The organism is Anaerolinea thermophila, from assembly GCF_020723905.1.
GTDB lineage: Bacteria > Chloroflexota > Anaerolineae > Anaerolineales > Anaerolineaceae > Anaerolinea > Anaerolinea thermophila_A.
The window spans coordinates 1-57,671 of record NZ_DYHZ01000005.1; the positions used below are offsets into that span (position 1 = coordinate 1).

The window sequence follows — 57,671 nt, forward strand, 5'->3', positions numbered from 1 at the left end:
GAATATTCGACCTTGCTCCTTTCTCTATTTCACCAACCATTCTTGGGACAAACACGGAGAGTCATGGGAATCGGCACTGGATATGGGACCGGCTGGTGCAGGACGCAGTTATCGGCAACTTTTGCGTGCCATGCTGGTCTATAGCGAGGAAGAAGCCACAGAAATCCTTGAACAGGACGTGCTGGCACGGGTAACCTCACAGGAAGTTCAGCAAATATTCAGTGCATGGGGTGCCCCCTCTATTCAATTTCGTCCACGGCGTGCTTCGGTGCGTGATTTAAGCACCCTGTTTGAGTGTTTGTACATCCGAAAGTGTATCAGCACAACCGCCAGTGAACAGATGCTGGAATGGCTATCAGAGGAAACTGCAGGCGATCAGGGCCGTTTGTGGTCCATCAAACCGTTCCTTTCTACGGGAAGCCGAATTTATAACAAACGCGGATCCATGACCATCCCGCTCACGGTAGGGGATTGCGGCATTATCGAAACCCCGGAGACTTCCCCTCTGCTGATTTGTATGATTGCACAATCGCAGGGTGAACCCAATTTTGACCAACTCCATTTGAAGACAGGTGAGTTTGTCCAGCAGGTCTGGGCTCTCTGGAAAGATTACCGGGAAATCAGGGACGAGTAATCCCCATAAATGGAGGCTTTGACAGTTTGCCCATCTTTTACCAGGGCTCCCTGATAAGGTTTTTCTCCAGCAATCGCACGCCAGCCAGAGAGGATGAAAGGCATGGGACCATCAGCAAGAATCCACTCGCCGTTGTACTTTCGCGCAATGTGAACATGGGTGCCAGTGGCTTGTCCGCCTTCGCAAGAGGGGTGTCCGATGCGGTCATCGGTATTCACCCAGGTGTTTGCGGGCACGCGCCCATCGGTGGCGATATGAAGGTACAGAACCGCCCAGCCGGTTTGTTCAAAACCGTCTCCATCCAGATCCACCACCACAACACCGTACTCTGAACGCACAACCAGTCCGCTGGATATGGCTGTGACCCAGTCGGAAGAGACGTAGCAATCTTTTTCGGTCGTGGAAGGGGCAAAGTCCAGCGCTGCCCGGGCGCCGTCGGGTCCCCAGGCGGAATGAGGTCCGCCTGTCAAACTCCATGGTTTTCCGGGACGGAAGGGCAGTTCCATGGGCGGTTGGGTCAGTGTGGCTGGGAAGAGAGGTTCTACGGATTGGGCTCGCAGCCACGGGTTGCCAAACATTTTCTCATACAGGGCTGGCATGCTGTCTGGCCCATATACTGCCGCTGCCCAGTGGGGCTGGTCGTAGAGTTGAGAAAACAGATATAAAATTGCCACGCTTCCTGCATTGAGGTCGGGTGCCAGCCGGATGGATGTGCCATCCTGAAAGGTCAGGGTGGTCAGGCGTCCTTCCCGCCATCCATAATATCCGATGTTTAACTGTTGTACTGCCCAGGATAATTGAGCGAACAACCCTTTTTTCTGATAATTCAAATATCCAATGGGGAAGTCTGTCTGTGCCAGGTTTGCGGGTTGACCGGTGACCCAGTGGCTCTGGTATTCGAGAATTGCCAGCAACAGGCGGGGGTTGATGGAATTATCAATCGCCACTTTATACACCGATGCCGCGCCGCTGTTCCAGCCGTTGGTGTGCCATTCCTGAATGGTGGTCAGGTAGCCGCCTGCATCCGTCACATATTGGTTAATATCAAAATCAAGCGCGGAGGGAGAGAAGACAATTTCGCTATCGGGCATCACCTTTTCAGAGGAGGTGGTTTCACCCAGCCGATGAGGAATAATGAGCAGAATTCCCGGGTCAAGTAAGCCAGTTTCTGGCAGGGTTTGTGTGGAAGTGATTTCTTCTTTGGACACATCAAAACGCGCTGCAAGCGCATTCAGTGTGTCGCCAGCCTGGGTGTAATACAGGATGGGGGGAGCGGGGGTGGGACTTTCTTTAGGGGTAGGGGTGATCTGTGGGAGTGACGTGCTGGTAGGCAGACCTGGATTTTGTTCTGCCACAGATGGTAGAGTTTCCACCAATCCAAACTGGCTCTTCTGCCCAAAACTGAAGGGAGATTGCCCGGCGCCATTCATTCCGCGCACGCACCCGCTCAGCAGGAACGTAATCAGAACTGTGGTCCAGATTCTGGTAAGATTACCGCCCAATCTGATTTTCATTCAGTCGTTTATCCCACGCAGTCACGATTTGCTCGCCTTTAATCAGGCGTCCTTCATAGGGTATACCATCCCCTGTGGAAATCCACCCGCTCAGGACAAAGGGAATGGCACCATCGGCAGAAATCCATTCCCCATTATACCGGCGAGCAATGTGCAGGTGTGTCCCATTGGAGACTCCGCCTTCACAGGATGGATGCCCGATATCATCGCCGGCTTTCAGATAGCGTCCTTCGGATACCCTGCCGCTTGAAGCAATGTGATAATACAGCACGGTCCAGCCAGTTTGCTCGAATCCATCTCCGTCCAGATCCTGTACCACAGCACCATCGCCGCTTCGCACAATGACTCCATCGGCAACTGCAGTGACCCAATCAGAACTGGTATAACAGCCATACGCATCGCCCGGGGGAGCAAAGTCCAGCGCTCCCCATGCTGATCCGGTTCCAAATGCAGGGTGTGGACCGCCGGTAAAGTACCAGATGGTGCCGGGAGCAAAGGGTAAAATCATCTCCGGTTGGGTGAGGTTTTCTGGAATGAGGGGCTCAAAAGCCAGTGCTTGAGGCGATCCAAAGAGGCGCGCGTAGGTTGCATACACCCCCTGAGGACCGACGGCTTTCATCCATTCCTCTTTGCCGTATATCAAACTGAACAGGTACTGCACCCCGGCGGTTCCGGCGTTGATGCTTTCAGGAACCAGCACATAGGTTTGGTCTGCCAGTACCCATCCTTTGACTCCCCCGGCTTTCCACAGGTAATATCCATAATTCAACATGTTTGCCGCCCACCCAATCTGGTGGTACAAGCCTGTGATTTGTTCATTTCCCCGATACCCTACCGGATACTTGCGAGTTTCGGCTGGCGGAGATGGCTTAGTCACCCAGCCGCTTTGATACTCCAGTATGGCAAGTAACAGACGCGGGTTTACGGAAAAATCTCTTGAAATTTTTTCTATCAACTCAGTCCCGGAAAAGGACTCCCCGTTGCGATCCTCATGATAGTCTTTAAGGACCCCCGGTTGATTCTCAACGAAAGTTCCCATCTTGAACGTAGTAGTAGAAGGACCAAAGACCAGTTCCGAATCAGGAATGATTATAAAATCCGGGCCTTGAGGGAAATCTTCTGCTACTGGAATGATCAGTTCCTGTCCAACGTCAATCCGGTCAGGATTGCTCAATTGATTTGCCGCAATTAACAACGCCAGGTCCACATTGAACTGGCGGGCGATATTCCCTAAAGTGTCTCCCGGTTGAACGGTGTAGGTTTTAGGGTTGGTTTGTTCTCCGGCTGGTAACTCATTTTCTATTTCTGGGGAGGGAGTCATGGAGACAGGTTCCTGCATGACTTCAGTGGAGGTTGTCGGAGACACAGGCTGTACCGGCACATACGGGGTTGGCTGCCTTTCGGGCGTCCGGGGTATATCAAAAATCGAAGTGCTTCCCCAGGGACGCACACAGCCCAACAGCAGTCCCGTGGCAATGACCAGGGGGATAACCCTTTTGAGGGTTCGTGAAACTTTACGGAATACGAATGTCACCCACATAAGGCTGGCACACGATTTGATAATATTCCAGTTCCCGTTCACGGTTTTGCAATGCATATGAGCGGGCTTCTTCACCAATTTGAATGACGGTATCCAGATACAGAATCGCATCTTTGTCCCAGTAACGGGGGAGCACCATCAATGGATCCTGCACGTAACCTTCCGGAATCAGGGCAGGACGTCTGGGATCAGGTTCATCTCCCAGCGGAATCCAGTTGTACATCAGGGGCCCGCGTGGATTGACGGTGAATCCCATCTGATATCCCACTTCGCGGGCGACCTGAACAGCACGGGCGCTGAAGTTACCGCCGGGCCAGATATAAGCAATGGGGGCTTTCCCAAATGTTTCCAGGATGGCTTCCCGGGATCCTTGCAGTTCCCGATAAATGAATGTTTCCACATCCACTTTTCCGTATAAAGGCGTATCAATCATTGTGCCTGTCTGAAATTCCACAATATTAATATTGTGCACCACACCATGCGCTTGATGATCCACCCATCCTTCCTGTTGAAGAAGGATATTCTCATCTCGCACCCGGCGACTGGCTTCTGGCTCACTGATCCACGCATTGGTAACGGTCCACCCGTGAGGCTGCAGGAACGGGTAGAAGTGGTCGCGGAAATAAGAGGCGGAGTGCAGATCATCCACAATTAACACCACCGAGCGAGGGGGAATATAATCGTTCTCTTGCAAGAATCTTGCCAGTTGTTCAATGGTGATGACTTCAAAGCCTTTTTGTTCTAAAGCCTGAAAAAGGTCTTTTACCTGAGTCACGCTTATCTGGTAGGGGTGATTAATTTCTCCATCGGTAATTGAATGAAACATAATAGGCATGACCACTGTTCCTGGCAATGATTTTCCCACCTCCCAGCGATTTTTCAAGTACTGACAGGTATCCTGAACATATGAGTGCGGAATGTCCTTCGGGTTTAGCCGAGCGCTCTGGAACATTTCCGGAAGTTCGGGGGGAACAGGGGTGTGAGTGGGAAAAGGCGTCAGAGAAGGGGTGGCTGTGAAAGTCGGTGTCGGTTCACGGATGGCATAGGTAGCAGTCAGAAGGGCATGGTCAAATGCGCTGGTTGCCTGCACATTGACCGTCACTGCCGGGGGCGACGACGATGGCGCAGAACAGGCTGCCATTCCGGCTGCCAGCACCCCCCCAAAAAACCACCATAGAAAACGCTTTACCCGTAACAACTTCATGATGGTACGTATTGTACCAGAGGAAGGCGCAGGGCTTTCCGGAAAGGAAAGCCCTGCAGGAAACTTACTAGGCGCTTTCGCCCCGGATGAAGGCTTCTGTCATCTCCCGGGCGATCTCATCCTTGAACTGTTTGGGAGGGGTCTTCATGAAATAAGAGGCTGGAGCATACAGTGGGCCGCCGATTCCGCGATCCAATGCCAGTTTGACACAGCGTACTGCGTCAATGACCACGCCAGCCGAGTTGGGTGAGTCCCAGACTTCCAGTTTGGCTTCCAGATTCAATGGCACGTCCCCGAAAGTCGTCCCTTCCATGCGAATGTAGCACCACTTGCGATCGGTCAGCCAGGGAATGTAATCACTGGGACCTACGTGGATGTTGCTTTCGCCAATGTCGTAGGGGAGCATACTGGTCACAGCGCCGGTTTTGGAGATCTTCTTGGACTCAAGGCGCTCCCGCTCAAGCATGTTCAGGAAATCGGTGTTCCCACCAAAGTTGATTTGATAGGTACGATCCAGGCGCACCCCGCGATCTACAAACAGGCTGGTGAGGACGCGGTGCAGAATCGTCGCGCCTACCTGAGACTTGATGTCGTCGCCGATGATGGGTAAGTTCTTCTGGCGGAAGCGTTCTGACCAGTACTCTGAACTGGCAATGAACACGGGAATGGCGTTGACAAAGCCGCAGCCTGCTTCCAGAATCTGTTCCACGTACCACTTGGTAGCCATTTCAGAGCCCACTGGCAGGTAATTAATCACCACATCGGTGCCGGTGTCTTTGAGAATTTTGATAATATCAGCAGTAGGCCCGGGTGCTTTTTTGACAATTTGCGAAAGGTATTTCCCTAAACCGTCATGGGTCATCCCGCGAACAACCGGGACATTGAGGTAGGGAACCTTGGTGAATTGGTAGGTGTTGTTTGGATGAGCAAAAATGGCTTCGGATAAATCTTTCCCGACTTTGGTATCAACCACATCAATGGCGGCAGAAAATTCAATATCGCTGATGTGATACCCTCCCAGATTGACATGCATCAATCCAGGAATGCGGTCGGTGTCGGCGGCGTTACGGTAGTAGTACACCCCCTGAACCAGTGACGAGGCGCAGTTTCCTACCCCAATGATTGCAACGCGAACTTTTTTGTTTCCCATAGACTTGATTACTCCTGAATGCTTGGGCTTGAAGATGAATTTTGGGTATTATACTCCCTGCTTCCTCTCAGGGAGAATGGGAAGCAGGGAGTTGTCCAATGCCTGGCAGGTTTAGAGCCAGTTTAAGAGGATGGTATTCAAAATACCCCCGTGATGGAAATAGGTCACTTCGTTCGGGGTGTCCAATCGCACTGTGACCTGAAATTCAAAGGCACTGCCGTCCTCGCGGGTTACTTCCACGGTCAGTTCCCCACCTGGAGACTGAATCTGATCCAGACCTTTCAGGGTGTAGGTTTCTCGACCGGTTAACCCCAGAGATTGGGCATTTTCTCCGGGTTTGAAAACCAGAGGAAGAACACCCATCCCTGCCAGATTAGAACGGTGAATGCGTTCGAACGACTCGGCAATAATGGCGCGCACGCCTAATTGTTGAACTCCTTTTGCCGCCCAGTCGCGGCTGGAGCCGGTACCATACTCTTTGCCGGCTATGACAATCAAAGGAACCCCTTCCTCTCGATATTTCATCGCCGCGTCATAAATGGGGAGTACTTCTCCATCCGGGAAATGAATGGTATATCCGCCTTCCTTGCCGCCCAGCAGTAGATTCTTCAGACGGATATTGGCAAAAGTGCCTCGAGTCATCACGCGATCATTTCCACGGCGAGAGCCATACGAGTTGAACTCACTCACCGGCACGCCGTGCTCCAGCAGGTACTTGCCTGCCGGGCTGGCAGGCGAGATGTTTCCTGCCGGAGAGATATGATCGGTGGTGATGGAGTCACCAAAGAGAGCCAGTACTCGCGCATTACGGATCTCCGCAATCGGTTGAGGCTCTTTGGATACATGTTTAAAGAACGGCGGTTCCTGTAAATAAGTGGAGGCAGGATTCCATTCGTACAGGATTGAGGCTGGACTTTGAATCTGTGACCACTGGGGATTGGCGGAATATAAATCGGCATATTCCCCGACAAACAATTCCGGCTGAACGAATTCTTCAATCAGTTGCTCAATTTCTCTGGAAGAGGGCCAGAGGTCTTTGAGATAGACCGGATTTCCCTGACGGTCAACGCCCAGAGGCTCTTGCGTGAGATCAATATCAACCGTACCGGCAAGGGCATAGGCTACCACCAGCGGCGGGGAAGCCAGGTAATTTGCCTGAACGTGCGGGTGGACGCGTCCTTCGAAATTGCGGTTTCCAGAAAGCACCGCTGCTGCTACCAGCCCTGCGCTTTCAATGGCTTCCACAACCGGTTGAGGCAGTGGTCCCGAATTGCCAATGCAGGTGGTACATCCATAGCCGACCACATCAAAGCCGAGCGCTGACAGGGCTTTATCCAGCCCGGATTTTTCCAGATAAGCCGTTACCACTTTCGACCCCGGCGCAAGGCTGGTTTTCACATACGGCTTTACCTGTAATCCCTTGAGGACGGCATTTCTTGCCAGCAATCCTGCCGCCAGCATGACATACGGATTGGAAGTGTTGGTGCAGGAAGTAATAGCCGCAATTACGACTGCACCATGCTCCAGCGTTTCTTTATAACCGTTAGAACGATATTCGGCTTTCTTTTCCAGATCCTGTTGCGAAAGTCCAAATCCTCGCTCTGTTTTGGGTTTGGACAGGGAGGTACGGAAGTTTTCTTTCACTTGTGGAAGTGGCACGCGATCCTGTGGGCGCTTGGGACCAGCCAGGCTCGGTTCAATGCTTTCCAGATCGAGGTTTAAGACAGCCGTGTATTCCGGTTCAGGGGTTTCGGCGGTCACAAAAAGTCCCTGTGCGCGGTAATATGCCTCGACCAGTTCTGTGGGTCGACCGGTCAACCGGAGGTAAGACAGCGTTTGCTGGTCCACCGGGAAGTACAGGACGGTTGCTCCACTTTCAGGCGCCATGTTGGAAATCATCGCGCGGTCGGCAAGGCTCAGGTTGGCAAGTCCGGGACCAAAAAATTCCACGAATTTGTCCACCACGCCATGTTTGCGTAACAGTTGAGTGATGGTCAGGGTTAAATCGGTGGGGGTGACGCCTTCCCGCAGTTTTCCGGTCAGCCGCACACCGATGACATCTGGAGTGACAAATTCCAGCGGCTCACCCAGCATGGCGGCAACGGCTTCAATGCCGCCCACTCCAAAGCCAATCACGCCCAATCCATTGATCATCGTGGTATGGGAATCCGTTCCCACCAGTGTTTCGGGAAAGACGACAGGGTTGCCGTTCTGTTCGGAAGTGAGGACACCCCGCGCCAGATATTCAAGGTTCACCTGATGAACGATTCCTGAGGAGGGGGGAACCACGCGGAAATTTTTAAAGGCTTTCTGCGCCCAGTGCAGAAATTCATAGCGTTCCCGGTTGCGTTCAAATTCCAGTTGAACATTCAGTTTCAGGGCATCTGGAACACCGAAATAGTCCACCTGCACAGAGTGATCAATGACCAGATCCACCGGTACGATGGGATTAATCTTTTCTGGATTCCCTCCCATGCGCACCAGTGCGGCGCGCATCGCGGCAAGGTCATTCATCACCGGAACACCGGTAAAATCCTGCAGCACCACCCGTCCGGGGAAGAACTGCAAGATGGGACGATGACTTCCTTGAGGAGTCCAGTTTGCCAGTGCTGATATGCTCTGGCGGCTGACGCGGGGATGATTGCTGTTGCGCAGGTAGCCTTCTAGCAAGATGCGGATGGAGAAAGGCAAACGTTGAAGCGTTTCCTGAGTAATGCCTTCCCACTGGTCGAGAGGATAATATGTGAAGACACCTTGAGAGGTTTTCAGGGTGGCTGATTGTGCCGGAAATTCAGACATGCCTCCCCTCCTTTGGGATTGATGGGATGCCTGTCATTATAATTCAGCCATTTTACCTGGGCTGGTAAATTTTTAACCCATTTGGGTGATTTTTTAGAGGATTTTTCCATTTTTCCTTGACACATCTTGTTTTCGCATTTATAAATGCGCCCAATATGATGAAATTATTGCTTGCTGATTTGATTTCCCCTAAGCGAATCCCGCGATCCCCCTCCTTCCGAGAAGGCGCGGGCTCTTCGTGTTTATAAAGAAGAGCAAGCACGAAAGAAAAGAAAAAGACCTTCCGGAAGGAAGGTCTTTTTTGATTATCAAAACACTTTTTGGAGGAATGAAATGAAACGCTTTTCTATCTGGATGTTCGTGGTCCTGGTCATGGGAATGATTCTTTCGGCTTGTGCTTCAGCCGGAGGAGCGGCTTCTGGAGCAACTCCAACAGCCGCACAGGGTTCTGTTCAAACGGGGTGCCTTGGCTCCGCCGAGACGGCTCTGGTTGATTTGCAGTGCCGAAAAATTACCGTTGCAGTGGAAAACGCCTATATGCCTTTCAACTACATCCTTGTTGCTACCGGTGAACCTGGAGGGTGGGACTACGACGCACTTCGGGAAATCTGTACCCGACTTCACTGCGAACCGGTCTTCGTTGAAGCCGCCTGGGATGGCATGATCCAGGCAGTTGCCGATAAACAGTACGATATGGCGGCAGATGGGATCACCATCACTGAGGATCGTAAACAAATTGTGGATTTCTCCGTTGGGTATATCAGCATTAACCAGCGTCTGCTGGTTCGGAAAGGGGAGAACCGGTTTACTTCCATCGAAGATTTTGCCCGCAACGAAGCGCTGGTACTGGGGACGCAGATCAATACCACCAATTATGAGACAGCCAAAAAATACCTGCCGGAGTCACGCATTAAGGGGTTTGAGCAGTTTGCCTTTGCGGTACAAGCCTTGATTTCTGGAGATGTGGATGCCGTCATCATTGATGAGACCGCCGGTCAGGGATATCGGGGTGAGAATGCCGAGAAACTTGAACTGATTGGTCCATCAATTTCCAGCGATGAGTTGGGATTTGTCTTCCCCAAAGGGAGTGATCTGGTGGAACCTTTCAACAAAGCCATTGAAGCCATGATAGCCGATGGCACTCTGGAACGGCTCAATCAAAAATATTTTGGTCCCGAGTTCAAACTAACCGAGTCGGATGTCAAATAGAGAATTTGTGGGAGGATGGAGCCCCCGTCCTCCCGTTTACCCGAATTCAGGAGGTAGAGATGGCTTCAGGAGAAACAAGTATCCCACGTACGCCTGCTTTAAGTATTCCCAGAGAAACCCTGCGGAGTAAATTAGAACGTTTTCCCTGGTGGTTTGTTGCCATGGTCAGCATGGCGCTTGCAACCATGGGGGTAATCTTTTCACAACCTTCGTACAATCAGGCGTTTGTTTTCATCCGGGCGGGCATCCATGTCACCATAACAACCACGCTGGCAGCGTTTGTGATCTCCCTGCTCATTGGTTTAATGGCGGGGCTGGGGCGAATTTCCCGTCACGTGTTTTTTAGCAATCTCAGCACGTTGTATGTGGAAATTGTGCGCGGCATTCCCATGCTGGTGTTGATTTTCTTTATTGCCTTTGTAGCCGTGCCTGCGGTTACATCCGCCTTAAATGCCCTTGGAAAAATGCTGGTGGATGCCGGCGTGACCTGGCTGGCGTGGCTCACCCGGATTGAGAATAATGGCGTGCCCATGCAGATGCGTGCCATCATTGCCCTTTCAGTTACCTATGGAGCCTTTTCGGCAGAAGTTTTCCGCGCGGGGATACAATCCATTCCCAAAGGGCAAATGGAAGCGGCGCGTTCTCAGGGAATGACCTACTGGCAAGCCATGCGATATGTGATTCTGCCGCAAGCCATCCGCAATGTCCTGCCGGCACTGGGTAATGATTTTGTTTCCATGCTCAAAGACTCTTCGCTGGTTTCGGTGCTGGCGGTTCGGGATATTACCCAGGTTGCGCGTTTGTATGCCGGACAAACCTTCCGTTACCCCGAAGCGTTTACCACTCTGGCAGTGCTGTATCTCATCATGACACTCATCCTGTCGCTGGGTGTCAAAGCCTTGGAGAGGGGCTTGAGTCATGGGCAACACCGATGACATCATTGTGGTTAAAAATGTATCGAAGTACTTTGGAAAAGTACAGGCGCTGCGCAATGTCAGTTTAACCGTAAAGCGCGGCAATGTGGTGGTGTTAATTGGTCCGAGTGGTTCGGGCAAATCCACTCTGTTGCGTTGTATGAATCACATGGAAATCGAAGATGAAGGGGAGATCTGGATTGATGGACAACGGTTGACCCGGGACGAAAAGAGCATCAATCAGGTGCGGGCGGATATCGGGATGGTGTTTCAGCATTTCAACCTCTATCCTCATCTCACCGTGTTGCAAAACATCACCCTGGCACAGCGTATTGTGCGCAAACGCTCGCAGGAAGAAGCCGAAGCCATTGCCATGGAGCAGTTGAAACGGGTGGGCATTGCCGAGAAAGCCGAAAGTTACCCGGCACAACTGTCAGGTGGACAGCAACAACGGGTTGCGATTGCCCGTGCTCTGGCAATGAAACCCAAAATTTTATTGTTTGATGAGCCAACCAGTGCCCTGGATCCGGAGATGATCAAAGAAGTGCTGGATGTCATGCTCGATTTAGCCAGGGCGGGGATTACGATGGTCGTGGCTACCCATGAGATGGGCTTTGCCCGCGCTGCTGCCAGTGAAGTGCACTTCATGGATGAGGGGAGCATCGTCGAATCCGGAACGCCGGAAATGATTTTTGACCATCCACGTTTAGAGCGCACACGGCAATTTCTTTCACAAATTTTGTTTCGGTGAACTCTCAGGGGGGAGTTACGGAAACCAGCCAAGGAGGAGTGCAGGACTATGAAGATGATCGATGCCATTGTAGAACAGATACCCGCCTGGCGGGAGCGGGTAAACCGTTTACGCACACAATTCGGCTCTTTAAAAGTGTGCGATGTTACGGTGGAGCAAATTTACGGCGGTATTCGTGGAGTGCAGATTCAGGTCAGTGATATTTCTTACGTTGACCCTTATGAGGGCATCCGTCTGCGTGGTTATACCATTCCTGAAGTGATTCAGCATTTACCCCGGAAGCCCGGCGCTGAATTTCCTTCGGTGGGGGGGCTGTATTACCTGCTGATGACGGATCGGTTGCCCAATGCAGAGGAAGCTGATGAAGTCGAACAGGAATGGGTGACACGCAGTCAAATCCCCGAGACGGTTTATCAGGTGATTCGCCAGTTCCCAAAACAAACCCATCCCATGACTCTGTTTTCAGCCGCAATCATGGCGCTTCAGCCTTCCTCGCTGTTTGCCAGCAAGTACGCTGAACAGATGTTTACCACAGAAGGTCTCCCCAAGGGAGATTACTGGAAGTACTATCTGGAAGACAGCATGAACCTGATTGCAAAATTGCCGGGCATTGCTTCGTTTATTTACAACTATAAGTACCGAAACGGAGAAGTCATCCCTTACAAGACTGAACTGGATTGGAGTGCCAACTTTGCCCACATGATTGGCAAAGGCGATGACCTCCGTTATCAGGATTTATGCCGTTTGTTTTTTGTCATTCATTCCGATCACGAAGGGGGCAATGTCAGCGCTCACACTGCTTACCTGGTGAGTTCTGCGCTTTCGGATGTGTATTTGTCCTGTGCCGCAGGAATGAATGGGCTGGCGGGTCCGCTTCATGGTCTGGCAAATCAGGAATGCATCCGTTGGGTTTTACAGGTGCAGGAGTCCTTTGGGGGACGCGTTCCGGAAAAAGAGGAACTGGCGACATACCTTCGACAACAATTACAGGCAGGAAAATTAATTCCAGGATATGGGCATGCTGTTTTGCGGACGACAGACCCGCGCTTCACAGTGCAATACGAGTTTGCCCGTAAGTATATTAGAAATGATCCCAACATTGAATTGATTGGGCGGGTTTTTGAAGTGCTTCCACCCATTCTGGCAGAAAACGGCAAAGTTAAAAACCCCTATCCGAATGTGGATGCCATTAATGGAGCATTGCAGTATCACTATGGGGTGAAAGAATTTGATTTCTATACCGTCCTTTTTGGAATGAGTCGAATCCTGGGGTTAACCGCCCATATTGTCTGGGGGCGGATTTTAGGTAAGCCCATTGAGCGTCCAAAGTCGTTGACCACTGCCATGCTGGAACAACTGGCAGAGAAATCCCTCCAGACGGTAGAAAAGGGGCTGTAAGACGATGCGGAAAGGTAAACGACTTGTGGTGAAGGTGGGGACCTCTACGCTTACAGACGGAGGAAAGCGTCTTTCTCCTCCCCGGATGGTGGACTTAGCCCGACAAATCGCCTCCGTGCGGTTGCAGGGGGTGGATGTCATTCTGGTTTCTTCAGGGGCAATTGCTGCCGGGCGGGAGGCTTTGAATTATCCTGAATTACCTCGTTATATTCCTAAAAAACAAATGCTTGCGGCAGTTGGACAACCCCGGCTGATGGCAATGTACACAGAGTATTTTGCCATTTACAATCAACGGGTAGCCCAGGTGCTCTTGACCCGCGCCGACTTGATGGATCGGCGGCGGTATTTGAACGCCAGAGATACTTTTGAGGCTTTACTTCTTCAGGGTATTCTTCCGATTGTCAACGAAAACGATACCGTTGCCACAGAAGAGATTCGCTTTGGCGATAACGATACCCTGTCGGCTCAGGTTGCTGCCCTGGTTGAAGCGGATGAGTTGATTCTGCTGACCGATCAGGAGGGATTGTTTAACGCTGATCCTCGTTTAGTCCCAAACGCACACCTGATTCAAGAAGTTCCTGCGGAAGAAATTCCTGAAACCTTATGGGAAGCGGCGGGAGGAAGTCGTAGCGGGTTAGGGACTGGCGGAATGGTGACAAAATTGCGCGCCGCCGATCTGGCAAGACGAAGCGGCACGACTGTATGGATTGCACAGGGGAAAGAAAAAGACATCGTTTTTCGTATAGTCAATGGAGAAAAAATTGGAACTCGCTTTGCCCCGATGATCAGCCATCTGGAAGGGCGTAAACGTTTTCTCCTTGCCGGACATCAGGTTCAGGCGGGGGTGTGGGTAGATCAAGGCGCAGCGCGTGCCCTTTCCAGAGGTGGAAGTCTGTTGCCTGTTGGCATCATGCGCGTAGAAGGGGACTTTGAACGCGGCGACACCATTCGGATCTTGAATGAGCAGGGCAAATTACTGGCTCTGGGGTTGACCTATTATTCCTCTGCCGAAGTTCAGCGCTTTGCCGGTAAGCACTCGGATCAGATTGAGTCCATTTTAGGCTACACCTTTGGAGAGGAAGTGGTTCATCACAATCACATGGTATTGATGAGGAATGGCGATGATGAATCTGCATGAGATGGGAAAACGGGCTCGATCGGCGAGCATAAAACTGGCTGGATCAACTTCTCAACAGAGAGCAGAAGTTCTGAATCGTCTGGCAGACCGTTTGCTTTCCAACACCGATGAAATTTTGAAGAGCAATGCCCGGGATTACCAGAATGCTCTGCGTGCTGGCTTGTCAGAGGCGATGCTGGATCGCCTTCTGCTCACTTCTTCCCGTTTACAAAGTATGAGTGAAGATTTAAAGCGGGTGGCAAATCTTCCCGACCCATTGGCAGAAATTTTCGAGGAACAGGTTTTGCCCAATGGCTTACGTCTGCATAAAAGGAGGGTGCCTCTGGGTGTTTTGGGGGTGATTTATGAATCCCGTCCAAATGTGACCGTGGATGTGGCGGGCCTTGCAATGAAGTCAGGGAATGCGGTGATTTTACGGGGCGGTTCCGAGACCGTTGAAACCAATCGTACTCTGGTTCATTGTATCCAGGAGGTGCTGGTGGAGACAGGTCTACCAGAGGCGTGCGTTCAATGGATTGAGGACACAGACCGCCGTTATGTTCTGGAACTTCTTCAGATGGATGAATTTGTGGACTTAATCATTCCGCGGGGTGGAGCATCCCTGCACGAATTTTGCCGGAAAAACAGCCGCATCCCGGTGATTACGGGCGGGATTGGGATTTGTCACCTCTTTGTGGAAGAAAGCGCAGATCTGGAAAAAGCCTTACCGGTGATTCTTAACGCTAAAGTTCAGCGTCCTACTGTATGCAATGCTCTGGATACCTTACTGGTGCAGCGCTCCATTGCATCTCAATTTCTTCCAGAGGTAGTCCGTGTTCTTGGAGAGGCTGGGGTCTCTTTTCGGGTGGATCAGGAGGCGTGGAATATTCTGCGAGACCATCCCACAGGGGATGTGGTGCTTGCTCAACCCGGCGATTTTGACACCGAGTGGTTGAGTCTGGTATTGGGCATTCGGGTGGTGGATAACTTCGAGGAAGCCATTCAGCATATTGAACAACACAGTACCGGACATTCGGATGGTATCCTGACCCAGAATACAGAACTGGCAGAAACCTTTATCCGGAGAGTGGATTCTGCGGCAGTATATGTGAATGCCAGCACACGCTTTACGGATGGAGGTCAGTTTGGCCTGGGAGCAGAGGTGGCTATATCCACCCAGCGTATTCACGCCCGGGGACCCATGGGATTAAAAGAGTTGACCACGTATAAATGGGTGGTTGAAGGGGCGTATCATGTGCGATAGACAGAATGGCTTCAGGTTTGCGAGAGAGTAAGACTGAGCTGTTTCCCGGTTTGTCCCACTGTTTGCTCTAATGTCTCGCGGAGATTGAGGTTAGGATTACGCATAAATGCCATCCAGATCTGATAGACTGCCATTTTGAGGCGGTCTTCCACGATTCCCCAGAGAGGGACATTCGGGAAGGAACGTCCTGCTTTAAGCGAGTCGATGGCGGTTTGTATGGCTGGGTCGGTTTGGAAATCTTCCAGTGCGAGGGTTTTGATGCGGGTTGGCAGCATTCCCACAGCGCGCCCATAGTAAATTTGTGACGACGGGCTCGTCAGGAATCGCACCAGTTCCAGCGCGGCTTGCTCCCGGCGGCTTTCTCGCCAGATTACCAGATTGGAGCCGCCGACGAAGGGGATGCCCGGGATGCGCGCCGTTGAGAGATGTTCGTAAATTTCAGGTCGGGTTGAGTCGGTGCGATTTCTCAGCCAGAGCGCGCCGAACCCAACCGCTGCGTACCCCTGATGGAGCACACCATACACATCCAGCGAATCGAGCATTTGTAATCCTTCAACGGAGGCAGTACGTAAAAGATTGAAGAAGGCTTCCATACCGTTATAGGCTTCTGGCGAGGTGAACAGCACTTTTTTTCCATCGGGGGATACAAAATCACCTCCAAAACGCCAGATCCACGACGCCATTGCCTGGAGCAGGACGGTGTTGCTGTTCTTGCCAGGCAATGCTACCGGAATGGGCACTCCGGTGGCTCTTAAGGCTTCAGCGGTTTTCTGGAATTGTGGGAGGGTGCTGAAAGCGCTGACGGGGTCCAACCCGGCTTTTTCCAGTAAATCTTTCCGGTAATGGACCAGAATACTCTCCGCCAGCCATGGAATGGACCATACAATTTCGGCTCTGCCAGCCAGATGGGTGCTTTCCCATGCGGCGGGAAGGAAGTCGCCTGTCTGTGTGAAGATTTCCACCTCACTGGGGGAAAAAGGTCGCAGAGCGTTCATGGCTATCAAATCGCTGGTCCAGGTTGTGCCCACTTCCGAGACATCCGGGGCAGTATGATAGATGGCATAGCGTACCAGTTCACTGCGCCCATTCTGCCAGCCAATAAGATGGACATTTACGCGAATGTTTTGTTGATGATAAAACTGGTCCAGCAGGGGTTTGAGATACTTCAGAGTATCTGGACCGCGATCCATGATGGAAAGGTTGAGTTCGGTCATTGTTAGCGCTCCCAACCGATTGTTGTATATATTCTATATCAGGATACCAGAAAATTAGCACAAAAAATGTTGGCTGAGTTTCCATGAAACCCTGTACAGATCCATACAGCCGACGGTACATGATCATCTTGCTGGCAGGTATCTTATCAGGACTTGTGATTACAGGATTTTCAGCACCTTTGCGCCACGGATTTTCCGTTGTTTGAGGGTTTTCAATGCCAGATTGGCTTCTTCCAGGGAGAAGACCTCCACTTCTGGAATGATTGGAATCTGTGAAGCGAGTTTGAGAAACTCACTCACGTCATTCCGGGTGACATTGGCAACGCTCTTGATCTCTTTTTCCATCCAGAGATCCCGTTCATATTCAAGAGACAGCCAGATGGAGAGGTCCGCATGTTCTTTGCGGATGGCATTAATGACCAGACGTCCCCCGGGAAGAAGATGCTTCAGGCTTTGCACAGGTGGTGTCCAGACAGGGGTAGTGTCAATGATCGCGTGCAGGTGTTCTGGTGGGGTTTCTTCAATTCCACCTGCCCATTGGGCTCCCAGTTCGCGGGCAAATTCCCGCTCTGCCGGGGTTCGGCTGAATACGAAAACCCGGCTATCGGGGTAGAGGAATCTTACCAGTTTCAGCACCAGGTGGGCAGAAGCGCCAAACCCCACTAACCCGAGGTTCTGTTGATTCTGGATCCCGGACAGCCATAAAGAACGATATCCAATTGCCCCTGCGCATAAAAGGGGCGCCGCGTATATATCTTCTACATTGTCCGGAATCGGATATACAAATGCCGCAGGAGCGGTCATGTATTCAGCATACCCACCGTGAGCATCTCTTCCTGTGGCACGAAACTGTGGACAGAGGTTCTCTCTCCCGGTCAGGCAGTACTCGCACGATCCACAGGACGAAAAAATCCACGCTACACCTACTCTTCTCCCAAGCAGAGGCTCATTTGCCGGTATGCCGACTTCAATCACTCTTCCCACGACCTGATGCCCGGGCGTCATGGGAAATTGTTTTGGTGGGGTTCTGCCTTCGATTTCGTCAATCTCCGTGTGGCAGACCCCACAGGCAGAAACCTGAATCAGCACCTCATCGTTCTGACATGGTGGAATGGGTACATCTGTTGCCAGGTGCAATGGCTCAGGATCATCCAGTACAGAAGTGATACGGGTAATCTGCATGGCACGCATAGGCACTCCTCAGGAGATTTGTTCAAACCGGGAAAATTTCACACACCTGTTAAGTTTGAGGAAAAAAACATCAGATACAGTTCCTGGATTCATTCTAGCATACTCATGGATTAAGGTTTACCGTGGCAGGAAGGATTTTTAGATTACAATACGAAGTGCAGGCGCTCTGCAGGATAACAATCAGGTAAGCGTTTTAGCGTTCTGGCGAAGGCTTTCATTCCGTTAACTCTAACCATCAGGATCATCGAATGACGTTACCCCCTGAAGATTGAACCGCGCAACACATTGAATTTCCATCTTTATAAGAGGTCTTTTTATGTCGAGAACACACACGTTCATCATCCTCATCCTGACGATTTTTGTGTTTTTCCTCTCGGCTTGCTCTGGAGGGGAAATTGCCGGGAAACCTACTCCCACGCCGGTTCCACAGGTTTCCAATTATGAACGCTCGATTTTCGTAGTCGAGCGGGGACCCATCGTGGAAGAAAGGACGTTAATAGGGGAAATCGTCCCATCCAGGCAGGAAGAGTTATTCTTTCGGGCTTCCGGTTATGTGAGCCGGGTGGTGTTTAAGCAGGGAGATACTGTCAAACAGGGCGATATTCTGGCGGAACTTCAGGTGGATGATTTGTTGAATCAACTGGAACAGGCGCGTATTGATCTGGAAGTGGCTCAGGCAAATTATGAAAAAGAAAAAGCCCAGTTTGCTTATGATCTGGAAAAAGCCAGGGTAGAAGTTTTTACTTTGCAGAAACAGGTGGAACTTGCGCAAATGGCTGTAAATCAGTCCTATGGATTGGAAAAACAGCGTGCTCAGGCTAATCTGGAAATTACCCAGCAAAATCTAAACCTTGCGGAAATGCGCTTGCAGATTCTGGAAAACCAATCCACTACTTATGCAGAGCAAGCCGTCAGGCGCAGTCAACTGGCGGTAGAACGACTGGAAAAATTACTGGCAGAACGGCAAATTGTTGCGCCATTTGACGGCATTATCCTGCGCAGTATTATTCGCCCCGGACAATCGGTAGATGCGTTTTTCACCTCGTTTATTGTGGGAGACCCTGCTGATCTGGTGGTCCGTGTTCAATATGATTCCGAACTGGTTACTCGATTAAATCAGGATACTGAGGTGAAATTATTCCTCAAAGAAAATGACACTGAAGGTTATCCTGCAGAGTACCTGCCTGGATTTCTGCCCATCAGCGCGAAAGTCGAAGGAGCATCTTCTGCGCGTTCATCGGGCGACTTTATGTATTTTACGGTCTCAAAGGATGTTCCCCGTGACCAGATTCGGGTGGGGCGGTCTGTAACCCTCAAGATCGTTTTAGGAAAGAAAGACGACGCCCTGCTGATTCCGCCTGCTGCTATTCGAGAATACAAAGGGTTGAAATTCGTCATTGTACAAGAGGGAGAAAAACGCCGACGGGTGGAAATTTCAAAGATTGGCTTAAAGTCTCTGGATCGAGTGGAAGTGTTTGCTGACCTTCAACCCGGCGATCAGGTTGTTGGACCGTAGGAAGGAGTCCCAGGACAATGCGCTCGAAACTCCACAGGCTCTTTATGCGAGTCCGTTCCAGTCGAGAGATTGGTGCAAAACAACTTCGTCAGGTAATTACCGGGCTTATCATGGCTCTGCCTGTTCTTCTGGCATCCTGGATTTCAACGGCAAAGGACCTTTTGCTGTCTTTCGCAGCAATGACGATTGTGGTAGTCAAACGATTACGCCACAATCTTGGATTGAGCATGAGTGCCCTGTTGGGAATCGTTGCGGTCCTTGCGATGGTGGTTTGCGTCCCCATCTTTTCTCATGGTGTGTCCAGTGAGGTTTTACAGGCGCAATTAATCGAGCAAGCCCTTACCACTCGACGAAGTTTGTTTAGTTTGCATATGTCTGCCATGGATAAACAGGGAACTGCGCCTTTGAATGTAGATAAGGTGCAGGAAACTACCCGGTTTATCCAGGACAATTCCATGCGATTGATAGGTATCCCTGCACGCACCATCATCATGCGGGTGCAATCTGCCACCATTGGATTAAAACCGCTTACCCCCCGTGGCTCGCTTCCATCGGATCAGCCGTGGATGGTCATGTCGTTTGTTGCTCAGGACAATGTCCCGTCTATGGGAAGGATTGTAGATGGGCGTTGGCCCTTACCTTGCAAAGAGAGTGGGGAACCCATTGAGGTAGCCGTATTGGAAAGCACGGCGGACGAAATGTTCCTCAACGTTGGAGACCGATTCCGGAATGGTCCCCTCGAAATTGTCATTACAGGGATCTGGACGCCGATCAACTCTCAGGACCCTCTCTGGTATGAATTGCCAAAAACGGCTTTTGCTACCGCTCTCTGGATTCCAGCCGAAACCTATCAGGCACGTATGGCGGAGTTCTTTGCCAGACCCGTATTTACTGCTTCGTGGTATGTGATTCTCGATGACCGACGCCTGAATTTTGCAAATGCACCGGAGTACGCCCGCGGGTTGGTACGTTTGGACTCGGAACTGCGGCGGCGGGTTCCTGGGATCACGATAGATTATTCTCCATTAAAAGCATTGCAAGCCTATCAGGAACGGGCAGATGCGCTCACCACAATGTTTTACGCCACGGGGTCTCCCATGGTTGTCCTGGCGCTCTTATTTATCAGTTTGACTGCCTCCATTGCGGTACAGCAATACGAGCAGGAAACAGTGACTTTGCGGGGACGGGGCACTTCCTGGATCAGGATTGCCAGCCTCAATCTGGTGGAGAGCGTGATTCTTGTGGCTGTTTCTGTGATTCCTTCATTATTGCTTGGCTGGATGGCGGCGAATCTGATTGGACATACGGTTTCGTTCTTAAAGTTTGCCTCTCGTCCATCAATTCCTTTTTCCATTCAGGGGATAAACCTGACCTGGTATCTTGTTACCATTGTCATTATTGTCATTGCTCGCTTTCTCCCCGGGGTTTCAGCAAGCCAGATCAGTATTGTCCGACTTAAGCAGGAACAGGGAAGGGGTTCCCGTAAGCCTCTGTGGGAACGGTATTATCTGGATTTCCTGTTATTGCTGCCCGGGATTTACGCTTATATCACCCAAAGCGGGTTTGCCAAACAATTGCGCTTTATTCCCGCGCTGGATCCAGCCGCCAATCCACAATACCGCGATTTGCTTCTTTTTGTTGCGCCAGCGCTGTTTGTCATTGCCCTGTGTATGATTGTCCTGCGTTTTCTGCCTTTACTGGTGCGTTTTCTATCACAGGCTCTGGAAAACATCCCTCAAGTATGGGCGTATCTGGCAATTCAGCAGATTGCTCGCCGTCCCGCCGACTATTCAAGCGCATTGCTTCTGATCATGATTTCGTTAAGTCTGGCAATTTTTTCCGCCTCTACTGCAAAGACGCTGGATCAGTGGACTTATGACTCGATCTATTACCGGGAAGGCACAGACTTTGTCGTTCATGAGTACGCTGTTTCTTCCGGCAATACCTCTTTTTCCGGGTCTTCGACCAGCACGATTTCCGAAGCCGACTTGAACCTGGATAGTTATGTCTCGATGGAAGAGCATCTCAAGTTGCCCGGTGTCGAACATGTTACCCGTGTGGGAAGATACCCGGGTACATTTTCTTATGGGGTTGGGGAGCAAGAATGTATTTTCATGGGGATTGATCGCCTGGATTTCCCCCTGGTAGCCTTTCACCGCAATGACTTTGCCAAAGTATCCTTTGGGGAACTCATGAATGCTCTGGGGTTGGAACCCATGGGGGTTCTGGTGCCAGAAGACCTGGCGGAGAAACTCGGGTTGAAAATCGGCGATACGCTTCTTACCACCGTCAATATCCTCGATCAACGAAATGAACGGGAACTGATTGTGGTGGGTATTTATTCTTATTTCCCCACTGTTTTTCCCGACAAACGCCCGACCCTGGTGGTGAATCTGGATTCCCTTTTTGAACTCCCGGATGAGGTCATCGGGTACGATATCTGGATGAAATTAAAGGGCGACACGGATCTCATTAAACTGCGCCAGGAATTACGATCGCTGGTTGGAGGAGATGGAGCGGTTATTGATGTCAGAGGAAGGGCTTTGGAGAAAATCCGTGAGGAACTTAACCGACCTGAACGTGTGGGACTTTTTGGAGTGTTGAATGTAGGTTTCTTGTTTACAGGCTTGATGCCGGGAATTGGCTTTGTCCTGTATTCTTATGCTTCCCTTCGCCGAAGGTTCATTCAACTGGGAATTTTACAGGCCATTGGTATGTCTCTGAAGCAACTCATCGCCAACCTTATATTAGAACAGACTATTCTGATGGGTGTAGCGATTGTCGTCGGTGCCACAGTGGGATTGGCGAGCAGCGTGTTGTTCATTCCATTTCTCCAGATTTCCGCTTCAGGAGGGCAGACAGTGCCCCCATTTCAAGTGCTGATTGGCTGGGGAGAGGCTTTGGGATTGAGTCTGGCTTTTGCATTGATTCTGGCAATGACGATGGCAGGAACGATTTGGACTCTCATGAGAATGAAGATGTTCCAGGCTGTGAAGATGGGTGAAGCCCTGTAACAGGTGATACATATGCCAAATACGGAACCGTTGATCGTTTGTGAGAATCTGGTCAAAATTTATAAAATCGCTGATCTGGAAGTGGTGGCGCTTCAAGGACTGGATTTGACCGTTCCTCGTAAGGAAATGTTAGGCATTGTGGGGGCTTCAGGGTCTGGCAAAACCACTTTAATGAATATCCTTGGAGGGCTGGATCGTCCGTCTGCGGGGAAGGTGACTGTAGATGGGATTGACCTCTTAAGTCTTTCGGATGAAGCCCTGAATGAATATCAGCGGATGAAGGTCGGTTTTGTCTGGCAACAGACCTCCCGAAACTTAATCCCTTATCTGACCGCTGAAGAAAACATTGAATTGCCCATGATCATGGCTGGAGTCCACCATAAACTACAGCGCAGGGAATGGGCACATGAACTCCTTGAGGCCGTAGGATTGTTTCATCGCCGTCGCCATCGTTTGACCCAACTTTCAGGCGGGGAGCAACAGCGCATTGCCATTGCCGTTGCTCTGGCAAATAAACCGGTTCTCTTGCTGGGGGATGAACCTACCGGCGAAGTTGACTCTGCCACTGCCCAAACCATTATGGATACTTTCAGACGGTTGAAGGAGCAATTAAACCTGACCATCGTTATTGTGACCCACGATCCTCGCGTTGCGGAACAGGTTGATCGTGTGGTAGCCATTCGGGATGGCAAAATTTCCACAGAGACTGTTCGTCAGGTTTCGCAACTGGAGGCTTTAATGGCTGGCGAATCTTCCGGAGAACAGGTCTCGCTGATGCCGTCGCAAGTTTCTTACAGAGAATTTGTGGTGCTTGATTCCGCCGGACGTTTACAGATTCCAAAAGAAATCCGTGAAGAGTTAGGGATCGGGAAAAGAGTTGAAATGGAAATCGAAGACGGCAAAATTATCATCAAACCGGTAGAGGGGGAAGGCGGTGAGTCGCTCAAGAGCTTAAGCATTGAAGAGCAAATTGCGATTCTGTTTTCCGGTGAAAAAGGTCCGCAACCCAAACCTGGAAGTGTCAAAAAATTAAAATGGCTTGGTTGGAAGTAGAAGGAACAGAGTCATGGAAGAAACCAGAATTGCAGATATTCCCGAATCCCTCAAGAATCGTGCTGTGATTGTGAAGGTAAGCGGTGTTACGCGGATTTATGAAGTTGGTTCTTCTCAGGTGATTGCGCTGAAGGACGTCTCGCTGGAGATACCACAAGGGATTTTAGCGGCACTGAAAGGGCGTTCCGGCTCAGGAAAGACCACGTTGCTGAATATGATTGGTGGACTGGATTCACCAACTCAAGGCGAGGTAGAACTCTTCGGAATCAGACTTTCTGAACTGGATGAGGAAGCCAAAACCGAATTAAGAAGACAGAGGCTGGGTTTTGTTTTCCAGTCTTTTGCGATCATGCCTATGTTTTCTGCGGTGGAGAATGTCGAGTTAATGCTGCGGATAGCCAATAAACAGGCGGATAGACACAAACTTGCCATGAGGGCGCTGGAGATCGTTGGGCTGGGTCCCTGGGCACATCATCGCCCCTGGGAACTCTCAGGCGGACAGCAACAGCGGGTTGCCATTGCCCGAGCGCTGGCAACGCGACCGGATTTGATTATTGCAGATGAGCCAACCGGAGAACTGGATAGTACCACCGGAAGACAAATCATGGCGCTTTTCCGTTACATTGCCGTGAAAGAAGGGATTACGGTGTTGATGGCTACCCATGACCCGATGATCGAAGAATACGCTCACATGGTGGTGGATCTGCGGGATGGACAGATCCTTTCCGTCCGTTATCCGAATCCATCATGACCGGATGGTGCGATGAAATCCAGTTTATCCGTGTTCAATCCCCTCGTTGTCATTCTTATGACGTTCCTCGTGAGTGCATGTGCTGGAGTTTTCCCCTCGGAAACGCGGGGTTTGTCAGGTGAAACCGATATTCCACCCATTGAAGGCAACACTTCGGGGACGGTGATGCCCTCCTCAACAGTATCGCGGATAATAACTCCCTCTGCTCCTGATCACACATCTGCCCCTGATCAGTATGCCTTCGAGCAAAATCGCCGGCTGGGTCGGGGGGTTAATCTGGGAAATGCACTGGAAGCGCCCAATGAGGGGGATTGGGGGGTGACGCTCGATGCATCTTTTTTTCAGTTGATTGCCTCAGCGGGTTTTGATAGCGTTCGGATTCCAGTACGATGGAACACTCATGCCTCACTGGATCCACCTTATACAATTGATCCAGACTTCTTTGACCGGGTGGATTGGGCAATTGCACAGGCTTTTAAGAATGACCTGAATGTGATTATCAACATTCACCACTATGAGGAACTCATGGAGACGCCAGATCTCCATTATGATCGCTTTCTGGCGCTGTGGGAACAGATTGCTTTCCATTATCGCACTTACCCCGAATCGTTGTATTTCGAATTACTCAATGAACCTCATGGAGCGCTTAAGCCACTGATCTGGAATGATTATGCTGCAGAAGCCATTCAGATCATTCGCAAATCCAATCCAAATCGCACCATTATTGCCGGATCGGGGAACTGGAACAGCATAGAAGCCTTAGAGTCGCTGATGCTTCCAGAAGAAGAACGTAATCTCATTGTGACCGTCCATTATTATGCTCCTTTCCAGTTTACCCATCAGGGGGCGGAATGGGTTCCCGGGACGGAGAAGTTTCTGGGTACCCGATGGGAAGGAAATGAGCGGGAAAAAAAGGCGATTGACTCCGATTTCGATGTTGCCTTCCGGTGGTCTCAGAAGTATGCCCGTCCGATCTTTTTGGGGGAGTTTGGCGCTTACTCAAAAGCCGATCTGGAATCCAGGCAAAGATGGACGGAATATGTGGCGCGCTCTGCTGAAAGATATGGTTTCTCATGGGCATATTGGGAATTTTGTGCCGGGTTCGGCCTTTATAACCGACAAACTCAACGATGGGTTGAACCTCTCCTTCAAGCCTTAATTCCCGAACAGAAGTGATGGTTCAATTCCCTTTGCAATTAGACTCTATGCTATATTGAAGAGGGAGTAAAAGTGAATTGTGCCTTCCGCAGCACCAACCGGGGTTTGGAATGAAGAAACACACAATCGTTCCTGCAATAATCGCCAAAGCAAGTTTAAGTTAAGGAATATCCAGATTGTTAACCTGATGGGAGACTAAATTAACTATGACACGTTTTGTTTATATTGGAACATATACCCAATCTGATCCATCTGAGTCACATCGTGAAGAAGGCATCTTTGTTTACTGGATGGACCCGGTGACGGGAAGAATGGTCTTTTCTTCTTCGGCTCCCGGCTTGAATCCCTCATTTCTCGCATTTCATCCCAGAAAACGAGTGCTTTATGCTGTCAATGAGTTAATGGAAGGGATGGTAAGTGCGTATGCGATTCATCCGCAGACGGGGGCATTAACCTTTCTGAATGCAAAACCCACTCAGGGGGCTCATCCCTGCTATGTGAGCATAGATCACCGGGGAGAATGGGTGATGTGTGCAAATTACACCGGAGGGAGCATTTCACTTCATCCCATTCTTCCAGATGGATCCTTAGGGGAATTGTCGGATTGGGTGCAACATCAGGGGGTGTTGGGTCCAAATCAAGCCCGACAGGAATCTCCCCATGCCCATTCGATTGACTTTGACCCATCCCGTAATTTTCTCCTTGCCGCAGATTTGGGACTGGATAAAGTGATGCTCTATCGCCTTGATCGGAAACGGGGCAGATTCCTTTACCATGGAGAAATTACGCTACCCCCGGGTTCTGGTCCCCGTCATTTTACATTTACCCGGGACGGCAGGACTCTTTTTGTAGCCAATGAATTGGGAAACACTGTATCCGTTTTTCGCTGGGATTGCGAAAAAGGATTCGCGGAATTAATAGAGACGGTCTCTACTTTGCCCTCCGATTTTTCACAGGAGAATATCGTTGCCGATATTCATTTGTCTCAGGATGAATCTTTCCTGTATGTCTCAAACCGGGGGCATGACAGCCTGGCAATTTTCAGAGTTTTGGATGCGGAAAAGGTGACTCTTTTTCCGGTGGGATATTCAACGGTGGAGGGTTCCTGGCCCCGAAACTTTGGCATTGATCCCACAGGGAGATTCATCGTGGTGGCAAACCAGTATTCCAATCGCGTAGTCCTCTTTCATCGTTATCCTGAAACAGGCAGGGTTGAGCCGGCAGGGATTTCACTGGATGTTCCTTCTCCGGTCTGTATCAAATTTTATGATCTGTAGATGGGAGGAATTATGGAGACATTGAAAACCTTAGCGGGCGAGATGGAGCAGGAAGTCCGGGGCAGGATTCTCCCTTTCTGGATGAATACGGTCAGGGATCCTGACGGGGGATATTATGGGCTGGTCAGCGAGGAGGGGATTCCCGATCCGCATGCTTCTAAAGGGGGAACTTTACAGGCTCGTGTGGTCTGGACGTTTTCTCATGCTTTCCAATTGTGGCATGAGCCTGCCTACCTTGAGGCGGCGCGCCATGGGTGGGAATTCTTCCTGAAGCACATCTGGGATAAGGAGTATGGAGGAATTTACTGGTTGGTAGATTTCAAAGGGCAACCCTTGGATTCGCGAAAACTTATCTTTGCCAATGCATATGCTCTTTATGCAATGAGCGAATACGCAAAGGCTTTTGACGATGCAGTTGCCCTTGAACTTGCTGTTTCCCTCTTCCGGCTTTTGGACAGGGTAGCCTACGACGATCGTTACGGAGGATGGTTTGACGGCTTTGATCGGCAATGGCAACCTTTGTCAGATACCCGGATCTCGCCTCAGGATTTGATGGCGGAAAAATCGATGAACTCTCATCTTCATCTGTTAGAGGCTTTCACCACATTCGCCCGCGTTTGGCGGGATGAGGTATTGCTTTTTCGTCTGAGAGAGTGCATTGACCTGTTTCTGAACAGAATCATGCATCCTGAAAACGACCACTTTCGTTTATTCTTTGATCGAGAGTGGCATCCGCTCAGTGAAGTTGTCTCTTTTGGGCATGATATTGAAGGCAGCTGGTTGCTGGTCGAAGCCGCTGAAGTGCTTGGAGATGAGACCTTGCTGTCTATTGTGAAAGCGCGAGCTCTACAACTGGTTGGGCGGGTTCTGGCTGAGGGTCTGGATGAAGATGGTGCTTTGATGAATGGTGGTCAGAAAGATTGGTGGCTTCAAGCAGAAACCGTTATAGGTTGTGTCAATGCGTATCAAATTTCCGGAGATTCGGAATATTTACGAATTGCTGAAAAGACCTGGCACTGGATTCAAACACATCTGCATCATCCTTCTGGAGAATGGAAATGGGGCACTTCCCGCGACCTTCAACCCCAGCGGCGTCCGCTGGTGGACTTCTGGAAATGCCCCTATCACAACAGCCGAATGTGTTTTGAAGTGATACAGCGAAGTCAAACAGTTGAGTAAAATCTTACCCTGTTACTTCAAAAAAGGCAATGACAGGAGAGGGAGCGCCTAACTCAATCGAACGCTGGATGGGAGCGGCTCCTCCGATGCTGATTTTGAACTTTCCGGGTTCCAGCACAGGCTTTCCTTCGTCGTTTATCATCATCATTGCTTCAGGGGAAACGGTAAAGGAAAGTTGAGCGCTTTGTCCGGGTTTCAATCGAACGCGCTGGAAAGAAATCAGTTTCTGAAGCGGTACAATCGTCGAAGATTCCAGATCGCTGAGGTAAATCTGAACCACTTCTTCCCCCTCATAGTCTCCCACATTTGATAAAGTGAACGAACCTCGCAGGGTTTCCCCGGCCGGTAAAACATCCCGTTCCAGTTGAAGGTTTCGGTACTCAAAACGGGTATAACTGAGTCCAAAACCAAACGGGAAAAGGGGAGGGGTGGTCATATAGCGGTATGTTCTTTCCCGCATGGAATAATCACGGAACGGGGGAAGTTGCTCGGTCGAAACCGGGAAGGTGATGGGTAACCTGCCGGAAGGCACCTGGTTCCCGAAGAGCAGATCTGCAACGGCTTTTCCACCTTCCTGACCTGGATACCCAACCCACAGGATGGCTTCTACCAGATTCTCGATTCCATGTAATGCCATTGGGCTGCCGCCCGTAAGTACCAACACAATCCGGGCGCCAGTAGCGGCGAGATCCCGAATGTATTCCTGTTGAACCGGCGGGAGAGAGATATCTTCTCGGTCTCCGTTGTCAGAAAGGATGGCTTCCCCCTCTTCCCCTTCCAGCAGAGGAGAAAGCCCCATAAACGCAATGACCAGATCAAAAGAAGCCGCTGAGGCAACTGACCAATCGTTTCTAATCTTCTTGGCATGGGTCAGCAAACTTCCTGGCATGAATTCCATTCTTACCCCTTCGGGAAGTCTGCCCACCATGCCTTCAAGGAAGGTGGTCATGGAATCACTTAGCCCATAATAATTTCCTAACAGGACGTGGACGTTCCCGGCGTTGGGTCCTACAATAAGGATGCTCTTAACCTCCGGTTTAATGGGCAGGATTTGATTCCGGTTCTTCAAAAGTACGGCAGATTTCACGGCGGTTTCATATGCCAGATGCTGATGCGCTTCGCAGCCCACCACGCTCATTGGAATGCTTGCATAAGGCACTTTCTCTTGTGGATCGAATAATCCTAATTTGAAGCGCGTACGCAGGGTGTTGCGCAGGGCATTGTCTAAATCTTCTACTGTGATTAAGCCGCGATTCAGGGCTTCGGTCAGATTTTCGTAAGAATACGTGCAGATACAAGCCATGTCACAGCCGCTTTTTATCCCTAAAGCGGCGGATTCGGCACCATCTCTGGTCACTTGATGGTGCAGATGAAAATCACTGATGGCGCCACAATCCGAGACGACATGCCCTTTAAATCCCCATTGATTTCGGAGAATGTCTTTGAGCAGGAATGGACTTCCGCAGCAGGGCTCGCCCAGGGTGCGATTATAAGCCCCCATGACGGTTTCTACTTTTGCTTCAGTGACTAATTTTTTGAATGCCGGTAAATACGTATCGAATAACTCTCTCCGGGTGACCACTGCGTTAAAGGTATGGCGTTCTTTCTCAGGTCCACTGTGGACGGCGTAATGTTTGGCGCATGCGGCAGTCTTCAGATATCGAGAATCTTTTCCCTGTAATCCCCTGACGAATGCCGCTCCCATTTCTCCGGTCAGGTAAGGATCTTCTCCCCAGGTTTCCTGCCCTCTTCCCCATCTTGGATCGCGAAAGATGTTTATATTAGGTGACCACATGGTCAGCCCCTGATAAATCTCGGTTTTCCCAAACTTCCGCAAAGTTTCGTGAAATTTTGCTCTGGCTTCGGTTGCAATGGCATCGGCTACGCGTTCAATCAATTCGGGGTCCCAGGTTGCTGCCATTCCAATGGCTTGAGGGAATACAGTGGCTTTCCCGTTTCGAGCCACACCGTGTAATGCCTCAGACCAGTAATCATAGGCAGGAATGCCCAGCCGCGGAATGGCTGCACAGGAATTGCACATTTGACTGATTTTTTCTTCGAGAGTCATGCGGGAAATGAGATCGTTAACCCGATCATCAATCGGGGCATCTGGATCAAGGTAGAGGGCAAAATGATCACTCATTCGATGTACTCCTCACGAAATGGGATGTATTGATTATAGACCATAGACCCGACAGGATGTTGAAAATTCAGGGGGGATGATAAGAAAAAAACCCTGCCTTTTCAGCAAGGGTCTCTTCTGGCGGGAGCGACGGGATTCGAACCCGCGGTCTCGGCCTTGACAGGGCCGCATGTTAACCGCTACACCACGCCCCCGAACGCGCTATAGTTTATCATGGTCGGTCAGCCCTGTCAAGAAAATCACAAAAAAGAAACCGGGGAAACCCGGTTCCTTCTCAAACTATCCGTTGCTTTCAAAAATCCACCGGTCAATCTCCCGTTCCCAGGAGACCATTTCCTCTGGTTGGAACCACAAATTAATTTCAGCCTCAGCATTCTCCAGAGAATCAGATGCATGGGTTAAGTTGCGGCTAACCGTCAGCCCAAAATCATGTCGAATGGTGCCGGGGGAGGCTTCGTAAGGGCGGGTGGCTCCCATGGTTTGCCTGACCACAGCCACCGCATTGGGACCTTCCCACACCATTGCCATCACCGGCGCTGAGGTGATGTACTGAATTAATCCCTCGTAAAAGGATTTTCCCTTATGCACGGCGTAATGCTCTTCAGCCAGGTCACGACTGACCTGTAAAAACTTGGCTCCTACGAGTTTCAGACCGCGTCTTTCCAGCCGGGAAATGACTTCACCGATCAGACCTCTCTGGACGCCATCCGGTTTCACCAATACAAATGTCCGTTCCACAAAACCTCCAAAGTGTTTAATGTAGGTATTCTTCTGCCTTGGTATAGGCTTCCAACGCTCTGGCGACTTGATCAGCGCGGAAGTACGCGTCGCCCAATGTCTGCCAGAGGGTTGCTTCACGAGGATGAACTTTTAGAGCCTCTTCAATTTCCCAGATTAACTTTTCCAGGTCTTTGCCTTCTTGAATCAGCAAGGAATATGTATCCACTGCACTGGAGATGTTTCCTGCCTGTATCGCTGCCCATGCAGGCGAAGGCTCGCCTTCACCCGCGTACTTTACTTCTGCTGTGGGGGTAATCTCTGAAGCGGGTGTGGTTTCTTCCGGTTGCAGGGCTGGAGGCTCTTCCCGAGTGATGGTTGGCACTGGCTCGTGTTCTTCCGGAGTCACACGCAGCCAATCTGGTAAGGCTTCATCTGGCACTTCTTCAGGGTTGATTTCCAGGCTGGGCGGTTCCCAAACAGGTGGTTGCGCTTTCTGTTCTTCTTCATAAGACCGCAGCCATTCCGGAATTTCCACTTCTTCTTTTTGTTCTTCGGCTACTGGCAGTTGCGTCTCCGCTACAGGAATTTCTGGAAGTGCCTCTTCAGGTATCCATTCTGCTTCGGGTTCTTCCTTCATGGAAACCGGAGGAGTTTCTTCTGCCTCTTCCAGAGTCTCCTCTATGACACTTTCAGGGATGGGAGGAACTTCAGGACGTTCTTCTTCTGGAGTGAATAAGGTCCCTTCCTGAGCCCCTTGACGGGCAGCAAGGCTTTCCAGCCATGCAAAGGCTTCATCAGGAGACATCTCTTCCAGAGTTTTTTCTCCCTTTGCGGGTGGTATTTCCTCCCTCTCTGTTGTGATGGCAGAGGGTTGAACCTCTTCGGGGAGTTCAATCTCGGAAACCGCGGAGGATTCTGCTTCTTGTAGTTCTTCTTTGATCCAATCCGGAGGGATTTCCTGACGTTGCTCCGGTGGAGTGATGGTCAGCGTTTCCGGTTCAGCCCCCTGACGGGCGGCAAGCGCTTCCATCCATGCCAGGGCAGCATCTATATCCGAAAGATCCGGAGACTGCTCTGTTGCTTCACCCACCGATGAAATTTCTGCTGTTTGCTCCGGAATGGTGACCTCTGCTTCACCGGCAATTAATTCAGTCCATTGTTCAGTGGGAGTTTCAGGCTCCTGGGTGGAGAGAGTGACTTTCTCTTCCGCAACCGGTTCCTCATGAATTTGTTCCTTGAGCCAGTCAGGAATTTCTTCCTTCCGTTGCTCAGGCGACGAGATGGTTAACGTTTCCTCAGGCGCACCCTGACGGGCTGCCAGGGCTTCCATCCATGCCAGTGCCGCCTCCAGATCTTCAGGCGGGGTCTCGGACAGGGAAATATCCTGCTGAGCCAGTGGAGAGGATTCTCCATGAGGTGGTGTTTCTTCTACTACAGAAGATGGAGCCTCTTCTATTGCAGCAAGCCATTCAGGTTCCTGTTCTGTCTCTTCGGAGGGTTGAGGGGTGGGGAATTCTTCACTCTCGGAGAGCCATAAGGTTGCTTCAGGTTGTTGCTCTGTTAATGGCGGAGTGGGCTCTTCACTGACCGGTGCCAGGGTTTCAAGCCATTCTGGAGAAATCTCCTCAGTCGCTGAAGGGATTCCCGGTGCTTCACTGCCTGGAAACTCTCCAGGAGTGGAAGATTTCAGCCATTCTGGCAACTCTTCTTCTTCCTTGACGTCTGCAGTTGGTGTGCTTTCCATTACTTTGAGCCAGTCTGGAAGTTCTTCTTCGCCTGTAGAAAGCGTGCTTTCAGGCAAAGTGGCTTCTGATCGCATCCAGTCAGGAATGGCTTCTGAATCAAATCCGGTTTCTTCGCTCCCTTCAGGCTTTGGGAATGGCTCTTGCGGGAACATCCACTCAGTAGATAGAAGTTCTTCCGTTCCCTCGGGCTTGACTTCTGGAGATGGTGGAGGAAGAATCTCTTCGAGCCAGTCCAGACGTTCTTCTTCGACGGGAGGTGGTTCGGGGGTTTCGCTGATCTCTTCTTCAACCGAAGGTTTTAAGGACTTCAGCCAGTCGGGAATTTCTGCTTCAACCGGTTCTGCCTCTGTCTCAAGGATCTCTTCTTCTTCAAAACCGCCGATCAAGGTGCCCTGTTCCGCCTCAAGGTTTTCACCCTCAGAAGGCATCCACCCCGCAGATTTGAGGAAATCGGGCAGGATTTCTTCCGGAGATGAAGGAGGTGTAACTGCAGGCGTTGGTGATGGAGGTGCAGACGTCTCTGCAGGCTGAGCCAGAGCATTGAGCCAGTCGGGAAGTTCCTCTTCCTGGCTGGCGGTTTCCCATTCGACCCCGATGGTTTTTGCCCAATCGGGCGCGGCTTCTTCCACCATCGAAGGTGCCCAGTCCAGATGTTCCACCATCACGGTTTGCTCGGGTACCTGATCACTGGTAGGAGCATTGGGAGAGATGAATCCCAGATACGGATCCAGTGCCAGTAAACGCTGTTTGAAGAGAGGGGCATCTCCCGCTCGACTGGTTTCGGGGAGTACTTCGACGAGGATTCGGTTGGCTTCGTAACAATAAGGGAGTTTGCTGATGAGAGAGGAGGCTACCTCTGCCGCTTCAATTTTCTGTCCTGAAAGGAAGTACATTTTTGCCAGCAGGACAAGTAAATCCAGACGGGCGCCATCCTCCGCAAGTGCAGCGCGAATTTCGGCTATGGCTTGAGGATAGAGGTTGCCGCGGTCATACATGCGTACCAGCGCCCCACGGGTCAAACGGATACGGGGAGGTTCAACTCCGTCGCGTCTTCCATACAGACGTCGCAACTCATCCTGAACGGCGCGATTAAAGGGCTGAACTTCGTATGCCCTTTCCATGTGCCAGATGGCGGCGTCCAGATTTCCTTCGTCTTCTCGGATAATGCTCATTCCAAGGTGAGCGATGAAATCATCGGGAAACACGGATAAGATGCGCTGCAGAATATCCAGAGCCTCGGTGTATCGTTGACTTTCCAGGTAAGCCTTCGCCAGCAGGCGATAGGCTTCAATATACTTAGGAAACTGTTTCAGAATGTTTTTCGCGTGTGCAATGGCTTCTTCTATCTGTCCGTGTTCGATTAAATTTTCTACTTCACGGGCGTAGGCGCGCAGAGGTATTCTCGCCATATACCCTCCCTTCCAGACTTAAGTATGCAATAAACCTGTGGATTGTGCAAGTTATGCATGAAAAATATTCCCCACGCCTTATTGTGCCAAAGCGTGGGGAAGCGTTTCAGTTTGAATGGGCTAATCGCCAAGATAGTCTCGCAATTTTCGCCGAATGGAGGGGTGACGGAGGCGGCTAAGGGCTTGGGCTTCAATTTGACGGACACGCTCGCGCGTCACACCCATTTTCCGTCCGACTTCTTCTAGAGTGTAGGCTTGCCCGTCCAGCAACCCATACCGCAATTGAAGAATCCGAACTTCTCTGGGTGGTAGGGTATTCAACACCTCTTCCAGGTGCTGGCGGAGCAGATTGTAGGTGGCGGTGTCGTCCGGAGGGGGGGCTTCTTCGTCTTCGATGAAGTCCCCAAGGACGGAGTCCTCTTCGTCATCGGTAGGGGTTTCCAGAGATAGAGGACGTCGAGCCACCTGAATCATATTTTCCACTTTGCGCGGAGGGACATCCAGTGCCTCAGCCAGTTCTTCAACGGTAGGTTCGCGCCCGAGTCTTTGTGTGAGTTGATGCTGCACGCGCAGCAACTTGTTGATTTGATCTCCCATATGCACGGGAACGCGTATCGTGCGTCCCTGATCGGCTATAGCGCGAGTGACTGCCTGGCGAATCCACCAGGTAGCGTAGGTGCTGAACTTGTGTCCGCGGCGGTAATCAAATTTCTTGGTAGCGCGGATCAAGCCGATATTGCCTTCCTGAATTAAATCCAGGAACGGAACACCTCTTCCCATGTATTTCTTGGCAACGCTGATGACCAGGCGTGAGTTCGCCGTAATGAGATGTTCGCGCGCCGCCCAGCCGTCTTCAATAAGACGGCGTAATTCCTGGCGTCGTTTGGGGCTGACGTTCCCGCGTGCCAGTTCTTCACGTGCCATGCGTCCCCGCTCAATGCGCTGAGCCAGTTCAACCTCTTCTTCGGCGGTGAGCAGGGGAACACGGCTGACCTCTTTCAGGTATAACCCGATCGTGTCATCCGTATCAATGTTAGCCAGGTCATCTAAGACAAGAGATTTATCCTCTTCCCCTTCTTCAATGGCTTCTTCTTCGTGCGCTTCCAGTTCTTCTTCGGCTGGTTCTTCAACAATCTCATCCTCTAAATAGGGAATACCAGCACTCATCAGAGCGGCAAAAGCCTCTTCCAGTTGCTCAACATCTTGCTCGGCTTCCGGGAAGAAATGCAAAATATCGTCTATGGTGACGTACGATTTTTGCCGTCCCAGATCAATTAACCGGGCAATTACAGGATATTCTTCATCTTCATCTACTACATTAAGTAATGCATCATCCATTGTCACAGTCATACACCTCTTTCCGAGATGGAATATTTCAAATAAGCCATTAATTCAGAATACATGTTTTTCAGATTAATTTCAATACCCGTTAAAGGATTTCAGGTTTATGGCGAAGAGAGGGTATTTTCAGGTGTAGGAGTGTCTGGTAAAGCCACATCAAAACCCTGAAAAACTGCCTCTATCGCATAACGGCTCACTACAATCGGGGCATTATCCTGTACCTTTACATAGTACCCGTTTCCCGTTGGGGTTAACCCGCCAATCCGAATTTCAAGTTTTTTCCCCGACCTTGATTCAAGCAGGATTGTTTGCCCGGGATTTACCAGATACAAACTCTCCAGGGAGTAATCGGCTGGTAACTCTGCGAGAATTCGGGTGGCTAATAATTCTGAAAGCAATTGTTCTACTCTTCCGGCGGGAACGAGCCCAACCCCTTGATTCATCCACTGTCCATCTGTTTGTTTGACCAGATCTGTGGTCCCGCCAATGGCACGAATCAGGGTGGCTCTGGTAATTTCCTCCAAACTCCAATCCTGAATCATGCGAGGAGTAGCAGTCGGTTCTGGCGTTTGAGAGACAGACAACGGAGCGTTTGGTGTCTTGGTGAGAAGGATTACCAGAACCGCAACGATAAGAAAGATTGCGAAGACAACCCAGGTTGATCGGCGAATCATGGCTTTTACCCTCTGCGGCGACGTTGAATCCAGACCATGATCCCGGCAATCAGGGTCAGCCCGGGAATCACAAAGACGGTAGTCAGCAAGATAACCCCCAGCGTGATGTTATTCCGAAGGATGAGAATGCGCTGAGTGGTTTTCTTGGGGGTCAGGTTGATGAGATTTTCCTGTTTTGCTGCCCAGTCAATACTGTTGATCAGGAAATCCCCATTGCCGTACTGGGCATAATTCCGATCGCTGGCAAAATCGGAATCGCCGATGACCACCACGCGGGCGCCGGTTTTCGCGTTGGTTGCCGCAATGGCTAACCCGATGGGACCAGGTATATCTTGTTCCTGGTTGAAAGCGGCCTGATTGTTTTTCAGAGAAACAAAGTCGGTTTCTGCCCAGGAATTCTGTGCTGTTTCGGTCAGAATAAAGGATTGTACGTCCGTCCCTTCAATTTGAACTGGAGAGATGCTTCGCGCAGAAGGCATGACCACTGCCAGATTGTACATGCGCTCGGTGATCGGGTGCTGAGCATACTTGGCAGAAACGGCAACGCTTGGCGGATTGTAGTTAAGGTCAATCACCATGTCTTTTCCCAGTCGAATACCCCATTGTTTTTCGAGGTAGGTAGCCAGGGGGTCTTCCGCATCCCCAAACTGGGTGACAATGGTAGGCTCTGCCAGATAAATTAATGATCCACCACGATCCAGATAAGCCTGAATCAAGGTCATTTCTTCCGTGGAGATAGGTTTGTCTGGACCGGCAATAATCAGTGCCAGTGCATCTTCTGGAATGTTTCTGGTTGCCAGAAGATTTAATGTGTTAACAGTATAGTTCTTGGCGCTTAACAGGCTCTTGATTTCCGAGTAAGAACGATCACCAGAATCTTCCGGACTGTATTCCCCGTGTCCACTCAGGAAATAAACGGTACGCTGCCCAGGATTTGCAAGCCGAACCAGTGCACTGGTAATGTCGGTTTCACTGGCATAGGTAACCTGCTCGGAGCGTCCGCCTTGTTTCAATACAATGGTTCCATCCCGGCTGACATTTGCCGAGCGAGCCCGAACAGGATCTTTTTCGGGGTCAATAAACTCATAAGTAAATTTCCCGTTGGAATTGTATTGATAACTTTCCAGTAAATCCTGTGCTGTTGTAGCAGGGAAACGGCTGCTGTAATACGCCTCGGCAACCACAGGCTCCTTGAGCGATTTCAGTGTTTCCAGGGTTTCTTTTGCCAGGGTATGTTGTTGATCTTCGGTCAAATCCCAGCGAGGGGCTCGTGTATAAACCAGATAATTGAGCGCAATCAGAATCCCGGTAAACGCCAGCGCCAGTACAAAAGCATTACTGCTGTAGCGGGCTTGCCGTCCGGTGAGAAGTTCACGGGTTTTTTGAGGATCCAGTAACACAAAGAGCGCCAGCCCAATAACAATCATCGCAAGGCTGACTTGCACTTCCAGGGTGAAAGAGCGATGCACAATCGCAAACCCAATGGCGCTAAGAGTTGCCAATAGCGCAAGGATTAATCCAACCGGAGCATATTTGCGGATAGAGGAGTTCATTATCGCCACCTCCGGGATTCAACTGAAATGGAACCAAGGAAAAGTGCCAGCGCAATCAGACTGAGGAAATACACCACGTCTTTCAGGTCAATGATGCCTCGATAAAAAGTGGGATAGAAGTGTTCACTGATATCGAGATACGATAGCAGGGAAGGTCCCAGCGCGCCACTGGCGGTTGAAGGATATCCAATCATCCACAGGACCAGTAAAATCCCCAGCGTGGTGAAGAAAGCCGCAATTTGATTGCTGAACAGGGTACCAACGGCTACTCCAATGGCGGCAAATGCTGCCACCATTAAAAACAACCCCAGATACCCGCTGACCAGTACTCCCTGATCAATCCCCGGGTCAACCAGACGGTTCAGGATGATTGGATATACCCATGTCACCAGCAGAATGGTGAGGATAAACCCCATCGAACCCAGCCATTTTCCAATCACCAGTTCCCAGTCTCGAACAGGGGCAGTGAGCAGTAATTCCAGGGTTCCGGTGCGTTGTTCATCAGGAAGTGCACGCATGGTAATTGCCGGGGTAGTGAACAGGAAGATGGTTGCCAGAGGACCGAGAATCACCTGCACTCCTGGCGCATACTGCTGGTAAGCGGCGGATAATATGGTGGCGTAAAACAATACGCCCATGATGAGAAAAACGGCAAGGGCTATAGCATAAGCCACCGGACTAACAAAAAATTGCTTGAATTCTTTTCGGGCAATGATCCAGATATTGCGCATCTCCCTGCCTCCGTTATTTCTGGCTCTCGATAACCCCTGCTGGCTCTTCTCGAGTTAATTTAAGGAAAATTTCTTCCAGGCTGAGGTTAATGTTTTGTATCTGGAGCAAATCGAACCCTGCCTGGATGAGTGTTTTGGCTACTGCTGGGCGCACTTCTTTCCCTGGAAGGGTTTCAAATTCAAGGCTGTCCTGATTCCGCAACTGGACTCGAATCACTCCGGGAATGTGTTCAATCAGCGGGAGAACTTCTTGCGCATCTCCGCGAATCTGAATGAACACCCGTTGTGAACCGGTTAGTCTTGCCTGAAGCTGTTCCGGGGTATCTTCAGCAACGATATGCCCGTTGTTAATAATCAGGACCCGATCACATACCTGTTGCGCTTCCGGCAAAATGTGGGTGGATAACAGAACAGTTTTATCCTTCCCAATTTCCCGAATTAATTGACGGAAGTTAACTACCTGCCCGGGATCCAGCCCAATGGTTGGCTCATCCAGAATCAGGACTTCGGGTTTGTGAATCAGTGCCTGTGCCAGTCCAAGGCGCTGGCGCATGCCTTTGGATAAGGCGCCTACGTAACTGTTCGAGCGCTCACTTAATTCAACCTGTTCAAGCGTTTCTTTAATCCGGTTTTCGAGATGGGAAACTTTTCTCAAACTGCCCATGTATTCGAGGTATTCATAGACCGTCATATCGGCGTACAATGGGACAGTTTCGGGAAGATATCCAACGATCCGGCGGACCTCTAAAGAGTTTTCAATAACGTCATACCCGCCAATTTCCACGCTACCGGAAGAAGGCGGCATAAAGCCGGTCAAGATCCGCATGGTGGTTGTCTTTCCTGCACCATTGGGTCCCAGAAAGCCTAAAATTTCACCCTTGCGAGCGTTAAAAGTAAGGTTTTCTATAGCCCTGCGATTTCCATAATCTTTGGTCAAAGCGTTTGCGCGGATCATCATAAACTGGACTCTCCTTATCAATTCCCATGCAGGCGACGAGCGGAAACCATGTTCCGCTCATCTACACAGGGCAAATATCCGCCCTTGAAAAAGCCGCATCATTTTATACAACAAATTGAAAGGCAAAGTCAATAGGCTTTCAAAATTCTAATCTTCTGCTAATGTTTATTGCCTGTTTTCCCAAAATTCGTGTAAAATGAACGAGATTTTTGCCCCCTCTGATTTAGATTTACACCCATAATTGAATCAGTTTAGTCACATCAGGAGGTAGTATGGATATCTTTGGGATGGGCACCCGACATGGGCTTTCTGCATTTGAGCAGGTGGCTGTGTTGGGCGTCGTCGTTACGGCTTTCTTGAGCCTGTTGTATGCATGGTTGCTTCGCGGCAATGTCCTGAATAAGGACAAGGGCTCTCAAAAGATGCAGGATGTCTGGGAGACGATTCGCATCGGGGCTGATTCATATCTGCAGCAACAACTCCAGCGAATTCTTCCCGCCATCTTGTTGTTGACGGTAGCCCTTTTCCTGAGTGTGTATGTGGTTCCGCCCAGCAAGGAAGCGCTTGAGGAGTTCCCTCAGAACACTCAGATTATTGTAGCGATTGGGCGCACAGTTGCATTTATTATGGGGGCAAGTTTCTCTTTGATTGTAGGTCAGTTGGGCATGCGCATGGCTATCCAGGCAAGTGTCCGCGCTGCCTCTGCTGCGCGCCGCAGTTTCAATGAAGCGCTTTCCATTGCTTATTATGCCGGCACCATTACAGGCATGTTGACAGATGGGCTGGGGCTGTTCGGTGGAACGGTCATTTTCATTATTTTTGGGAAGGCGGCTCCAGATGCTTTACTGGGCTTTGGGTTTGGCGGCACCCTCCTGGCGCTGTTCATGCGCGTGGGTGGTGGTATCTACACCAAAGCCGCTGATGTAGGCGCTGACCTGGTCGGAAAAGTAGAGAAAGACATTCCAGAAGACGACCCGCGCAATGCCGCTGTTGTGGCTGACCTTGTGGGAGACAATGTCGGTGACTGCGCCGGTATGGCGGCAGATATCTTTGAGAGTTACGAAGTCACCATCGTTTCAGCATTGATTCTGGGTCTGGCATTGCTGGCTGAGACTGGCGAACTTAAATGGATTGTCTATCCTCTCATTATCCGGGCAATTGGGGTCATCAGTTCCATTATCGGAACGTTCACTGTGCCTATCTGGGAAAAATTCCCCATTAAGTTCCTGCGTGCCCATGACGCTGAAGAAGCCATGTTCCGTTCTTATGAGGTATCCAGCGTTAACACCATCATCTGGGCTTTCGTGTTGGCGCTGGTATATGCACATGACTGGCGTCTGGGCGCTCTGACCACACTGGGTGTCGGTCTGGCGGTTGCCTTCAATCCCCTCACGTCCTATTTCACGGCTACACGGAAAGAACCTGTGCAGGAAATCATTAAATCCACTCGCTTTGGTCCTGCTACTACCATTTTGAGTGGCATGGCAGTGGGTATGGAATCCAGCGTGTGGGCGCTGTTGGTGATTGTGGTTTCATTTGTGCTCTCTTTGCTGATCTACGGAGCCGAGGGTTCGTTGTACGTTTTGTACGCCATTGCGATGGTTGGCATCGGCATGCTGAGCCACACCGGTAACAACGTTGCCATGGATTCCTATGGCCCCATCTCCGATAACGCCAACGGGATTGGCGAAATGGCATGGCACGATCTGGATGATGAGACCACCCGGAAAGCCCGCCAGATCATGGCGGATCTGGATGCTGTAGGAAACACCACCAAAGCCATCACCAAAGGCATTGCCATTGCCTCGGCGGTCATTGCGGCAGTTTCGTTGTTCTTCTCTTTTATCACCGATGTTTCCCGTGTTCAAGTTAATCTTGGAGTGGAACCCTTACAGGCAATCCGAGTCTCCGATACCGCGGTATTCATCGGATTTTTGCTGGGTGGTGCCTTACCATGGTTGTTCAGTTCACTTTCCATCCGCGCGGTGTCCCGCGCTGCAGGGCAGATTGTTGAGGAAGTGCGCAACCAGTTCCGTGTTCCAGGAATTATGGAAGGAACAGTGAAACCCGACTATGCCCGTGTGGTGGGAATTTCAACCGCTTCAGCGCAAAAGGAACTGATTCCTCTGGCAACCATTTCTGTCCTGATGCCTTTGGTCGTTGGATTGATTTTGAAGGTGGAAGCCCTGGGAGGTTTTCTTGCTGGCGTCATCCTCAGCGGGCAATTGCTGGCAGTATACATGGCGAACGCAGGTGGTGCCTGGGATAACGCCAAGAAGGGCATCGAAGATGAGCCGCGCGATCTGGAAAAGAATACGGGGAAAGGCTCTGAGCGCCACAAAGCCGGTGTGGTAGGCGATACGGTTGGCGATCCTCTGAAAGATACCGCCGGTCCGGCGCTTAACCCGATGATCAAAGTGGTCAATCTGGTGAGCCTGATTGCGGCTCCGCTCATCGTTCAGGCAGAAGCCAGTGTTATCCGCTGGGTGATTGCAGCGATTTTCATCGCCGGTATCATATGGGCGATTGGTCAAAGCAAACGCCCCGCCAAATTGATCCAGGGGGAATAACCAGCCAAAGCGGTACAAGGAAATTACCGGAGCATCTTTATAAGGATGCTCCGGTTTTTATGTTGATAGAAGGTCAGATAAATCCGGAGGCAAAGGCGCTGAAAAGGTAACTATCCTGGAGGAATGCGGATGGGTAAATGTGATTGAATGAGCGTGAAGGGCTACTCTCTTGAGCACAGGTAAATCTTCTTCCTTAGGGGGAATGACCGGACAGGTAGAAGGGACGCGATACAGCCGGTCTCCGAGCAACGGGTAGCCTGTGGAGGAAAGGTGTGCCCGAATCTGATGGGTATATCCGCTGTGGGGGTGAACTTCCACCCAGGTGTAGAAAGGATATCGAGAAAGAACCCGAACATAAGTTTCTGCAGGCTTCCCATGCTCCCATTCCACAACAGTACGGTGCTTACGGTCGCCATTCACTCTCAATGGCAATTGAATCAGAATTTCATCCCATTCCGGCGTGCCGGCACAGATAGCGTGGTAAATTTTATGCACCTTGCGCTCAGCAAACTGGCGATCCAGTATGCGGTGGGCTTCGGGTGTACGTGCCAGTACCATGACCCCGCTGGTCTCTTTGTCCAGGCGATGTACCATCCACAATTTGCCGTAAGCCGGTTCCAGAACGGACTGGACGGTTGGCAGTTGCGGTTGGTAACCGTCCCGAACACTCAACAATCCGGCGGGTTTAGAGATAACCACAATCCAGTTATCCTGGTAAAGAATCATATTCTTATTATAAAGTCTGATCCCGGCTTGAAACCGGGATCAGATGATTGTCAGGGTTTACCAGGCATATGCCCAGGGGGCTTCGCCGCCGGGTCCAGGCCAGATTTCATCCAGCCGTTTGAGCATTTCATCCGTCAGATGAATCTCCAGTGCGCGTAAACTGGTTTCCAATTGTTCAATTGTTCGAGGCCCGATGATGGGCGCAGTCACCGCAGGATTATGGAGCAGCCATGCAAGGGCAACATCGGCAGGCTTTTCACCGATTTCTTTACAGAAGGCTTCATACATTTCAACCTGCTGACGATGCTTCTCGAGTTGTTTCTGCACTCCCTCCGATGCTCTACGTCCTTCGCTAATTTTCTGCAGGACGCCTCCCAGCAATCCTCCTGCCAGCGGGCTCCATGGGATGATCCCGATTCCATAATGCCGGCAGGCAGGAATGACTTCCAGTTCAATGGTGCGGGCGGCAAGGTTGTACAGACTCTGCTCGCTGACCAGCCCCATAAAATGACGCCGTTTGGCGGTTTCCATAGCGTTGGCGATGTGCCAGCCACCGAAGTTGCTCGATCCAACGTAAATCACTTTACCTTGCTGGACCAGAACCTCCATGGCTTGCCAGACTTCTTCCCAGGGTGTCTCGGGATCAATGTGATGCATCTGATAGAGGTCAATGTGGTCCGTGCGAAGTCGGCGCAGGCTGTCCTCGCAGGCTTTACGGATATGAAGCGCAGAGAGTCTGGATTCGTTGGGCCATTCGCCCATCTTTCCAAACACCTTGGTAGCAATCACAACTTTCTCTCGACGTCCTCCTCCCTGGGCAAACCACTTTCCGATGATGTTTTCCGTCACCCCTTCTCCAAGTTTCCAGCCATACACATTGGCGGTATCAAAGAAGTTGATGCCCAGTTCCAGCGCGCGATCCATAATGCGAAAACTTTCTTCTTCACTGGTGAGAGGCCCAAAGTTCATTGTCCCCAGACAAAGACGTGAGACCAGCAAACCGCTTCTCCCTAAATGAACGTACTGCATATCATTATTCTCCTTTTGCAGGTTTTTGATGGTCGAATAAAACAAGAATGAATCTATCTCTTATTGTACATAGAATTCATCTGGATGAATATGAAAAACTTACAGGTAAAAAAGGGCATCCGCCTGGATACCCTTTAACCCTCATAACAATCAACCCCTATGATTTCGTGTAGTAAGAAATTGCAATGACTCCAGGACCACTGTGTACGAGGATTGCAGGGGTAAGGTCATAGATTGGAATCTGTTCCACGGGAATGTTCAGGGCAGGTCCAAGTTCTTCGGCAAGTGACCGGGCAAGTTCAAATGCATCCCCGTGCATAATGTTCAAGCGGGATTCTGGCCCGGGTGGACATTCAGAAAGCACAATTTCTTTGAGGCGGGCAAGGGCGCGCTTTTGTGTGCGCTGAGATTCAAACGAGGCAACATGACCATCCTGAAGGGTGAGGATGGGCTTCATCTGCAATAAACTCCCGATCAGATGTCTGGCAGTACCAATACGTCCACCTTTGTAAAGATAATCCAGTGTGTCCACAACAAAGTACACGCGGTGCCGTTTGCGCATGGCTTCAACTCGTTGCAGGATTTCATCCATGCTCAGCCCTTGCTCTGCCCATTCTTGAGCCATAAGCACCAGTTGTCCCAATCCTCCGGCAATTAACTGGGTATCAATAATGCGAATATCGGTGTTGGGAAAATCCTGCGCTGCTACAGAAGCGCCTCGATAAGTGCCGCTCACTTGCGTGGAAGGTGCCAGCACAATCGCGCTGTTTCCCTGCTCCGTAATTTCCTGGAAAATGGGGGTGTAGAGCGCGGGGGGTGGGGCGGCTGTCTTGGGCAAAATCGGGCTGGTGCGTTGCCGTTCCAGGAACTGAATGGCGTTCATTTCGGTATCGTCCCGATAGGTTTCTTCGCCAATGACGATGATTTGCGGGACGTAATAAATGCCTCGTTTCTGTACTTCTTCCAGTGTCAGGCATGATGTGGTATCCGCAACGATTTTGATCATGAGTACATCCTTTCCTCTCGTGGAATGATAGATCATGAAAATCAAAGATAATCTGCAGCACAGGGAAGCCCACCCGAAGATTGAGCAAATAAAACCGCATTTACAATGGCTCGGGCAACTACCTGTGCTGAATAAGCCCCAATAATATTTGGATCGGTGCGCTTTTCACCTGTCGCCATGACAAACAGGGTATCCCCATCCAGCAGGCAATGAGCAGGACGAATGCTCATGGCTAAACCGTCCTGTGCCATCATGGCTACATAATTGGCTTGTTCTTTAGATAGTTTCGCATTCGTAGCCACCACGCCAATCACGGTGTTTTGTCGGCTGGCAAAGTGAAGAATCGACCGTCCGGCTAATGAGTTTAACACAGAAAGGGTATCTGCGAAACTATCTGATTTTCCAATTTGAACCGGACCTTTTTTCAAAGTCCTCGCTCCGCAGAGTATTTTGCCTGTCTCCGGATGGATGACATCTCCTAATGGATTGACAGCCACCAGCGCCCCAATAACAATTCCACCACTTAACCGCATGCTGGCAGTACCAATCCCCGATTTCATTGCCTGGTTCATTCCCAGAATTTTTCCTGCTGTGGCGCCTATTCCGGCACCGGCATTTCCCTGTGCCGGCGGGGCGGTTGTGGCTTGCTGGCAGGCAGCGTATCCCATGTGCTCATCGGGATAAACCTGAGGGTTTCCAATTCCCAGATCGAATAAAATGGCGCTGGCAACAATGGGAACCGGTACCACGCCAGTCGGGAATCCAATGCCTTTTTCGGCTAGCCAGCGCATAACGCCACTGGCAGCGCTTAACCCAAACGCTGAGCCCCCGGCAAGAACCACAGCATGGATTTTCTCCACCAGATGCATGGGACGAAGGGCATCTGTTTCCCGCGTACCGGGCGCTCCACCTCGTTGATCTACTCCACCGACAGCGCCTTGTTCACAGATCACCACGCTACAGCCGGTCAAGGCTTCTTCGTTTTGTGCCTGTCCGACAAGAATTCCGGGAACATCTGTAATGGAACCGGGGTATGTTTCCATGCATCTAATTATACTTGAAGGGTTATTGGAGCACCTGCAGTTTAAGGGTAAAATTCAGGTACAAATTTGAGGATTGCTTATGAATTCATCCGAAACCTTTATCAGTACCGAACCCGTTGCACTGGTCATTTTTGGCATTACCGGGGATCTGGCACATCGCAAGTTGCTCCCCGCGTTGTACGAACTGTTTCGAGAAAATCGCTTTCAAGCCCCATTTTATCTGATTGGCTTTGCCCGCCGGGATTGGACAGATGATTTCATGAAACAGTCCATGCGGGAGGCGATTCATCAATTTGCCCGCACTCGCCCGGTAGATGAACAAGTGGTGGAACGCCTTCTGGAAAATGCGCGTTATGTTCGTTCCTCTTTTGATGAAGATGAGGGCTATAAAACCCTGTATTCCCTTTTACAGGATTTAGGTGCGTGTAACGTACTTCATTACCTTGCAACCCCTCCCGATGCGTATTTAGCCATTCTGGAACGCATTGGCAGGTATCACATGGCGCAATGTCAGGGGGCGTGGACCCGTCTGGTAATTGAAAAGCCGTATGGGAGGGATCTGGAATCGGCACTCGAATTGGAAGAAGTGGTGCATCGGGTTTTTTCGGAAGAGCAGATTTTCCGTATTGATCACTACCTGGGGAAAGAAACGGTACAAAATATTCTCGTCTTCCGCTTTGCCAATGGTATTTTTGAACCCCTCTGGAATCGCAATTATGTGGATAACGTCCAGATCACCGTTGCGGAAACGGTTGGAGTGGGCAACCGTGCGGGGTATTATGATACCGCGGGCGTCATTCGGGATATGTTCCAGAATCACCTCTTGCAACTTATCGGGTTGACGGCGATGGAAGCGCCTGTAGCCTTTAATGCTGATGCTGTTCGCAATGAGAAGTTAAAAGTACTGGAAGCCCTACGCCCTATGAGAGGGCGAGATGCCATCTTAAACACGCTCCGTGCTCAATATGTGGCAGGCGTGGTAGATGGTCAGCGCGTGCCCGGCTATAAGGATGAAAAAGGTGTAGCCCCGGATTCGCTTACTGAGACTTTTCTAGCCGCGAGAATTTTCATTGATAACTGGCGATGGGCGGGGGTGCCATTCTATGTTCGTTCCGGGAAGCGTCTTCCGGCTCGGGTAACCGAAATTGCCATTCAATTCAAACAACCGCCCTTACGTTTGTTCAACTGGCAGTCTATGACGGAAGACGCGCCCAATATGCTGATTCTCAGCCTCCAACCCAATGAGGGAATCACCCTGACGTTTGGCGCCAAGGCGCCCAAACCGCGCATGATGATCGCCCCGGTAAAAATGAATTTCAGTTATCAGGAAGCGTTTGGCACCGAGCCGCCGGAAGCCTACGAACGCCTCATTTTAGATTGCCTGATGGGGGATGCTACCCTGTTCACCCGCAGCGATGAAGTGCTGGCGGCATGGAGGTTTACCTCTGATATCTTAAAAGCCTGGAAAGAATATCCCATCCGAAATTTACCTGTCTATGAAGCGGGGACCTGGGGTCCTCCCATGGTAGATGAGTTTATCCAGAAGGATGGGTGGCATTGGCGTACAATCGAATGATCGAGGAAGTAAAAGAATGATGCGTAACTGGAAGAAATGGATAGGGTTTTCCCTGTTCCTGATCATGGTTTCCCTCTTAATGTTGCCGCAATCGGCTCTGGCAAATGATTTACCGCAATTGCCGACAGTTGCTATTCCCACAGTGACCAGCACCCCAAGCGGCCCTATGGCAATTGTCGTACCCGGTTCAGAAACCCAAATCAATTTACGCGCCGGTCCTGGCATGTTCTACGATAAAGTTGGCGTGTTGCTCGTTGGGCAAAAGGTGCCTGCAAAAGGGAAATCACCCGGTGGTGCGTGGATTCTCGTGGAATATCCCGGGGTGCAGGGTGGGCAGGCTTGGGTATTTGCCAATTATGTCCGAATTGAGCCTCCCAGGGAACTGCCGGTGGTCGAAATCCCCCCTACCCCGACTCCTCGGGTGACCAATACCATTGATCCAACGCTGGCGGCAAAGTTCATCGTGACTGTGGCACCCACGCGATTGCCCACATACACACCCCCTCCACCATTGAGCATCCCAACCTTTCAGTCTCAGGATAGCGTTGCGCCTGGAGGTGTTCCCATGGGGATGATCATTCTGGGCTGTGCCGCTTTAGGGATATTCTTCGGTTTGATTTCCTTTGTCCGTTCCAGATAGCCGGGATGAACCTGCTTCGAGAAAAATTTTTAATTGCTTCAGGCATTCTGCAGAAGTTTTATGAGCCGTCTGGGATTCGCAGTATTGCACATACGCGCCTGCCTGTTTCAGCCTTCTCACGCTTTCTCTTGCCATCTCTACAGGAATGATCTCATCTTTGACCCCATGGCTGAGAAAGATGGATTTCTGATGGAAAGCCAATTCATTGGAGTGGATTTCAGGCAGAAATCCTGATAACACGGCGGCTCGGAAAAACTGTTCCGGGTAGAAATATACTAAAGCCAGTGCCATAGCGCCTCCCTGGCTGAATCCAACGGGAATCACTGACAGGTTCCGGTTCTGAAAGATATCTCGTTGAATTTGCTCAAGGGTTTGATGAATCAGATACGCCGCTGGCTTAAACTTTTCCATTGGGATCCATTCTCCCTGTCGTGGGGGAGCCCAGCCAAACCCTGTAGGTGCAGGCAACTGCCCTCTTAAGAAAATTTTCCCTGCTGATGAAGGCGCAACATGGGAGAAGATTTGCATGGAATTTTCATCTCCCGTCCATCCGTGGAGAAAGAGGATGAGGTAATCCACGGGTATGGTTTGGGGTATTTCAATCAATCCGTAAAGTGGTGTGCTTTGAATGATTTGGTCAGTCATGGTCAATTCGTTTTACCAGCCATTCCAGGAAAGCCATAACAACCAGGATTAACCCAACGGGAAACAGGGCAATGGTCAGGCACAGAAGACCCGAGAGTGCTCCACCTGCTCCATACCTCCAGTAAATGAGCCCCGTGCCCACGACAAACAGAAGAATGAGCCCACCAATGATGAGGCGGATGGTTGTCTGTCGGGAATATTCCCTGAGGTCACGGTTACCCATGGGTTATTCTGACTTTAAAATCTTCAGGACTGCCGATGAGGAATCACCTTTAAAAAATTTCATCAGTTTCCCTTTCCATGTGAAAATATCTTTGATGTGCTTAAGTTCCTGCTCAACAATTTCTTTTCCAGCGTTGAACAGCACCAGAGGATCGGCAGGTTCAAAAATACCAAAACGAAATACGTTCGGGCGGAGAATGATATCCGGTTTGTCTACTTGCAAGCGTAGTTCGGTGAGCATTCTTGAGTTAATATCCATGGCTTCGATGAAAATCCGGGCGGCTTGGCCAATGCGCATCCGTACGAAGCCTTGAATCAAAGGGGAGGGAATGGGCAGGGGGGTGGTGGTGATCAGGTCCCCTTCGGGAATCTTATCCCAGTCTTCTGGAGGAGGTTGAAGCACCACAGCAAGTACCGGCAGATTGGGGGCTAATTTCTTCGCCAGCAACACAGGTACAGGATCAAGGACACCGCCATCCACCAGAAGCATGTCTTTGTGCTCCTGAGGAGGAAGGACACCCGGGAAGGCAGTAGTTGCCAGAATAGCCTGGGTGACATCCCCGTGGCTCAGATAAACTTCCCGATGGCTATGAATATCTACGGCAGTACACGCAAAGGGGATGTCCAAATCCTCAAAGCGACGATTGTGGAGCAATGTATTGAGAACCTCGACCATACCGGCATGGCCCAGCAAAGCAGGTCCATCTTCTGCTCTTCTGCGGTAAACCGAGTTCATGTCCAGTTGTTGGACGGTTTGCAGGATTTTCAGTGGCGAGTTTCCCGCGGCGTAAACCCCACCCACCAGCCCTCCGATGCTGGTGCCTGCAATGGCTCTGATGCGAAAACCAGCCTGCTCCAGAGCATGAATCACCCCAAGATGAGCAATTCCTTTTACGCCTCCTCCACCCAATGCTAAAGCAATCTCCATCTTGATCCTCCTCAAGTGATAGGCGCAACCAGAATTTCACCGAGAGCGTGTTCCAGTTTTTTGTAATCTTCGGGGGTGTTATACCCCTGGAAGGAAATTCGAATCAAGACAGAATCTTCCCACTCCACCAGTGGAACTTCAATGCGAAAATCTTCCCATAACCGTCTGCTGACTTCCGGTATGCTTCTGGGTGAAAGACGCGGGATCTGCAAAGAAATCATCTGAGCGTTCCAGGTATCCTGGTCTGCACTCAGAGGGATAACCCCCAGTCTCTCCCGGAAGGCATTACATGTTTCTTTAAGTTGCTGGTGGCATCGTTCTCTGACTTTATCCCAGTGGTGGGTTCTTAAGAACTGATAAGCCTCTGGAACCGTCAGAAAGGCAGAGATGTCTCTTGTTCCCCACCATTCCGTGTGGTCTAAGAATGGGGAACGCTGTGAGTTGGGATTATCGTACCCCCAACTTACAATGAGAGGTTGAATCAGGGAATGGTATTCCGGGCGCACATACAAAAATCCAGCCCCTTTTGGGGCGCATACCCACTTGTGAAAATTCCCGGTGTAAAAATCTGCCCCCAGTTTCCTGAGATTTACGGGGATTTGCCCGGGGGAGTGGGCACCGTCAATGAGGGTTAATATTCCTGCATTCCTTGCGCGTTCTATGACTTTTTCAACCGGGAAGACCAGCGCGGTCGGGGAGGTGATGTGGCTGATGGAAATCACCCGTGTCCTTGGAGTCACCTGACTCCAGAGTTCTTCAATCCACAGGTCTGGAGAAGATACCGGAAGAGAAAACCGGGCGCGGACAATCGTAAACCCCTTCTGCCGGGCATAAAATTGCCAGGTCTTATCAATGGCTCCATATTCATGATTGGTTGTCAATACTTCATCCTGTGCGGTCAGAGGAAGGCTGTGAATGACGACGTTCATCCCTGTTGTGGCATTGATGACAAACGTAAAGTCATCTGGATCACAGCCCAATTCCGGCGCAATGGCTTGGCGCGCCTCGGCAAGATATTCTGAGGCTTTTCTGCCCAGAAATTCCACGGGTTCTTTTTCCAACATTCGTTGCCATTCCTGGTATTTTTCAAAAACGGGAATGGGAGTAGCCCCAAACGACCCATGGTTGAGGAACGTAACCGAAGGGTCTAGAAGGAAAAGTGTGCGTAATGAGAGGGGATCGTTGTTCATACGAGACATTATATCAATGGAATATGGGAATGGAGGTTTGGAGACACTCTCTGTTCTATGTTAAAATCACTGCATGGCTATGAAAAACGTCAAAGTAGTCGCTACCAATCGAAAAGCCCAGTTTGAGTATTTCCTGCTGGAGCGCTACGAAGCCGGCATTGCCCTGCAGGGGAGTGAAATCAAATCTGTACGGGCAGGGCAGGTGAGTCTTGCCGAAGCCTTTGTACAGGTAGATGGGCGTGAAGCCTGGCTGGTAAATGCGCACATTGCTCCGTATAATCCTGCAAGCCGTTTCAATCACGACCCCAGGCGTCCGCGGCGGTTGTTACTCCATAAACGGGAGATTCTGGAACTTTGGAATGCTGTTCGTGTCAAAGGAGTAACGATTGTTCCGGTTTCCATTTATTTGAAAGATGGAAAAGCCAAAGTGGAAATTGCCATTGCCAAAGGGAAAAAATTATACGATAAACGCGCTGCCATTGCGGAGCGGGAAGCAGAACGGGAAGCGCGCCGTGAGCATCGTGAGCGGGAAAAAGATGGCTGGTAAAGTTACCGGTGATCATGAGTGAATGGATTGCTTTAGGATTAACTTTTGCGGTAGCCATTATCTGGTTACGGTTGAATGATTTTCTGGCACATCGAGGATGGATCAGTTCGTCTTTAAGCCGGAAAATTATTCATCTCGGAACGGGACCCCTATTTGTCATCTGCTGGCTTCTTTTCCCCGATACCTCTCTTTCCCGGTGGTTTGCAGCCTCAGTCCCGTTGTTAATTACGTTGCAATTTTTCCTGGTTGGAACAGGGTTGATCCGTGACCAGCAGGCCGTGGTTGCCATGTCTCGAAGCGGTGACCGTCGTGAAATTCTTCGTGGTCCTCTGTACTATGGAATTGTCTTTGTTATTCTGACGCTGGTTTTCTGGAAAACCTCTCCCATCGGAGTGGTTGCCCTGATGATCCTGAGCGGTGGAGATGGTCTGGCAGATATCATCGGAAAACGTTTCCCTTCTGCATCGCTTTTCTGGTCTCCTCGAAAAACCATTGGAGGTTCTCTGTCAGTTTTTTTGGGTGGCGCTTTTTTCAGTTTGCTGGTACTCTGGGCTTTTCACCAGGCCGGAGTATTTCATCTCAACTGGATGGATACCCTCTTCAAAATTGCCGGAATCAGTCTTGCGGCAACTCTGGTGGAAAGCCTTCCTTTTCAGGACATTGATAATATTACTGTTCCTCTGGTAAGCGTCATGCTCGGTTATCTCCTTTTTTAAGAAAGGGTGCCATTGTCAATGACCATTTCCATTGATGGAAACCACTTGAGCCTGAAAGACGTTGAACGGGTGGCGCGTTTCCATGAGCCTGTTGTCTTAAGTCCTGAGGCGGTAAATCGTATTCAAGACTCACATCGTCGCCTGAATGACATTGTGGCAACAGATCGGGCAGTGTATGGGATAAATACTGGCTTTGGGATTTTTGCCGAGCGCCGCATTCCTCGCAAAGATTCGGCGATTTTGAGCCGGAACCTGATCTTGAGTCATGCGGTAGGAACAGGAGAGCCTTTCCCTGAAGAGGTGGTACGTGCTGCAATGTTGATTCGAGCGAACACGCTCGCAAAGGGATATTCTGGTGTGCGCCTTGAAATTGTGGAAACCCTTCTGGAAATGCTCAACCGTGGGGTGACGCCTGTTGTTCCCTCTCAGGGTTCTTTAGGCTCCAGTGGAGATTTACTGCCCCTCTCCAGCATGGCGCTGGTCTTTACAACCGATGAGAAGGATGAAGAAGACGATTCGGGGTGGGCATACTTCTCGGGCAAAAGAATGTCGGGGAAAAAAGCCATGGAACTTGCCGGACTGCCCCGAATCAGACTGGGTCCCAAAGAAGGGCTTGCTCTGAATAACGGTGCAACCTTCAGCGCGGCAGTTGCGGCACTGGCTGTGTGTGATGCAGAAAAATGGTTGCATCTCTCCCATGCGGCTCTTGCCATGAGTTTGGAAGCCTTGCTGGGTTGTTCTGCCGCATTTGATCCTCGCATCCATCAGGTGCGCGGACACCCCGGGCAGTTAAAGGTAGCGCAGGCAGTTCTGAGCCTTACTCAAGGCAGTTCCCTGATCAATCTTGCGGGACGGGTTCAGGATGCTTATTCTTTGAGATGCGCGCCCCAAGTGGTTGGGGCGGCATGGGATACGCTCGAATTTGTTCGCGAAATTGTCTCTCGAGAAATCAATGCGGCTACAGATAACCCCCTGCTGTTTGAAGATGGCGATGTCCTTTCCGGCGGAAATTTTCACGGTGAACCCATTGGCATGGCGATGGATTATCTTGCTATTGCGATGAGTGAAGTGGCGGCAATCTCCGAGCGGAGGATTTTCCGACTGACAGATGGAAAACTTAACGGGGGGTTACCCCCTATGCTTGTTGATACGGTTGAAGCCGCAGGGTTGAATTCGGGTTTGATGATGCCTCAATACACGGCCGCATCCCTGGTTCTGGAAAATCAGACGCTGGCAACACCCGATTCGGTTCATTCCCTGCCCACCTCTGGAGAGCAAGAAGATCACAATGCCAATTCCATGACCGCTGCACGACATGCTCGAAAAGTTCTGGAAAATACGGCTCACGTTCTGGCAATTGAGTGCTATACTGCCGCCAGGGCTTTGGATTTGCGTTTACGGCAGTACCCACAGGCTCAATTGGGAGCCGGAACGAGATATTTTTACGAGTTGATTCGTTCTGAAGTACCTTATCAGGCTGGAGATGCCTGGTGGGGTCCCGAGATTGAACGTATCAAACAGGTTTTATGGGCACGTCCGGTGGAGGATGTAATTTTTTTCGGGTAAAATGCATCTAAGTTTTAACTCTTGAGTACAGGTATGAAAGAGCCTTTAAAGATTTCTCGAAGAGAGTTTCTCCAAATGAGCCTGCTCACAGCAGGCGCTTTGGCTATGGCACCGTTGCGATTCACCTCCCAGAATTCGGTAGAGTGGTCAATTGGACAAAAAATGGGGCGGGTTTGCCTGGGCAAGGTGAATATTCGCGCCAAACCTGATACCAGTGCTGAGATTACCAGGGTAATTTTTGATGATGCTGTGGTCATCTGGTTGAGAGAGGTGATTGGAGCATCGCCCGGCTATGGGAGCCGGCGCTGGGTTGAGACGCCCGATGGGTACATCTATGCTTCTCGCTTACAACCGGTGTATTATTTGCCAAATGCCCCCCTTTCTCAATTACCCGAAGTAAATGGAGAACGGGGAATGTGGGCTGAGGTGACCGTGCCGTATGTAGATTTAATCATTGCCAATCCGCCTATTCGGACCCCATCGCTCAAAAACGCTCTCTACCCCCGGCTTTATTACAGTCAGGTGGTGTGGATTGACGATATCCGGGTGAGCAGTTCGGGCAAAACGCTATATCGGGTGAATCAAAAATATGGGACTTATGGCGATATCTTCTGGGCTGATGCCGAAGCCTTTCGTCCTATCACCGCTGAAGATGTTGCGCCAATTTCTCCTGAGGTGGAGAATAAGAAAATTATAGTCAATGTGACCCGTCAAACCCTCTCATGTTTTGAGGGAAACCGTGAAGTCCATTTTTGCCGTGTTTCTACAGGCGCAAAGTTTGATGCCCAGGGAAACCCCGTAGACAAATGGTCAACGCCTCTGGGACCACACCCCATTTATCGAAAATTGATGTCTCTACACATGAGCGGTGAGACCACCGGAGACTATACTGCCGTACCCTGGACGTGTTTCATCACCGGAGAAGGGGTGGCTGTTCATGCCGCTTACTGGCATAATGATTTTGGGCTTCCTCGATCTCATGGTTGTATTAACGCAAGCCCTGAGGATGCAAAATTCATCTTCCGATGGACAAACCCGGTGGTTCCGCTGGTTCCGGGAGAACTGGATGTTTCCAGGAACTGGCCCCCCGTTGGCACAATCGTCGAAGTGGTTGAATAAGAGAGGGCATAATGGAAGTAACGGTAGGTCTGGCGTTTCTGGCTGGTTTAGCCTCCTTTCTTTCTCCCTGCGTTTTTTCCCTTGTCCCCGTTTACATCGGGTATCTTAGCGGTCGCGCGGTTGCTACGGCTCAAAGCACCCCGGTCTCTGAACGTTGGGTAACCTTCTCTCACGGGGTAGCGTTTGTGCTGGGCTTCAGTGTGGTCTTTATTACGCTTGGGGTAGCAGTATCGGCTCTGGGCGGTTTGTTGTATGATTTGCGCACCTGGATTGCGAAAATCGGCGGGGTTCTGGTCATGATTTTTGGTTTGCACATGACTGGGCTACTCCGCATCCCATTTCTTGAGTATGACCTGCGCCCTCGCTCAAAAGAAGATTTATCTCGCAGTTACCTGTCATCGGCATTGATGGGGGTGTTTTTCTCGGCGGGTTGGTCGCCATGTGTTGGACCGGTTTTGGGGGCGATTCTGACTTTAGCCCTCAGCGGAGGTTCTGTTTCTCAGGGTGTATCTCTGCTCTCAGCGTATTCGGCGGGTCTGGCAATTCCGTTTCTTGTTGCCGCACTGGGTATCGGATGGGTGACCAGAATCCTGAAGCGTTATGGAAAAGTGATGCATTATGTTGAAGTCGGAATGGGCATCATCCTCATCATTGTGGGTGGTATGCTCTTCTTTGGAGTGTTTAATTTGTTGTCTCGTTTTGGAACGTTCGTTGACTTTGGGTTATAAAGCGCTATGAAGTGGAAAACTCTCTTGTTTCTCGGGGCTGGTTTAGCCATTGGATTGATCCTTGGAATGGCGGTTTTAATCTCCACTCCTTCCCGAGGTGCTGCGGAAAAGGTTTCCCCTCCAACCACCGGAAAGCCGATGGCAGATTTTGAACTGGTAGATGTTTACGGGAAAACCCATCGGCTGAGTGATTTTCGAGGAAAACCTGTAGTGCTGAATTTCTGGGCAACCTGGTGTCCTCCATGCAACGAAGAAATGCCGGTTTTTGAGGCTTATCACCAATACTTAAACGGGAATGTGGTTTTTATTGGGATAAATTATATGGAGGATGCAGCCACAGTACAAAAATTTATTGATGAAAACCAGATCACTTTTCAGGTGTTTCTCGATCCAACCGGGAAAGTATCGGAAAAGTATTATGTACAGGCTTATCCAACCACGTTTTTTATTGATGAGAAAGGTATCTTGCGCGCGCAACGGATTGGGGTTCTGACGCCGCGAATGCTGGAACAGTACTTACAAACTCTGGATGTTTCCCCATGATTATATTGACTTTTTACTATGCGCCGGACTCTAAGGAATGTCAGGCGGTAGAGACCTTACTGGAGAAACTGAGAACGGAAATTCCCTTTCAGGTCATCAAGATTGATGTGACCCAAAAAGATCCGGCTTTGTTGCGCTCCATTGGCGGACAGGTTCCTGCCATTCAAGTTGGGCCGTACCGTCTGGCTGGCACCATCAATGAAGTGCAGATTCGTGTGGCAATTGGGGCTGCTCAGGACCGCCAGGCCCAGATGGAAAAAATTGACCAGCAGGACTGGGAAAACAAAGTTCAACGAGGCATTAAAATTACCCGTGCAGATCGCTTTTCTCTCTGGCTCACGAAAAACTATATCCATGTTTTCAATCTGCTCATTTTTCTGTACGTTGGCTTGCCTTTTCTGGCTCCTGTCTTAATGAAAAACGGGCATGAACGGACAGCATCGGTTCTTTATCGTTTTTATTCATTCACCTGTCATCAATTGCCTTTTCGATCATGGTTCTTATTTGGTCCACAGGCTTACTACCCTCGAGAATTATCGGGAATTTCAGGCTTGAAGAGTTATGAGCAAGCCATCGGCATTGATAATTTATTTGAAGCCCGCAACTTCGTTGGAAATGAAAACGTGGGTTATAAAATTGCTTTGTGCCAGCGGGATATTGCCATTTATCTTTCCATGCTGGGTTTTGGATTGGTGTTTGCCCTGAAAGGAAGACAAATCAAGGGCATTCCATGGTATTTATGGGTAATTCTGGGGCTTGTTCCTATTGGAATTGATGGAACCTCGCAATTATTTGGTCTGGTGCCCAGTATGCCTGCATGGTTACCCCTGAGGGAAAGCACACCCTTCTTGAGAACTCTAACAGGCGGGTTGTTTGGTTTGATGACTGTCTGGTACCTTTACCCGTTGATCGAAGAAACCATGCGGGATACTTATGCGTTGTTGACTCGAAAAATGGAACGAGCGGCTCAGATTCCTGTGCGGGAATCGGGAGATTCAAAATGAAGTTTGTAACCTCCGGTGAAGTGCGCTTCCTCACAGCCGACATAATGGACTCGGAACCAATCCTGCATGGGTTTTTCACCCGTCATGGAGGGGTCAGTCCCCATCCGTGGGCAAGTCTTAACATGGCAACAAGTGTGGGGGACACCCGAGAAAACGTTTTGGAGAATCGCGCTCGAGCGCTACAGGCCCTTACATCAACGCCAAGAGGGATCTTTGACGTCTGGCAGGTTCATAGCAACCGGGTCATTTATACACGCAAGCCCCGGCAGGTGGGAGAACTTCACGAACAGGCAGATGCTATGATTACGGATCATCCGGATGTTGTCCTGTTGATGATGTTTGCGGACTGTGTACCTGTACTCCTTTATGATCCCAGGCATCATGCCGTTGGAATCGCCCACGCCGGTTGGAAAGGGACGGTTGCAAAAGTGGCGTCTGAATGTGTGACAGCGATGAGTCAGGCGTTCCATACTCAACCCGAAGACTTGCTGGCGGTGATTGGCCCATCCATATGCCCTGAACATTACGCGGTGGGCAGTGAAGTAGTTCGCGCGGTAAAAGTTGCAATGGGGGATGATTCTTCGGAAATCTTGTATCAGGAAAATGGTATTATTTCTCTAGACCTCTGGCGGGCAAATGAGATCATTTTGACACAGGCAGGGGTATTGCCTCACCATATTCAAACGGTGGAGATTTGTACTGCTGAACATACCGAGGACTGGTATTCGCACCGGGCAGAAATGGGAAAAACA

Annotated in this window: 48 protein-coding genes and 1 tRNA gene (1 of these 49 running past the window's edge); 25 read left to right on the plus strand and 24 right to left on the minus strand. The window is 50.4% G+C overall.

Annotation, left to right across the window (positions count from 1 at the left end; translation table 11 throughout):
• The coding region (locus LHF31_RS08495) for a serine hydrolase (protein WP_303774126.1) at nucleotides 1-634 on the plus strand (634 nt) is incomplete at its 5' end.
• Here LHF31_RS08495 and LHF31_RS08500 read toward each other — a convergent pair.
• The 5 genes from LHF31_RS08500 to acnA all read right to left on the minus strand — a co-directional run bounded on the left by LHF31_RS08500 (nucleotide 610) and on the right by acnA (nucleotide 8,841).
• Nucleotides 610-2,148, minus strand: coding sequence for a LysM peptidoglycan-binding domain-containing protein (locus LHF31_RS08500; protein ID WP_298006954.1), 1,539 nt, complete (start codon nucleotides 2,146-2,148; stop codon nucleotides 610-612). The genes LHF31_RS08495 and LHF31_RS08500 overlap by 25 nt on opposite strands.
• The gene (locus tag LHF31_RS08505) at nucleotides 2,126-3,688 is read right to left on the minus strand and encodes a LysM peptidoglycan-binding domain-containing protein (protein WP_298006957.1); all 1,563 of its coding nucleotides are present in this window, start codon (nucleotides 3,686-3,688) and stop codon (nucleotides 2,126-2,128) included. The genes LHF31_RS08500 and LHF31_RS08505 overlap by 23 nt, the downstream gene beginning before the upstream one ends.
• Nucleotides 3,663-4,892, minus strand: coding sequence for a polysaccharide deacetylase family protein (locus LHF31_RS08510; protein WP_298006960.1), 1,230 nt, complete (start codon nucleotides 4,890-4,892; stop codon nucleotides 3,663-3,665). Before LHF31_RS08510 ends, LHF31_RS08505 begins: the two co-directional genes overlap by 26 nt.
• Nucleotides 4,893-4,959: 67 nt before the next feature.
• The gene (locus LHF31_RS08515) at nucleotides 4,960-6,042 is read right to left on the minus strand and encodes an inositol-3-phosphate synthase (RefSeq protein ID WP_298006963.1); all 1,083 of its coding nucleotides are present in this window, start codon (nucleotides 6,040-6,042) and stop codon (nucleotides 4,960-4,962) included.
• 111 nt (nucleotides 6,043-6,153) lie between these two features.
• Nucleotides 6,154-8,841: an aconitate hydratase AcnA gene (acnA, locus tag LHF31_RS08520; RefSeq protein ID WP_298006966.1), complete on the minus strand. Its 2,688-nt coding sequence runs from the start codon at nucleotides 8,839-8,841 to the stop codon at nucleotides 6,154-6,156.
• A 333-nt stretch (nucleotides 8,842-9,174) separates the two neighbouring features.
• Between acnA and LHF31_RS08525 the strand changes: the two genes are divergently transcribed.
• Genes LHF31_RS08525 through LHF31_RS08550 form a run of 6 tightly spaced genes read left to right on the plus strand, consistent with a single transcriptional unit; the run spans nucleotide 9,175 to nucleotide 15,494 of the window.
• Nucleotides 9,175-10,050 (plus strand): ABC transporter substrate-binding protein, encoded by an 876-nt coding sequence (locus LHF31_RS08525; RefSeq protein WP_298006968.1) that lies wholly within the window; start codon nucleotides 9,175-9,177, stop codon nucleotides 10,048-10,050.
• Nucleotides 10,051-10,109: 59 nt separating this feature from the next.
• Nucleotides 10,110-10,985: an amino acid ABC transporter permease gene (locus tag LHF31_RS08530; protein ID WP_298006971.1), complete on the plus strand. Its 876-nt coding sequence runs from the start codon at nucleotides 10,110-10,112 to the stop codon at nucleotides 10,983-10,985.
• Nucleotides 10,969-11,715 (plus strand): amino acid ABC transporter ATP-binding protein, encoded by a 747-nt coding sequence (locus LHF31_RS08535; protein WP_298006974.1) that lies wholly within the window; start codon nucleotides 10,969-10,971, stop codon nucleotides 11,713-11,715. Before LHF31_RS08530 ends, LHF31_RS08535 begins: the two co-directional genes overlap by 17 nt.
• A gap of 48 nt (nucleotides 11,716-11,763) precedes the next feature.
• Nucleotides 11,764-13,113 (plus strand): citrate (Si)-synthase, encoded by a 1,350-nt coding sequence (locus LHF31_RS08540; RefSeq protein WP_298006976.1) that lies wholly within the window; start codon nucleotides 11,764-11,766, stop codon nucleotides 13,111-13,113.
• A 4-nt stretch (nucleotides 13,114-13,117) separates the two neighbouring features.
• Nucleotides 13,118-14,251 carry a glutamate 5-kinase gene (proB, locus tag LHF31_RS08545; RefSeq protein ID WP_298006979.1) on the plus strand — a complete coding sequence of 378 codons (1,134 nt, stop codon included), beginning with the start codon at nucleotides 13,118-13,120 and terminating at the stop codon, nucleotides 14,249-14,251.
• A complete protein-coding gene (locus LHF31_RS08550) occupies nucleotides 14,235-15,494 on the plus strand; it encodes a glutamate-5-semialdehyde dehydrogenase (protein WP_298006981.1) in 1,260 nt (419 codons plus the stop codon). The genes proB and LHF31_RS08550 overlap by 17 nt, the downstream gene beginning before the upstream one ends.
• A gap of 11 nt (nucleotides 15,495-15,505) precedes the next feature.
• On the opposite strand, the gene LHF31_RS08555 is transcribed toward LHF31_RS08550, so the two are convergent.
• A complete protein-coding gene (locus LHF31_RS08555) occupies nucleotides 15,506-16,708 on the minus strand; it encodes an extracellular solute-binding protein (RefSeq protein WP_298006984.1) in 1,203 nt (400 codons plus the stop codon).
• Nucleotides 16,709-16,867: 159 nt separating this feature from the next.
• Nucleotides 16,868-17,899 (minus strand): zinc-dependent alcohol dehydrogenase family protein, encoded by a 1,032-nt coding sequence (locus LHF31_RS08560; protein ID WP_303774127.1) that lies wholly within the window; start codon nucleotides 17,897-17,899, stop codon nucleotides 16,868-16,870.
• Between the two features lie 316 nt (nucleotides 17,900-18,215).
• Between LHF31_RS08560 and LHF31_RS08565 the strand changes: the two genes are divergently transcribed.
• From LHF31_RS08565 to LHF31_RS08595, 7 genes are all read left to right on the plus strand, one after another.
• Nucleotides 18,216-19,415 (plus strand): efflux RND transporter periplasmic adaptor subunit, encoded by a 1,200-nt coding sequence (locus LHF31_RS08565; protein WP_298006722.1) that lies wholly within the window; start codon nucleotides 18,216-18,218, stop codon nucleotides 19,413-19,415.
• A gap of 44 nt (nucleotides 19,416-19,459) precedes the next feature.
• Complete coding sequence (locus LHF31_RS08570; protein ID WP_303774128.1) at nucleotides 19,460-22,429, plus strand: ABC transporter permease; 2,970 nt, start codon at nucleotides 19,460-19,462, stop codon at nucleotides 22,427-22,429.
• Between the two features lie 12 nt (nucleotides 22,430-22,441).
• On the plus strand, nucleotides 22,442-23,482 hold the full coding sequence (locus tag LHF31_RS08575) for an ATP-binding cassette domain-containing protein (RefSeq protein ID WP_298006727.1): 1,041 nt from the start codon (nucleotides 22,442-22,444) through the stop codon (nucleotides 23,480-23,482).
• Nucleotides 23,483-23,495: 13 nt separating this feature from the next.
• Nucleotides 23,496-24,233, plus strand: coding sequence for an ABC transporter ATP-binding protein (locus LHF31_RS08580; RefSeq protein WP_298006730.1), 738 nt, complete (start codon nucleotides 23,496-23,498; stop codon nucleotides 24,231-24,233).
• Between the two features lie 111 nt (nucleotides 24,234-24,344).
• Nucleotides 24,345-25,409 carry a glycoside hydrolase family 5 protein gene (locus LHF31_RS08585; protein WP_303774129.1) on the plus strand — a complete coding sequence of 355 codons (1,065 nt, stop codon included), beginning with the start codon at nucleotides 24,345-24,347 and terminating at the stop codon, nucleotides 25,407-25,409.
• 188 nt (nucleotides 25,410-25,597) lie between these two features.
• Nucleotides 25,598-26,668, plus strand: a complete 1,071-nt coding sequence (locus LHF31_RS08590; RefSeq protein ID WP_298006115.1) for a lactonase family protein — start codon at nucleotides 25,598-25,600, stop codon at nucleotides 26,666-26,668.
• A 12-nt stretch (nucleotides 26,669-26,680) separates the two neighbouring features.
• Nucleotides 26,681-27,847 carry an AGE family epimerase/isomerase gene (locus LHF31_RS08595; RefSeq protein ID WP_298006112.1) on the plus strand — a complete coding sequence of 389 codons (1,167 nt, stop codon included), beginning with the start codon at nucleotides 26,681-26,683 and terminating at the stop codon, nucleotides 27,845-27,847.
• Between the two features lie 4 nt (nucleotides 27,848-27,851).
• Here the strand turns inward: LHF31_RS08595 and LHF31_RS08600 are convergent, their stop codons facing one another.
• The 9 genes from LHF31_RS08600 to LHF31_RS08640 all read right to left on the minus strand — a co-directional run bounded on the left by LHF31_RS08600 (nucleotide 27,852) and on the right by LHF31_RS08640 (nucleotide 39,121).
• A complete protein-coding gene (locus LHF31_RS08600; protein WP_298006110.1) occupies nucleotides 27,852-29,990 on the minus strand; it encodes a glycoside hydrolase family 3 N-terminal domain-containing protein in 2,139 nt (712 codons plus the stop codon).
• 118 nt (nucleotides 29,991-30,108) lie between these two features.
• A tRNA-Asp gene (locus LHF31_RS08605) sits at nucleotides 30,109-30,184 on the minus strand.
• A gap of 85 nt (nucleotides 30,185-30,269) precedes the next feature.
• The gene (ndk, locus tag LHF31_RS08610; RefSeq protein ID WP_298006108.1) at nucleotides 30,270-30,728 is read right to left on the minus strand and encodes a nucleoside-diphosphate kinase; all 459 of its coding nucleotides are present in this window, start codon (nucleotides 30,726-30,728) and stop codon (nucleotides 30,270-30,272) included.
• Between the two features lie 16 nt (nucleotides 30,729-30,744).
• Nucleotides 30,745-33,864: a tetratricopeptide repeat protein gene (locus LHF31_RS08615; RefSeq protein ID WP_298006106.1), complete on the minus strand. Its 3,120-nt coding sequence runs from the start codon at nucleotides 33,862-33,864 to the stop codon at nucleotides 30,745-30,747.
• A 120-nt stretch (nucleotides 33,865-33,984) separates the two neighbouring features.
• Nucleotides 33,985-35,202 (minus strand): sigma-70 family RNA polymerase sigma factor, encoded by a 1,218-nt coding sequence (locus LHF31_RS08620; RefSeq protein WP_363324765.1) that lies wholly within the window; start codon nucleotides 35,200-35,202, stop codon nucleotides 33,985-33,987.
• 107 nt (nucleotides 35,203-35,309) lie between these two features.
• Nucleotides 35,310-35,879, minus strand: coding sequence for a hypothetical protein (locus tag LHF31_RS08625; protein ID WP_298006100.1), 570 nt, complete (start codon nucleotides 35,877-35,879; stop codon nucleotides 35,310-35,312).
• 5 nt (nucleotides 35,880-35,884) lie between these two features.
• The gene (locus LHF31_RS08630) at nucleotides 35,885-37,432 is read right to left on the minus strand and encodes a GldG family protein (RefSeq protein WP_303774130.1); all 1,548 of its coding nucleotides are present in this window, start codon (nucleotides 37,430-37,432) and stop codon (nucleotides 35,885-35,887) included.
• Complete coding sequence (locus tag LHF31_RS08635; RefSeq protein ID WP_298006094.1) at nucleotides 37,432-38,163, minus strand: ABC transporter permease subunit; 732 nt, start codon at nucleotides 38,161-38,163, stop codon at nucleotides 37,432-37,434. The genes LHF31_RS08630 and LHF31_RS08635 overlap by 1 nt, the downstream gene beginning before the upstream one ends.
• A 13-nt stretch (nucleotides 38,164-38,176) precedes the next feature.
• On the minus strand, nucleotides 38,177-39,121 hold the full coding sequence (locus LHF31_RS08640; protein ID WP_298006089.1) for an ABC transporter ATP-binding protein: 945 nt from the start codon (nucleotides 39,119-39,121) through the stop codon (nucleotides 38,177-38,179).
• A gap of 272 nt (nucleotides 39,122-39,393) precedes the next feature.
• Here LHF31_RS08640 and LHF31_RS08645 point away from each other — a divergent pair, with 272 nt between their 5' ends.
• Entirely contained in the window at nucleotides 39,394-41,691 is a 2,298-nt protein-coding gene (locus tag LHF31_RS08645) for a sodium-translocating pyrophosphatase (RefSeq protein WP_303774131.1), read from the plus strand.
• 57 nt (nucleotides 41,692-41,748) lie between these two features.
• Here the strand turns inward: LHF31_RS08645 and LHF31_RS08650 are convergent, their stop codons facing one another.
• The 4 genes from LHF31_RS08650 to LHF31_RS08665 form a co-directional block, all read right to left on the minus strand.
• Complete coding sequence (locus LHF31_RS08650) at nucleotides 41,749-42,417, minus strand: RluA family pseudouridine synthase (protein WP_298008514.1); 669 nt, start codon at nucleotides 42,415-42,417, stop codon at nucleotides 41,749-41,751.
• Nucleotides 42,418-42,474: 57 nt separating this feature from the next.
• Nucleotides 42,475-43,446 (minus strand): aldo/keto reductase, encoded by a 972-nt coding sequence (locus LHF31_RS08655; RefSeq protein WP_298008511.1) that lies wholly within the window; start codon nucleotides 43,444-43,446, stop codon nucleotides 42,475-42,477.
• A gap of 157 nt (nucleotides 43,447-43,603) precedes the next feature.
• Nucleotides 43,604-44,452: a DegV family protein gene (locus LHF31_RS08660; RefSeq protein WP_298008508.1), complete on the minus strand. Its 849-nt coding sequence runs from the start codon at nucleotides 44,450-44,452 to the stop codon at nucleotides 43,604-43,606.
• A gap of 41 nt (nucleotides 44,453-44,493) precedes the next feature.
• A complete protein-coding gene (locus tag LHF31_RS08665; RefSeq protein ID WP_303774132.1) occupies nucleotides 44,494-45,495 on the minus strand; it encodes a P1 family peptidase in 1,002 nt (333 codons plus the stop codon).
• A gap of 79 nt (nucleotides 45,496-45,574) precedes the next feature.
• On the opposite strand from LHF31_RS08665, the gene zwf reads away from it, so the two are divergent.
• Nucleotides 45,575-47,071: a glucose-6-phosphate dehydrogenase gene (zwf, locus tag LHF31_RS08670; RefSeq protein ID WP_298008334.1), complete on the plus strand. Its 1,497-nt coding sequence runs from the start codon at nucleotides 45,575-45,577 to the stop codon at nucleotides 47,069-47,071.
• 16 nt (nucleotides 47,072-47,087) lie between these two features.
• Nucleotides 47,088-47,711 (plus strand): SH3 domain-containing protein, encoded by a 624-nt coding sequence (locus tag LHF31_RS08675; protein WP_298008337.1) that lies wholly within the window; start codon nucleotides 47,088-47,090, stop codon nucleotides 47,709-47,711.
• Here LHF31_RS08675 and LHF31_RS08680 read toward each other — a convergent pair.
• The 4 genes from LHF31_RS08680 to LHF31_RS08695 are packed head-to-tail and all read right to left on the minus strand — an operon-like array spanning nucleotide 47,667 to nucleotide 50,696.
• Complete coding sequence (locus tag LHF31_RS08680; RefSeq protein ID WP_298008339.1) at nucleotides 47,667-48,356, minus strand: alpha/beta hydrolase; 690 nt, start codon at nucleotides 48,354-48,356, stop codon at nucleotides 47,667-47,669. The genes LHF31_RS08675 and LHF31_RS08680 overlap by 45 nt on opposite strands.
• Nucleotides 48,349-48,579, minus strand: coding sequence for a hypothetical protein (locus LHF31_RS08685; RefSeq protein ID WP_298008341.1), 231 nt, complete (start codon nucleotides 48,577-48,579; stop codon nucleotides 48,349-48,351). The genes LHF31_RS08680 and LHF31_RS08685 overlap by 8 nt, the downstream gene beginning before the upstream one ends.
• A 3-nt stretch (nucleotides 48,580-48,582) precedes the next feature.
• Nucleotides 48,583-49,506, minus strand: coding sequence for a patatin-like phospholipase family protein (locus LHF31_RS08690; protein WP_303774133.1), 924 nt, complete (start codon nucleotides 49,504-49,506; stop codon nucleotides 48,583-48,585).
• 11 nt (nucleotides 49,507-49,517) lie between these two features.
• Nucleotides 49,518-50,696, minus strand: a complete 1,179-nt coding sequence (locus LHF31_RS08695; RefSeq protein ID WP_303774134.1) for an aminotransferase class V-fold PLP-dependent enzyme — start codon at nucleotides 50,694-50,696, stop codon at nucleotides 49,518-49,520.
• 73 nt (nucleotides 50,697-50,769) lie between these two features.
• Between LHF31_RS08695 and smpB the strand changes: the two genes are divergently transcribed.
• The 8 genes in view from smpB to pgeF are tightly spaced (at most 33 nt apart) and all read left to right on the plus strand, a layout consistent with a single transcriptional unit that may run on beyond the window.
• A complete protein-coding gene (gene smpB / locus LHF31_RS08700; protein WP_298010690.1) occupies nucleotides 50,770-51,243 on the plus strand; it encodes an SsrA-binding protein SmpB in 474 nt (157 codons plus the stop codon).
• 14 nt (nucleotides 51,244-51,257) lie between these two features.
• On the plus strand, nucleotides 51,258-51,959 hold the full coding sequence (locus LHF31_RS08705; protein WP_303774135.1) for a diacylglycerol/polyprenol kinase family protein: 702 nt from the start codon (nucleotides 51,258-51,260) through the stop codon (nucleotides 51,957-51,959).
• 18 nt (nucleotides 51,960-51,977) lie between these two features.
• Complete coding sequence (hutH, locus tag LHF31_RS08710; protein ID WP_298010696.1) at nucleotides 51,978-53,525, plus strand: histidine ammonia-lyase; 1,548 nt, start codon at nucleotides 51,978-51,980, stop codon at nucleotides 53,523-53,525.
• Nucleotides 53,526-53,558: 33 nt separating this feature from the next.
• Nucleotides 53,559-54,644 (plus strand): L,D-transpeptidase, encoded by a 1,086-nt coding sequence (locus LHF31_RS08715; RefSeq protein ID WP_303774136.1) that lies wholly within the window; start codon nucleotides 53,559-53,561, stop codon nucleotides 54,642-54,644.
• An 11-nt stretch (nucleotides 54,645-54,655) separates the two neighbouring features.
• Nucleotides 54,656-55,372 carry a cytochrome c biogenesis CcdA family protein gene (locus tag LHF31_RS08720; protein WP_303774137.1) on the plus strand — a complete coding sequence of 239 codons (717 nt, stop codon included), beginning with the start codon at nucleotides 54,656-54,658 and terminating at the stop codon, nucleotides 55,370-55,372.
• A 6-nt stretch (nucleotides 55,373-55,378) separates the two neighbouring features.
• Entirely contained in the window at nucleotides 55,379-55,915 is a 537-nt protein-coding gene (locus tag LHF31_RS08725; protein WP_303774138.1) for a TlpA disulfide reductase family protein, read from the plus strand.
• Nucleotides 55,912-56,919, plus strand: coding sequence for a DUF2085 domain-containing protein (locus LHF31_RS08730; RefSeq protein WP_303774139.1), 1,008 nt, complete (start codon nucleotides 55,912-55,914; stop codon nucleotides 56,917-56,919). Before LHF31_RS08725 ends, LHF31_RS08730 begins: the two co-directional genes overlap by 4 nt.
• Nucleotides 56,916-57,671 carry the 5' portion of a peptidoglycan editing factor PgeF gene (gene pgeF, locus LHF31_RS08735; RefSeq protein ID WP_298008008.1) on the plus strand. The gene runs 33 nt beyond the window's last position, so 756 of the gene's 789 nt are visible here — the first part of the coding sequence; its start codon is at nucleotides 56,916-56,918; the stop codon falls past the right edge of the window. Before LHF31_RS08730 ends, pgeF begins: the two co-directional genes overlap by 4 nt.

Coding starts and splice junctions, on each gene's coding strand:
- LHF31_RS08500 (WP_298006954.1), bottom strand. CDS start 2,148: ATGAAAATCAGATTGGGCGGTAATCTTACCAGAATCTGGACCACAGTT.
- LHF31_RS08505 (WP_298006957.1), bottom strand. CDS start 3,688: ATGTGGGTGACATTCGTATTCCGTAAAGTTTCACGAACCCTCAAAAGG.
- LHF31_RS08510 (WP_298006960.1), bottom strand. CDS start 4,892: ATGAAGTTGTTACGGGTAAAGCGTTTTCTATGGTGGTTTTTTGGGGGG.
- LHF31_RS08515 (WP_298006963.1), bottom strand. CDS start 6,042: ATGGGAAACAAAAAAGTTCGCGTTGCAATCATTGGGGTAGGAAACTGC.
- acnA (WP_298006966.1), bottom strand. CDS start 8,841: ATGTCTGAATTTCCGGCACAATCAGCCACCCTGAAAACCTCTCAAGGT.
- LHF31_RS08525 (WP_298006968.1), top strand. CDS start 9,175: ATGAAACGCTTTTCTATCTGGATGTTCGTGGTCCTGGTCATGGGAATG.
- LHF31_RS08530 (WP_298006971.1), top strand. CDS start 10,110: ATGGCTTCAGGAGAAACAAGTATCCCACGTACGCCTGCTTTAAGTATT.
- LHF31_RS08535 (WP_298006974.1), top strand. CDS start 10,969: ATGGGCAACACCGATGACATCATTGTGGTTAAAAATGTATCGAAGTAC.
- LHF31_RS08540 (WP_298006976.1), top strand. CDS start 11,764: ATGAAGATGATCGATGCCATTGTAGAACAGATACCCGCCTGGCGGGAG.
- proB (WP_298006979.1), top strand. CDS start 13,118: ATGCGGAAAGGTAAACGACTTGTGGTGAAGGTGGGGACCTCTACGCTT.
- LHF31_RS08550 (WP_298006981.1), top strand. CDS start 14,235: ATGATGAATCTGCATGAGATGGGAAAACGGGCTCGATCGGCGAGCATA.
- LHF31_RS08555 (WP_298006984.1), bottom strand. CDS start 16,708: ATGACCGAACTCAACCTTTCCATCATGGATCGCGGTCCAGATACTCTG.
- LHF31_RS08560 (WP_303774127.1), bottom strand. CDS start 17,899: ATGCGTGCCATGCAGATTACCCGTATCACTTCTGTACTGGATGATCCT.
- LHF31_RS08565 (WP_298006722.1), top strand. CDS start 18,216: ATGTCGAGAACACACACGTTCATCATCCTCATCCTGACGATTTTTGTG.
- LHF31_RS08570 (WP_303774128.1), top strand. CDS start 19,460: ATGCGAGTCCGTTCCAGTCGAGAGATTGGTGCAAAACAACTTCGTCAG.
- LHF31_RS08575 (WP_298006727.1), top strand. CDS start 22,442: ATGCCAAATACGGAACCGTTGATCGTTTGTGAGAATCTGGTCAAAATT.
- LHF31_RS08580 (WP_298006730.1), top strand. CDS start 23,496: ATGGAAGAAACCAGAATTGCAGATATTCCCGAATCCCTCAAGAATCGT.
- LHF31_RS08590 (WP_298006115.1), top strand. CDS start 25,598: ATGACACGTTTTGTTTATATTGGAACATATACCCAATCTGATCCATCT.
- LHF31_RS08595 (WP_298006112.1), top strand. CDS start 26,681: ATGGAGACATTGAAAACCTTAGCGGGCGAGATGGAGCAGGAAGTCCGG.
- LHF31_RS08600 (WP_298006110.1), bottom strand. CDS start 29,990: ATGAGTGATCATTTTGCCCTCTACCTTGATCCAGATGCCCCGATTGAT.
- LHF31_RS08615 (WP_298006106.1), bottom strand. CDS start 33,864: ATGGCGAGAATACCTCTGCGCGCCTACGCCCGTGAAGTAGAAAATTTA.
- LHF31_RS08620 (WP_363324765.1), bottom strand. CDS start 35,202: ATGGATGATGCATTACTTAATGTAGTAGATGAAGATGAAGAATATCCT.
- LHF31_RS08625 (WP_298006100.1), bottom strand. CDS start 35,879: ATGATTCGCCGATCAACCTGGGTTGTCTTCGCAATCTTTCTTATCGTT.
- LHF31_RS08630 (WP_303774130.1), bottom strand. CDS start 37,432: ATGAACTCCTCTATCCGCAAATATGCTCCGGTTGGATTAATCCTTGCG.
- LHF31_RS08635 (WP_298006094.1), bottom strand. CDS start 38,163: ATGCGCAATATCTGGATCATTGCCCGAAAAGAATTCAAGCAATTTTTT.
- LHF31_RS08640 (WP_298006089.1), bottom strand. CDS start 39,121: ATGATGATCCGCGCAAACGCTTTGACCAAAGATTATGGAAATCGCAGG.
- LHF31_RS08645 (WP_303774131.1), top strand. CDS start 39,394: ATGGATATCTTTGGGATGGGCACCCGACATGGGCTTTCTGCATTTGAG.
- LHF31_RS08650 (WP_298008514.1), bottom strand. CDS start 42,417: ATGATTCTTTACCAGGATAACTGGATTGTGGTTATCTCTAAACCCGCC.
- LHF31_RS08655 (WP_298008511.1), bottom strand. CDS start 43,446: ATGCAGTACGTTCATTTAGGGAGAAGCGGTTTGCTGGTCTCACGTCTT.
- LHF31_RS08660 (WP_298008508.1), bottom strand. CDS start 44,452: ATGATCAAAATCGTTGCGGATACCACATCATGCCTGACACTGGAAGAA.
- LHF31_RS08665 (WP_303774132.1), bottom strand. CDS start 45,495: ATGGAAACATACCCCGGTTCCATTACAGATGTTCCCGGAATTCTTGTC.
- zwf (WP_298008334.1), top strand. CDS start 45,575: ATGAATTCATCCGAAACCTTTATCAGTACCGAACCCGTTGCACTGGTC.
- LHF31_RS08675 (WP_298008337.1), top strand. CDS start 47,088: ATGATGCGTAACTGGAAGAAATGGATAGGGTTTTCCCTGTTCCTGATC.
- LHF31_RS08680 (WP_298008339.1), bottom strand. CDS start 48,356: ATGACTGACCAAATCATTCAAAGCACACCACTTTACGGATTGATTGAA.
- LHF31_RS08685 (WP_298008341.1), bottom strand. CDS start 48,579: ATGGGTAACCGTGACCTCAGGGAATATTCCCGACAGACAACCATCCGC.
- LHF31_RS08690 (WP_303774133.1), bottom strand. CDS start 49,506: ATGGAGATTGCTTTAGCATTGGGTGGAGGAGGCGTAAAAGGAATTGCT.
- LHF31_RS08695 (WP_303774134.1), bottom strand. CDS start 50,696: ATGAACAACGATCCCCTCTCATTACGCACACTTTTCCTTCTAGACCCT.
- smpB (WP_298010690.1), top strand. CDS start 50,770: ATGGCTATGAAAAACGTCAAAGTAGTCGCTACCAATCGAAAAGCCCAG.
- LHF31_RS08705 (WP_303774135.1), top strand. CDS start 51,258: ATGAGTGAATGGATTGCTTTAGGATTAACTTTTGCGGTAGCCATTATC.
- hutH (WP_298010696.1), top strand. CDS start 51,978: ATGACCATTTCCATTGATGGAAACCACTTGAGCCTGAAAGACGTTGAA.
- LHF31_RS08715 (WP_303774136.1), top strand. CDS start 53,559: ATGAAAGAGCCTTTAAAGATTTCTCGAAGAGAGTTTCTCCAAATGAGC.
- LHF31_RS08720 (WP_303774137.1), top strand. CDS start 54,656: ATGGAAGTAACGGTAGGTCTGGCGTTTCTGGCTGGTTTAGCCTCCTTT.
- LHF31_RS08725 (WP_303774138.1), top strand. CDS start 55,379: ATGAAGTGGAAAACTCTCTTGTTTCTCGGGGCTGGTTTAGCCATTGGA.
- LHF31_RS08730 (WP_303774139.1), top strand. CDS start 55,912: ATGATTATATTGACTTTTTACTATGCGCCGGACTCTAAGGAATGTCAG.